General features: G+C 39.7%; 52 protein-coding genes and 1 tRNA gene. 46 read left to right on the forward strand and 7 right to left on the reverse strand.

Going from position 1 to position 52,056, the window contains the following annotated elements; genetic code table 11:
- Positions 1-128 precede the first annotated feature (128 nt).
- Positions 129-704 carry a hypothetical protein gene (locus DWX96_RS13185; RefSeq protein ID WP_117699226.1) on the reverse strand — a complete coding sequence of 192 codons (576 nt, stop codon included), beginning with the start codon at positions 702-704 and terminating at the stop codon, positions 129-131.
- Between the two features lie 189 nt (positions 705-893).
- On the opposite strand from DWX96_RS13185, the gene DWX96_RS13190 reads away from it, so the two are divergent.
- Positions 894-964, forward strand: a tRNA-Cys gene (locus tag DWX96_RS13190).
- Between the two features lie 2 nt (positions 965-966).
- Here the strand turns inward: DWX96_RS13190 and DWX96_RS14985 are convergent.
- Together DWX96_RS14985 and DWX96_RS13200 are read right to left on the reverse strand one after the other, a co-directional pair.
- A complete protein-coding gene (locus DWX96_RS14985) occupies positions 967-1,605 on the reverse strand; it encodes a YesL family protein (protein ID WP_118057731.1) in 639 nt (212 codons plus the stop codon).
- 26 nt (positions 1,606-1,631) lie between these two features.
- The gene (locus DWX96_RS13200; protein WP_118057732.1) at positions 1,632-2,681 is read right to left on the reverse strand and encodes a LacI family DNA-binding transcriptional regulator; all 1,050 of its coding nucleotides are present in this window, start codon (positions 2,679-2,681) and stop codon (positions 1,632-1,634) included.
- 260 nt (positions 2,682-2,941) lie between these two features.
- On the opposite strand from DWX96_RS13200, the gene DWX96_RS13205 reads away from it, so the two are divergent.
- The 13 genes from DWX96_RS13205 (at position 2,942) to DWX96_RS13265 (ending at position 16,186) form a co-directional block, all read left to right on the forward strand.
- Positions 2,942-4,402 (forward strand): glycoside hydrolase family 32 protein, encoded by a 1,461-nt coding sequence (locus DWX96_RS13205; RefSeq protein WP_118057733.1) that lies wholly within the window; start codon positions 2,942-2,944, stop codon positions 4,400-4,402.
- Position 4,403: 1 nt separating this feature from the next.
- Positions 4,404-5,696, forward strand: coding sequence for an ABC transporter substrate-binding protein (locus DWX96_RS13210; RefSeq protein ID WP_117699248.1), 1,293 nt, complete (start codon positions 4,404-4,406; stop codon positions 5,694-5,696).
- A gap of 87 nt (positions 5,697-5,783) precedes the next feature.
- Positions 5,784-6,716 carry a carbohydrate ABC transporter permease gene (locus tag DWX96_RS13215; protein WP_117842185.1) on the forward strand — a complete coding sequence of 311 codons (933 nt, stop codon included), beginning with the start codon at positions 5,784-5,786 and terminating at the stop codon, positions 6,714-6,716.
- Positions 6,713-7,540, forward strand: a complete 828-nt coding sequence (locus tag DWX96_RS13220) for a carbohydrate ABC transporter permease (RefSeq protein WP_022242530.1) — start codon at positions 6,713-6,715, stop codon at positions 7,538-7,540. Before DWX96_RS13215 ends, DWX96_RS13220 begins: the two co-directional genes overlap by 4 nt.
- Before the next feature lie 20 nt (positions 7,541-7,560).
- Positions 7,561-8,667, forward strand: coding sequence for a glycoside hydrolase family 172 protein (locus DWX96_RS13225; protein ID WP_118057761.1), 1,107 nt, complete (start codon positions 7,561-7,563; stop codon positions 8,665-8,667).
- A 39-nt stretch (positions 8,668-8,706) separates the two neighbouring features.
- Positions 8,707-10,173 (forward strand): glycoside hydrolase family 32 protein, encoded by a 1,467-nt coding sequence (locus DWX96_RS13230; protein WP_330415648.1) that lies wholly within the window; start codon positions 8,707-8,709, stop codon positions 10,171-10,173.
- A gap of 122 nt (positions 10,174-10,295) precedes the next feature.
- Positions 10,296-11,264: a PfkB family carbohydrate kinase gene (locus tag DWX96_RS13235; RefSeq protein WP_117699239.1), complete on the forward strand. Its 969-nt coding sequence runs from the start codon at positions 10,296-10,298 to the stop codon at positions 11,262-11,264.
- 146 nt (positions 11,265-11,410) lie between these two features.
- Positions 11,411-11,893, forward strand: coding sequence for an RNA polymerase sigma factor (locus tag DWX96_RS13240; protein WP_118057735.1), 483 nt, complete (start codon positions 11,411-11,413; stop codon positions 11,891-11,893).
- Entirely contained in the window at positions 11,883-13,106 is a 1,224-nt protein-coding gene (locus DWX96_RS13245) for a hypothetical protein (RefSeq protein WP_118057736.1), read from the forward strand. Before DWX96_RS13240 ends, DWX96_RS13245 begins: the two co-directional genes overlap by 11 nt.
- 210 nt (positions 13,107-13,316) lie before the next feature.
- Positions 13,317-13,577, forward strand: a complete 261-nt coding sequence (locus DWX96_RS13250) for a Gfo/Idh/MocA family protein (protein WP_330415621.1) — start codon at positions 13,317-13,319, stop codon at positions 13,575-13,577.
- Between the two features lie 125 nt (positions 13,578-13,702).
- Positions 13,703-14,173 carry a phosphohydrolase gene (locus DWX96_RS13255; RefSeq protein ID WP_118057737.1) on the forward strand — a complete coding sequence of 157 codons (471 nt, stop codon included), beginning with the start codon at positions 13,703-13,705 and terminating at the stop codon, positions 14,171-14,173.
- On the forward strand, positions 14,167-14,925 hold the full coding sequence (locus DWX96_RS13260; RefSeq protein WP_158561857.1) for a putative ABC transporter permease: 759 nt from the start codon (positions 14,167-14,169) through the stop codon (positions 14,923-14,925). Before DWX96_RS13255 ends, DWX96_RS13260 begins: the two co-directional genes overlap by 7 nt.
- Positions 14,926-15,262: 337 nt before the next feature.
- Complete coding sequence (locus DWX96_RS13265; protein ID WP_118057739.1) at positions 15,263-16,186, forward strand: Rpn family recombination-promoting nuclease/putative transposase; 924 nt, start codon at positions 15,263-15,265, stop codon at positions 16,184-16,186.
- Positions 16,187-16,290: 104 nt separating this feature from the next.
- Here the strand turns inward: DWX96_RS13265 and tyrS are convergent, their stop codons facing one another.
- Positions 16,291-17,517 (reverse strand): tyrosine--tRNA ligase, encoded by a 1,227-nt coding sequence (tyrS, locus tag DWX96_RS13270; RefSeq protein WP_118057740.1) that lies wholly within the window; start codon positions 17,515-17,517, stop codon positions 16,291-16,293.
- Positions 17,518-18,176: 659 nt separating this feature from the next.
- Here tyrS and DWX96_RS13275 point away from each other — a divergent pair.
- The 21 genes from DWX96_RS13275 to DWX96_RS13375 all read left to right on the forward strand — a co-directional run bounded on the left by DWX96_RS13275 (position 18,177) and on the right by DWX96_RS13375 (position 38,777).
- Entirely contained in the window at positions 18,177-19,202 is a 1,026-nt protein-coding gene (locus tag DWX96_RS13275; RefSeq protein ID WP_118057741.1) for a glycosyltransferase family 2 protein, read from the forward strand.
- Positions 19,203-19,235: 33 nt separating this feature from the next.
- Positions 19,236-19,787, forward strand: coding sequence for a hypothetical protein (locus DWX96_RS13280; protein ID WP_117947264.1), 552 nt, complete (start codon positions 19,236-19,238; stop codon positions 19,785-19,787).
- On the forward strand, positions 19,729-20,835 hold the full coding sequence (locus tag DWX96_RS13285) for a lysylphosphatidylglycerol synthase transmembrane domain-containing protein (RefSeq protein WP_118057742.1): 1,107 nt from the start codon (positions 19,729-19,731) through the stop codon (positions 20,833-20,835). Before DWX96_RS13280 ends, DWX96_RS13285 begins: the two co-directional genes overlap by 59 nt.
- A 57-nt stretch (positions 20,836-20,892) precedes the next feature.
- Positions 20,893-21,291 carry a hypothetical protein gene (locus DWX96_RS13290; RefSeq protein WP_118057743.1) on the forward strand — a complete coding sequence of 133 codons (399 nt, stop codon included), beginning with the start codon at positions 20,893-20,895 and terminating at the stop codon, positions 21,289-21,291.
- Positions 21,291-21,602, forward strand: coding sequence for a hypothetical protein (locus tag DWX96_RS13295; RefSeq protein ID WP_118057744.1), 312 nt, complete (start codon positions 21,291-21,293; stop codon positions 21,600-21,602). The genes DWX96_RS13290 and DWX96_RS13295 overlap by 1 nt, the downstream gene beginning before the upstream one ends.
- Positions 21,603-21,853: 251 nt before the next feature.
- A complete protein-coding gene (locus DWX96_RS13300; protein WP_118057745.1) occupies positions 21,854-22,588 on the forward strand; it encodes a hypothetical protein in 735 nt (244 codons plus the stop codon).
- A gap of 206 nt (positions 22,589-22,794) precedes the next feature.
- Positions 22,795-23,751, forward strand: coding sequence for a LacI family DNA-binding transcriptional regulator (locus DWX96_RS13305; protein WP_118057746.1), 957 nt, complete (start codon positions 22,795-22,797; stop codon positions 23,749-23,751).
- 327 nt (positions 23,752-24,078) lie between these two features.
- Positions 24,079-25,341, forward strand: a complete 1,263-nt coding sequence (locus DWX96_RS13310; protein WP_118057747.1) for an ABC transporter substrate-binding protein — start codon at positions 24,079-24,081, stop codon at positions 25,339-25,341.
- Between the two features lie 65 nt (positions 25,342-25,406).
- Complete coding sequence (locus DWX96_RS13315; RefSeq protein ID WP_022242549.1) at positions 25,407-26,276, forward strand: carbohydrate ABC transporter permease; 870 nt, start codon at positions 25,407-25,409, stop codon at positions 26,274-26,276.
- Positions 26,276-27,124, forward strand: coding sequence for a carbohydrate ABC transporter permease (locus tag DWX96_RS13320; RefSeq protein ID WP_022242550.1), 849 nt, complete (start codon positions 26,276-26,278; stop codon positions 27,122-27,124). Before DWX96_RS13315 ends, DWX96_RS13320 begins: the two co-directional genes overlap by 1 nt.
- A gap of 15 nt (positions 27,125-27,139) precedes the next feature.
- Positions 27,140-29,449 carry a glycoside hydrolase family 65 protein gene (locus DWX96_RS13325; protein WP_118057748.1) on the forward strand — a complete coding sequence of 770 codons (2,310 nt, stop codon included), beginning with the start codon at positions 27,140-27,142 and terminating at the stop codon, positions 29,447-29,449.
- 28 nt (positions 29,450-29,477) lie between these two features.
- Positions 29,478-30,293, forward strand: coding sequence for an alpha/beta hydrolase (locus DWX96_RS13330; RefSeq protein WP_118057749.1), 816 nt, complete (start codon positions 29,478-29,480; stop codon positions 30,291-30,293).
- Positions 30,294-30,307: 14 nt separating this feature from the next.
- Positions 30,308-30,949 (forward strand): beta-phosphoglucomutase, encoded by a 642-nt coding sequence (gene pgmB / locus DWX96_RS13335; protein WP_118057750.1) that lies wholly within the window; start codon positions 30,308-30,310, stop codon positions 30,947-30,949.
- Positions 30,946-31,173 (forward strand): hypothetical protein, encoded by a 228-nt coding sequence (locus DWX96_RS14670; RefSeq protein ID WP_242988808.1) that lies wholly within the window; start codon positions 30,946-30,948, stop codon positions 31,171-31,173. The genes pgmB and DWX96_RS14670 overlap by 4 nt, the downstream gene beginning before the upstream one ends.
- Before the next feature lie 17 nt (positions 31,174-31,190).
- Positions 31,191-31,733, forward strand: coding sequence for a hypothetical protein (locus DWX96_RS13340; protein WP_242988809.1), 543 nt, complete (start codon positions 31,191-31,193; stop codon positions 31,731-31,733).
- Between the two features lie 268 nt (positions 31,734-32,001).
- Positions 32,002-33,402 (forward strand): alanine/glycine:cation symporter family protein, encoded by a 1,401-nt coding sequence (locus DWX96_RS13350; protein ID WP_118057752.1) that lies wholly within the window; start codon positions 32,002-32,004, stop codon positions 33,400-33,402.
- A gap of 114 nt (positions 33,403-33,516) precedes the next feature.
- Positions 33,517-33,693, forward strand: a complete 177-nt coding sequence (locus DWX96_RS14310; RefSeq protein WP_158561553.1) for a hypothetical protein — start codon at positions 33,517-33,519, stop codon at positions 33,691-33,693.
- Between the two features lie 90 nt (positions 33,694-33,783).
- Positions 33,784-35,835: a DHH family phosphoesterase gene (locus DWX96_RS13360; protein WP_117947274.1), complete on the forward strand. Its 2,052-nt coding sequence runs from the start codon at positions 33,784-33,786 to the stop codon at positions 35,833-35,835.
- Complete coding sequence (gene rplI / locus DWX96_RS13365) at positions 35,832-36,278, forward strand: 50S ribosomal protein L9 (protein ID WP_117842217.1); 447 nt, start codon at positions 35,832-35,834, stop codon at positions 36,276-36,278. Before DWX96_RS13360 ends, rplI begins: the two co-directional genes overlap by 4 nt.
- A gap of 16 nt (positions 36,279-36,294) precedes the next feature.
- A complete protein-coding gene (gene dnaB / locus DWX96_RS13370; protein WP_117699176.1) occupies positions 36,295-37,626 on the forward strand; it encodes a replicative DNA helicase in 1,332 nt (443 codons plus the stop codon).
- 158 nt (positions 37,627-37,784) lie between these two features.
- A complete protein-coding gene (locus tag DWX96_RS13375; RefSeq protein ID WP_118057754.1) occupies positions 37,785-38,777 on the forward strand; it encodes a Fic family protein in 993 nt (330 codons plus the stop codon).
- A gap of 130 nt (positions 38,778-38,907) precedes the next feature.
- Here DWX96_RS13375 and DWX96_RS13380 read toward each other — a convergent pair whose 3' ends face one another.
- Positions 38,908-39,273 carry a zinc ribbon domain-containing protein gene (locus DWX96_RS13380; RefSeq protein WP_118057762.1) on the reverse strand — a complete coding sequence of 122 codons (366 nt, stop codon included), beginning with the start codon at positions 39,271-39,273 and terminating at the stop codon, positions 38,908-38,910.
- A gap of 415 nt (positions 39,274-39,688) precedes the next feature.
- On the opposite strand from DWX96_RS13380, the gene DWX96_RS13385 reads away from it, so the two are divergent.
- Positions 39,689-40,465 (forward strand): hypothetical protein, encoded by a 777-nt coding sequence (locus tag DWX96_RS13385; protein WP_147337989.1) that lies wholly within the window; start codon positions 39,689-39,691, stop codon positions 40,463-40,465.
- A 112-nt stretch (positions 40,466-40,577) separates the two neighbouring features.
- Positions 40,578-41,159, forward strand: a complete 582-nt coding sequence (locus DWX96_RS13390; RefSeq protein WP_022242563.1) for a MerR family transcriptional regulator — start codon at positions 40,578-40,580, stop codon at positions 41,157-41,159.
- Positions 41,160-41,252: 93 nt separating this feature from the next.
- Here DWX96_RS13390 and DWX96_RS13395 read toward each other — a convergent pair whose 3' ends face one another.
- Entirely contained in the window at positions 41,253-41,423 is a 171-nt protein-coding gene (locus DWX96_RS13395; protein WP_022242564.1) for a DUF362 domain-containing protein, read from the reverse strand.
- Positions 41,424-41,640: 217 nt separating this feature from the next.
- Here DWX96_RS13395 and DWX96_RS13400 point away from each other — a divergent pair, with 217 nt between their 5' ends.
- From DWX96_RS13400 to DWX96_RS13420, 5 genes are all read left to right on the forward strand, one after another.
- Positions 41,641-41,850 (forward strand): DUF1858 domain-containing protein, encoded by a 210-nt coding sequence (locus DWX96_RS13400; protein ID WP_118057756.1) that lies wholly within the window; start codon positions 41,641-41,643, stop codon positions 41,848-41,850.
- Between the two features lie 655 nt (positions 41,851-42,505).
- Positions 42,506-43,690 carry a hypothetical protein gene (locus tag DWX96_RS13405; protein ID WP_147337990.1) on the forward strand — a complete coding sequence of 395 codons (1,185 nt, stop codon included), beginning with the start codon at positions 42,506-42,508 and terminating at the stop codon, positions 43,688-43,690.
- A 4-nt stretch (positions 43,691-43,694) separates the two neighbouring features.
- Positions 43,695-44,492 carry a hypothetical protein gene (locus DWX96_RS13410; RefSeq protein WP_117947278.1) on the forward strand — a complete coding sequence of 266 codons (798 nt, stop codon included), beginning with the start codon at positions 43,695-43,697 and terminating at the stop codon, positions 44,490-44,492.
- The gene (locus DWX96_RS13415) at positions 44,489-45,331 is read left to right on the forward strand and encodes a hypothetical protein (protein ID WP_117842364.1); all 843 of its coding nucleotides are present in this window, start codon (positions 44,489-44,491) and stop codon (positions 45,329-45,331) included. The genes DWX96_RS13410 and DWX96_RS13415 overlap by 4 nt, the downstream gene beginning before the upstream one ends.
- Positions 45,332-45,333: 2 nt before the next feature.
- Entirely contained in the window at positions 45,334-45,978 is a 645-nt protein-coding gene (locus DWX96_RS13420) for an ATP-binding cassette domain-containing protein (RefSeq protein WP_117698866.1), read from the forward strand.
- A 54-nt stretch (positions 45,979-46,032) separates the two neighbouring features.
- Here DWX96_RS13420 and DWX96_RS13425 read toward each other — a convergent pair whose 3' ends face one another.
- Positions 46,033-46,815, reverse strand: a complete 783-nt coding sequence (locus DWX96_RS13425) for an adaptor protein MecA (RefSeq protein WP_118057758.1) — start codon at positions 46,813-46,815, stop codon at positions 46,033-46,035.
- A 227-nt stretch (positions 46,816-47,042) separates the two neighbouring features.
- Between DWX96_RS13425 and DWX96_RS13430 the strand changes: the two genes are divergently transcribed.
- From DWX96_RS13430 to DWX96_RS13445, 4 genes are all read left to right on the forward strand, one after another.
- Positions 47,043-48,326, forward strand: coding sequence for a serine/threonine protein kinase (locus DWX96_RS13430; protein WP_158561858.1), 1,284 nt, complete (start codon positions 47,043-47,045; stop codon positions 48,324-48,326).
- 6 nt (positions 48,327-48,332) lie between these two features.
- Positions 48,333-48,893: a hypothetical protein gene (locus DWX96_RS13435; RefSeq protein ID WP_118057760.1), complete on the forward strand. Its 561-nt coding sequence runs from the start codon at positions 48,333-48,335 to the stop codon at positions 48,891-48,893.
- Positions 48,894-49,252: 359 nt separating this feature from the next.
- Positions 49,253-51,070, forward strand: a complete 1,818-nt coding sequence (locus tag DWX96_RS13440) for a glycosyl hydrolase family 18 protein (RefSeq protein ID WP_199534947.1) — start codon at positions 49,253-49,255, stop codon at positions 51,068-51,070.
- A 143-nt stretch (positions 51,071-51,213) separates the two neighbouring features.
- Positions 51,214-51,972 (forward strand): N-acetylmuramoyl-L-alanine amidase, encoded by a 759-nt coding sequence (locus DWX96_RS13445; RefSeq protein ID WP_117841858.1) that lies wholly within the window; start codon positions 51,214-51,216, stop codon positions 51,970-51,972.
- Positions 51,973-52,056: the final 84 nt, after the last annotated feature.

Consider the following 52,056-nt stretch of genomic DNA (forward strand, 5'->3'; position numbering starts at 1 on the left):
TAAATCTTTTACAGAATGGGATTAGCCATCAACACGTTTTGTCCTATAACCCTCTTTTGAAGAACTGCATAAGAAAAGCGCAGGGCAATGAATGCTCTGCGCTTAAATTTTTTCGCTATGTAATAATTCTACTGTGGCTGATTTGGATTCTGCTGTTCTGGCTGCTGATACTGCTGCTGACCATTGAACTGCTGTGGCTGACCGTTGAACTGCTGCTGTCCGTTGAACTGCTGTGACTGACCGTTGAACTGCTGCTGTCCGTTGAACTGCTGCTGTCCATAATAAGCCTGCTGTGCCTGATTTACCTTTGGAGCTACAATGCCGTAAGCCCAGTTTGCAAGTCCGTTTAATCCAGGAACGTTTGCTTCGTTTCCTTTGGCTGTGTTTACAAGAGCCATGATACAGAAAATCAGAACTACAAGGCTTACAATACCATCGATGACAGAAATTGCTGTTCCCCATACAGAACCCATAAGAGGTATCTGGTATAAGAAATCGAAAATGTTTAAAATACCATTTACGATATCTGCAAAGATACATAAGAAAAATGCCTGAATTACCTGACGGGAAGCCCATTCATTTTTCTCCACGATGAGAACGAAACCAGTCAGTAATGCAAGAACAGTGCTGTATCCTAAGAATGCAAGGATAAATGCGGCTACTGCATAAAATGATAATCTGATTCCTAACTTACCTTTTTCCATTATATTTGTTCCTCCTAAAAATGGTTTAATATTTTATAACATTATAAGTATACTGTTCTTATGTAAAAAAAGCAAATAAATTTGCATGGAATTGTGTAAAAAGCAGGTAGAAATCTGTAAATTCTCTCTTGACGGATTTGTGCTGCTTTGGTAAACTATATGAGTGTGAATTGACACAATTAAATATGTGGCGTCTTAGCCAAGTGGTAAGGCACGGGTCTGCAACACCCTTATCGCCGGTTCAAATCCGGCAGACGCCTTTTTAAAGAGAACCGATGAGGTTCTCTTTTTTTAATAGTAGTTGCAATATGAAAGTATGCAGAAATGAAATTCCGGAAAAGCCTATTATAATAAAAGCTGCTAACACATATCCGGTTATTTTTGGTAACAATATGGGAATAGAAACTGGTAGTGCATTTATGCAAATACATAAAAAAGTAGCTGGAAGATATTTAAAAGTCAATATAACTGCATTTTTTACGGTATGTTTTAAAGTAGTTCTGTATTGATCCGGAAGAAAAAATGCATAAATAAGAAATCCCTGCAATAACAACAAAATAAGAAATTGTATACAGAGAGTGAGAGACCTGAAAAAGGTTTCTGGCATAAAAGGTAAAATGTATAAGTTAATCAGACAAAATATAAATAAAATCATTACAGGTAGCCAAAGAAGAATATTCTGCTTTAAATTTTTTCTCCAAAAGAAAAAATAAGTTCTTGCAATATAGGATTCTGTATTTTGTGAAAGTTTTAAATTTGTTTGATAAAGGGCGTAAAAGGATACCCCGATTGTAATGATAGGAAGGGATGTAATAATGAATAAAAAATTTAAAGCAATTAAACTGGTAAATTTGTTGATAAATCGAAAAAATTTACCATCAAGTGAAAAGAAGTTTTCCATAGTATAATATCCTTTCAAAATTAATTCTATATTGTGGAATCCCGGATAATAAGTTTTGTTTCATATTCCATATATGAATGAGGAGAGTTTGGGTATTGTATCCGCTCTAACATCTGGCGGGCTGCAGCAATACCAAGGTATTTTTTTGGAGTCTGTATTGTAGTGAGAGAAGGCGTAATCCTTTCAGAAGCAGGAATACCATCAAATCCTACTACACTTACATCTTTTGGAATCTGATAACCCAAAAATTGAAGAGCATATATTAATTGGATTGCTGTACGGTCATTCCCGCAAATAAATACATCCGGGACAGAAGCCATCTTTTGTAATTTTTTAACGACTATTTGAAAGTCCTGAAATTCATCAGAAGTTTCTGTTAATAAGCAATGTTTCCGGTCTAGTTCCAGGTGATTATCAGAAAGACATTCTTGTAATGCATCAAAACGTTCCTGAAAACCTCGTCCTACATTTGCGGAATAAATATCTCCAACAAAGGCAAAACGCTCGGCACCCTTGGAAATTAAATGATTTACAATCCGGTGAATATTTCTTTTGTTTTCCATAGTAACAATATCTATCATATCTAAAGCAGGATTATAATCCTTTGGTAAATCAACAGTAATAATTGGAAGATTATATTGTAACAATGCATTGCAGATAGCCCCATCACAAATTTCCACAAGAATAATACCTTTAATGGAAGGATCTTTTAATGCAGTAGGAAAATCCATTTTTTTCAAATCACTTTCAGACATGATTCCAATTACAAGATGATAATGTGCATTAGATAAGATGGATTCAATACCTGTTAAAACCGCAGTCCAGAATTCAGAGTCTGGTGCATAGGTTTTGGTAAGAAACAGGATAGAACCATTATTCACATTAGATGGAGAAGTAACATCTCCCGATTCGGAAAAAAGTTCTTTGTTTATGTTATTGTAATTCAGTTCTCTGGCTTTATTTAAAACCCGCTGCTTTGTTTTCGAAGAAACTTCATTACTGTTTTTTAAAGCTTTAGCAACAGTATTTCTGGATAAGTTTAATTCTTCGGCTAATTGTTTAATCGTGCATTTCATACTTCCACCTCCAGATTTATTGTAACACTTTATTAAGAATAAAGGAAGAAGAAAATGTGCGAAAAATAAAAATGCATGAAATGCACAAAATAACAATGAAAAGATGTATAACATGTATAAAACAACAGTTTTTATTATGTAAAAAAAATAGAAAATGATAAAATTGAGAAAGGTATGTTGAAAATAAATAGTGCATATGCTAAAATTTGAGCATAAAAAGAACGAGAAAAAACATGCAAATAGTGCAAAGAGAGGTGCATATGAAAAAATTATTGTACAGACCAAAAGATGCATGGGTTGGAGATTTAATACCGTATTATGAAAATGGAACTTTTTATGGTTATTATCTGCATGATCCAAGAATCAGAGACAAAGAGTATGCAGAAGAAACTACCTGGCATCTTGTAACAACAAAAGACTTTGTAAATGTGGAATACAAAGGGGAAGCAATCAAGAGAGGAGGAGATGACAAGCCAAATAAGAATGCTTACACTGGTTCCGTAATAAAAGACAAAGAAAATCTTTATCATGCATTTTTTACTGCGTATAATGAAGATATAAAAATTAATGGAAAAAGTGTACAGTCTGTAATGCAGGCAGTAGGAACAGATTTAGAACATCTTAATACAGTAGAAGAATTTTTGTTTGTTTCTGATGGAAAGCAATATGAAGAATTTGACTGGCGGGATCCATTTGTATACTGGAACGAAGAAGATGAATGTTATGACATGCTTCTGGCTTCAAGAATTAAAGGAGGAGGTGAATTAAGGGGAGGCTGTATTGCATTGTGTAAGTCAAAGGATTTGAAACAATGGACCTATGAAAAACCGTTTTATGCCCCTGGCATGTATATCACCATGGAATGTCCTGAAATTTTCAAGATGGGAAATTACTGGTATCTGGTTTTCTCCACTTTTTCGGATCAATTTACTACACATTATAGAATTTCAAAAAGTCCAAATGGACCATGGGAAATTCCTGAAGATGATGTCTTTGACACCAGATCAGATTATGCAATCAAAACCGCATCAGATGGACAGCGAAGATTTGCATTTGGATGGATTGCAAGCAAATATGGAAATAAAGATTTTGGACCATGGGAATGGGGTGGAACAATGGTGTTCCATGAATTGATTCAGAATCCGGAAGATGGAACATTAAAAGTCCGTGTTATTCCAGGTGTGAAAGAGTTCTATGATGAAGTACAGGATATGAAACCAGCAGCAGGCTATAATAGCCGGATAACAAAGACAGAAAAAGGAATTCATGTAATAAGTGATACCTTAGGCTCCGGTGTCTATGAAATTCCGGAAGATTGCTTTTCAATTGAAATGGATGTCTGTGTGAAGCGGGGACATGAATTCGGAATAGCGTTACATGTTGATTCTGAAATGGAAAAGGGTTATTTTTTAAGAATGAATCAACGGAAAAAGGAAGTAGCATGGGATATGTGGCCACGTTCAGAAAAGGGCATCTATCAGTGGCAGATAAAAGGTGATGTACCATACCAGATAGAAACATCCAGAAGGCTTCCGGATGCAGATGAATATCATTTACTGATAATAAGAGAAGATGATATCTGTATTGTGTATATTAATGATGAAATTGTATTATCTACCAGAATGTATGATCACAAAGGTGGCTATGCCGGTGTTTATGTGGTACAGGGAGAAGTAGAATTAAACAATTTTGTGATAAAAACAAGAAAAGAGAGGGATTAAAATGAAAAAGAGAATGATGAGTATTTTATTGTTAGCAACAATGGTAACAGGGTTGATTGCAGGCTGTGGTTCTACAAAAAAAGAAGCAAAAAATGATGATGATGATGTGGTAACTGTTACGTGGATGACATCAAGACCTGTGGATGGTGAAATAGATCAGGTAATGCATGAAATTGCAGATCAGTACAGTAAAGAAAAAGGCGGAAAGTGGAAAATTGAATTTGAAACAACAGCGGACAGACCTTCCTATTTACAGAAATTAAAGACATTAATTGCCGGAGGCAATATGCCGGATATAATTGATATTGATGCCGATCCATATTGTCAGGAGCTGGTAGATGCAGGAATGTTAGTAGATGTAAAACAATTTTTAAAAGATAATGACAGATATGATGATTTCTATCCGATTGCATTAAAATATCAGGAATTTACAGATGGTTCCATGTATACTTTACCATTAGAATATCATGTGGAAATGACATGGTATAACAAAGAAATTTTTGAACAGTATAATCTGACACCACCAACTACCATGGATGAGTGGCTGAATGTATGTAAAACCTTAAAAGATAATGGAATTACACCGATTTCGGTAGATGGTGTTGACAGATGGCCGGTACAGAGATACTTAGCAATGCTTCCATTTAGAGAAACCGGAAATGATTTTATCATTAATTTAAGAGATGGAAAAGAGAAAATGGACAGTGAAACCGGAAGAGAAGCAGCAGAATTTATGAAAGAAATGGGTCAGTATTTTAATGATGGATTTGCTGCAACAGACTATGCAACAGCACAATCAATGTTTTTAGATGGAAAATCTGCAATGTATTATATTGGTGACTGGGAAATCGGCGCTATGCAGGATGCATATGAGCAGGGTAAAATTGATTATTTTTATCTTCCTACTATTGAAGGTGCAAAAACACAGCCAAATGAATTTTGTATAAATTCTGGAATTGGTATGGCATTTAATGCAGAAACATTTGATGAAAAAACAAAAGATTTTATCTTATATGTAATTGATAATTATGGTAAATTATATGCTGGAAAACAGCAGATGTCTCCAATTAAAACCGATTTACCGGATGATGTTGAATACTCAGATCTTTATCTGAAAATTCAGGAAGATATGCAGTCTACAGGTGAAAACTTCCTGAAGCCTTGGGATACATACCTTGATTCCAATACCAATACCGTTATGCAGGATAATTTATTATTGCTGGCATCCGGTGATTTATCAGTAGACGATTTTTGTAAACTGGTAGATGATTCTATTGCAGAATATACAAAATAAGTAAATGACATATCGAGATATGTATTATCATGATTGGTAATACATATCTCGTAACAGATTTATATAAATGAAAAGGAAGGAGTTATAATGGGCGTTATAAGAAACAAAAAGGCCTTTCTGGCATTTTTACTTCCAGGATTATTGTTCTATATTTTGGCAGTATTTTATCCAATAGAAGAGTCTATTCGATTAAGTTTTATGAAATGGGGAGGAATAGGAAAAAAGCAGTTTGTCGGATTGGAAAATTATGTGACTATGTTTCACGACGAAGTTTTTTATAAGGCATTTTTTAACAATCTGATTTACCTTGTTATTGTAGTTTCCATGCAATTATTAATTGGACTGTTTTTTGCAATATTGCTGACATATATGACAAAGCATGTGACACTGGTTAAAACGTTGTATTATGTACCATGTATTATTACAACAGTTGCTATCACACAGCTTTTTAGAAGTATGTACTCAACAGAGCCTATGGGATTATTGAATCAGATATTACAAAAAGTAGGTTTAGGTGGAATGGTAACGTCCTGGCTTGCGAAAGTAAGTACTGTATTACCAGCTGTATCCATACCGGAAGGATGGAGATTTACTGGAATGTATATGGTTATATTTTATGCTGCACTGGTTTCATTAGATCCTTCTGTATATGAAGCTGCCAAAATAGATGGCGCTTCTGAAATGCAGATATTATTTAAAATTAAAATGCCATTGATAAAAGATATTATACTTCTGACTTTGACGATGTGTTTGACAGGAGCATTAAGAGGATTTGATATTCCATTTTTATTGACAAGTGGTGGACCGGGAAATGCCAGCGAATTAATGTCTACATATATGTATAAAAAGGCGTTTTCAAGTAACCAGTATGGTTATGGCAGTACTTTAGCGGTGTTTATTATTATTGAAAGTATTTTAGTTGTTTATATTTTAAGAAAAATTTTTACTTCAAAGGAACAAAAAGAAGAAAAAAGAATTGAAAAAGAACGCATCAGAAGGAATAGGAGGGGAAATCATTGAAGAAAAAAATAATAAAAATAATATTTGCAGTATTGATTATTCTCTTCTTAATCATTCAGATATATCCGGTCATATGGTTGTTTGTTGCAAGTGTGAAACCAACCGTAGAGTTGTCAGCAGCTCCATTTGCATTTCCAAAGAGTATTACGCTGGAAAATTTTTCTAAGGTTTTATCAGATGGTAAAATCGGTATGTATATGTGGAATAGTTTAAAGGTGACCGTTATTTCGCTGATTCTGATTGTAGTATTAAGTTCTACTGCAGGATATGCATTGTCAAAATTTAAAGTAAGAGGAACAAAAACAATTTATTCTTTCTTTACATTTGGAATTATGGTTCCAGTACAGATTACATTAATACCATTATTTATTTTTTATAGTAAACTAGGTATTTTAAATACAAGTTTTTCTTTAATATTACCACAGGTAGGATTTGCATTACCTTTATCAGTTATGATGTTTGTAAGTTTTTACGAATTTGTTCCGAATGAATTGATAGAGGCAGCGGTTGTTGATGGGTGTTCACCGCTTCGGACTTTTATTCAGATTGTGTTCCCATTAGCAAGAAATACCGTTATTACAATTGCTTCCATGTATAGTATTCTGATTTGGAATGACTTTATTTTTGCAAATACATTTATTAGTGATACTTCAGCCAAGACAGTGGCAATGGGATTAAAAGATTATGTCGGAGCATTTGGAAATGTGGACTGGGGTTCAACATTTGCTGCAATAGCAATTTCAATTCTTCCTCCACTGGTAATCTATTTTGCATTAAATAAATGGGTAACAGCTGGAATGACTATGGGTGCAACGAAAGGATAAGGTATAAAATGGATAAAAATATGATTATGCTGCCAGGAACAGCAGCAATGCTTCCCTATCTGACACATGGAAAAAGCAGGGCGATTAATGCTGAAAACAGGACAGGAGAAAAGGGAAAGGGAGGTATGGCAGCCAGCGTTCTCGGAAAATCAAGAAAAGGCAGTCCGTGTTTGAATGATATCCAGCCGGGAGAGACGGTTGTTTTAGGAGAAATAGATGGTCCGGGAATTATTCATCATATATGGATAACAACGGATAATAAAACGTCAGAAGGAGATTGCTTTGTTCTTAGGGACCTGGTTCTCAGAATGTATTGGGACGGCGAGGAAAATCCATCAGTAGAAGTACCGTTAGGGGATTTTTTCTGTTGTGGATTTGGAAAAGAGTGTTATATTAATTCCAGTCTTATAACAGTTGTCCCATCCAGAGGGTTAAATTCTTATATTCAGATGCCATTTAAAAAGAGAGCAGTTATTACATTAGAAAATCAGCATGCAAATGCAATTCCGGCTTTTTTTTATCAGATTGATTATAATTTATACAATTATCTGCCAGAAGAAACGGAATATTTTCACGCAAGCTGGAGAAGAGAAGCTCTTACCGAGCTGGGAAAAGATTATGTTATTGCAGATGGAATAAAAGGTAGTGGTCATTATATCGGTACATATATAGCATTGTCTACACTTCAAAGATATTGGTGGGGTGAAGGAGAAGTAAAGTTTTATATTGATGGAGATGAACAATATCCAACAATCTGTGGAACCGGAATGGAAGATTATTTTGGAGGTTCCTGGAGTTTTGCCAAACATGAAGACGGAAAAACGATAGAACAGACATATACAACTCCTTTTCTTGGATATCCATATTATTCAAGGCATGATGATCTGGTAAATAATTTATATCATAATGATGATTGTCCACCAATGCGCGGTTTTTATCGCTGGCATGTCATGGATCCGGTGTTTTTTGATGAGGAGCTTAAGGTTACTGTGCAACAGATTGGTGTTGGACATAAAGGTTTATTTGAACGTCAGGATGATTTGTCAAGTGTTGCATACTGGTATCAGAAGGAACCACATAATGTTTTTTCAAAGCTTCCTGAGAAAGAAAAAAGATGGCCAAGATAGAAAAGGGAGCAGAAAGGTCAATTGATGTCAAAGGAAAAAATGCTTCAGGAAATTGAACGGGCACAAATAGTAATTAATCAGAATAAAGAAAAAGTTTCACAGGGAAAAATGAGGCAGAAATACCACTTTATGGCAGAAACGGGATGGATTAATGATCCAAACGGATTGATATATTTCAAAGGAAAGTATCATTTTTTCTATCAGTATAATCCATATCAGAGTTTTTGGGAAAATATGCACTGGGGACATGCTGTCAGTGATGATTTGATTCATTGGGAGTATCTTCCGGTTGCATTAGCACCAAGTGAACCTTATGAAGATCATTTGAAGGGTGGATGTTTTTCCGGAAGTGCAATTGAATTTGACGGAAAGCTATATTTAATATACACAGCAGCAACGAATCATGGAAATGGATTTGTCCAGACACAGTGTGTTGCTTATAGTGAAGATGGTATTCATTTTGAAAAATATGAAAAAAATCCAGTTTTAACAGCACCGGAAGGGATTTCGCCAGATTCTTTCCGGGATCCCAAGGTATGGAAACACGAAGACAGCTATTATATGGTATGCGGAGCTTCAAAAAATCAAAAAGGACAGGCGTTATTGTATCGCTCAGAAGATTTGATACATTGGGCATTTATAAATGTATTAGCAGAAAGCAGGGGAGAATGGGGAACCATGTGGGAATGTCCTGATTTCTTTCGTATAGGAAACCGGTATGTTTTAACTTTTTCACCTATCGATGCAGGAGAGAGGACTTGTGTGTATTTAACCGGTTCGTTTGATTATGATACCGGCAGGTTTGATTATGATGTTTCAGGAGAAATTGATTGGGGTTTTGATTATTATGCACCACAATCATTTCAGGCACCTGATGGAAGAAGAATTATGGTTGCATGGGCAAATGAATGGGAATGGATGCCGTTTTTTAAAGACTGGGGACCGACTTACAGGGAAGACTGGTGCGGATTCTTTAATTTTCCGCGCGAAGTTAATATGACCAAAAGTGGAAGATTGAGTTTTGTTCCGATACGGGAGTTAAAAAAATGTAGAAAAAAAACTGGTAAATATGTTCAGGACAAGTTGGTGATTTGTGATTCGCAACAAGAGTTAAAATCAGATGATGGAATAGCATTTGAACTGAAATTTAATATAAATTTACGAGCGAGCAATGCACAGCAATTACTTGTAAAATTAAGATGCGATGAAATAAATCAAACAGTTTGTATATTTGATTTGAAGAATGGAGAATTAAAAGTAAATCGTAATAAGGCAGATGGATGGAGTAAAGGGATATCACACAGTATACTCTTTTTAAAAGAAAAAGATGTATTAGATGTTCATATTTTATCTGATCAAAGTTCCTTAGAATTATTTACTGATAATTATCAAAATAATCATTCTATGAATGTATTTGCGGGAAATGAACAAAATAAAATATATTTTCAGGCAGTAGAAGGAAGTGTTGTGCTGGAAAATGTAGAAGTGTATGGAATTGAACCGTGAAAAAATGAATTTCATTTCATGGTATGATGATATAGAAGAAAAGGAAGTGATAAACCAGTTCGGAAAAGAACTGGTTTCATTTCTATAAAAACAAAAGGAAGAAATATAGGAGGAATCGTAATATGAAAAAGAGCTTTGATGTTATTGCATTGGGAGAATTATTAATTGATTTTACGATGAATGGACAGAGTGAACAGGGGAATGATTTGTTTGAAGCATGTCCTGGTGGAGCGCCATGTAATGTTCTGGCAATGTTAAATGAAATGGGAAAGAAAACAGCATTTATTGGCAAAGTTGGAAAAGACCAGTTTGGAAAATTGCTTCGAAATACGTTAAATGATATTGGAATTGATACCTCCAATCTTTTTACAGACAGTACTGTAAATACAACACTTGCATTTGTACATACATTTCCGGATGGTGACCGTAAGTTCTCTTTTTATCGTAATCCGGGTGCTGATATGATGCTGACAGAAGATGAAATTAATACAACATTTATTTCCCAGGCAAAAATTTTCCATTTTGGAACGTTATCTATGACACAGGATAGTGTAAGAGCTGCAACAAAGAAAGCGGTTAAAGCGGCAAAGGAGAGTGGAGCACTCATTTCATTTGATCCAAATTTAAGGGAACCTTTGTGGAGTTCATTAGAATTAGCCAAAGAACAGATGAATTATGGATTTAGTCAATGTGATATATTGAAAATCTCTGATAATGAGATTCAGTTTGTTACTGGAAAAGAAGATTATGATGAGGGAATCAGATGCCTTCAGGAAAAATATCAGATACCACTCATTCTCTTAACAATGGGAAAAGAAGGAAGCCGCGCTTATTATAAGGGAATGCGTGTGGAATGTAGTGGATTTTCTGTAAAGACAATCGAGACAACAGGTGCAGGAGATACGTTTATGGGAAGTGTGCTGAATTATCTTCTGGAACATGATTTTAATAATTTGACAGAAAAGCAGTTGGAGGAACTTTTAAAGCTGGCAAATGCAGCGGCAGCTATAGTGACAACCAGAAAAGGTGTTATCCGTGCAATACCAAAAAAGAGTGAAATAGAAGAACTGCTTCAAAGGAATATGTTATAATTTATAAAAAGATTTGGACAATAAAAAGAGCTGTGGCACAGTTGAGGTTTGGGTCGGTCAGCTCTTTTTTTGTAACCTTTTTCCATCCCCATTTGTATATATAGTGAAAGGCCTTTTAAACAGAAAAGAAATATGAGGGATCACTCATGAGAATAGCAACTGAGGTATTAGCGGAAAAGTATAAAGACCATTTATTTGCAGCGGCTTTCAATATCTGTAAAAATGCAGCAGATGCCGATGATGTGGTGCAGGATACTTTTCTTCAATATCATACAACCAACAGACAATTTGAAAATGAGCAGCATATCAGAGCATGGCTCATTCGGGTGGCAATCAATAAAGCAAAGAATATCAATCTTTCTTTCTGGCGGCAGAAAGGTGTGCCGTTAGAAGAATATATGGAGACACTGACATTTGAGACACCAGAAGCCCAGACACTGTTTACAGAAGTCATGAAGCTTCCAGAGAAGTATCGAATCGTCATACATTTATTTTATTATGAGGATTACACCATCCGGGAAATCGCGAAGATTATGAATGTGACAGAAAGCAACGTGAAGGTCAGGTTGACGCGTGGTCGCAGACTGCTCAGAAATGTATTAAAGGAGGAATGGGAAAATGACAGATAAAGAAAGATATAAACAGGCTTTTTCTTCTTTGCATGCCTCCGGACATATTTCTTTGGAGGTCAATATGAATCATAATAGAAAATTTCATCCAACACGTAAATTAATCGCAGCAAGTGCCTGCGCCGTATTGTTGTTAGGCGGCAGCAGTGCCTATGCAGCGTATCATTTCCTAAGTCCGTCACAGATTGCGGATGAAGTAGCGGACAATGGAGCATTGAGCCGGGCATTTGCCGGAGAGGATGCGGTAAGCGTCAATGAGACGCAGCAGAGCAATGGCTATGATATTACCTTATTAGGACTGGTGTCCGGAGAAAAATTAGAGCTTTGTGTACCACAGGAAACTCGGGAAAATGTCAGCAAATCACATACTTATGCAGCTGTTGCAATTGCAAAAAGTGACGGAACGGATATGGAAGACCGCAATTTCTTTGTGGCACCGTTAATCAATGGCGTGTCTTTTTTGGATGCCAATGCAGCAACCATGGATGAGACACTTACCTGGTTCTGTAAAGACGGCGTTCTTTATGAGCTGATAGAATGTGATGATTTGGAAATATTTGCAGACCGTGGCGTACAGTTGGGAATCGTGGACAGCTTCGGGAGCGAAACGGCTGCATTTCGAATGGACAATGAAAGTGGCTCTTACCGTAAAGTGGAAGACTATGCTGGCACAATTGCACTTTTTACCCTGCCATTAGATACCACTAAGGCAGATCCGGCGGCAGCGGAGGAGTACCTTAAGAAGCTTGAAGAAGCTGCGGCAGGAGCTGAGACAGCAGATACGGAAGGAACTGCCGGCAGAGCAGAAGTCAGCGTAATTACCGGAGCAGAAAGTAAAGCTGCAGCAGGCTATATGAATCAGCAGGTCAGAGATTTCGTGGATGGAATTACAGCAGATAATTTATCGGATTATTTTGAAATCGTAAAGGATTATCCGGTATTTTCTGCTACACCGGACGAAAATGGCTGGGTAGATTTTGGAACACAGTATATTGAAAAAGAAGATTATGTTGCAAATGGCGGAAGCGGCGAAGTTTCCAACTGGCTTGCAGAGGATGAATATTTTAGCGTCAATGCAATTACCATGTCAGGAAACGATGGAAAAGAAGATGCTTCCACACTTCGGATTTCCGTTGTTTTCCGCAATGAAGACGGAAGTCTTACAGAAGCATTGTATCAGATAAAACCGGACTGCGTCGATTTGATAAAGTAAATTTAGTAAAGATATGACATAAAAGAGGTTGTTACACTGGATAGATTTTTTACCAAAATCCGGCTGTGGCAGCCTCTTATAAAATGCATTTTCTTATGATAAGATTATGGCAAAAGTGAGAAATCAGTTAAGAAAAAAGGAAGAGATAATATGAAAAAGCAGTAGCATTTGCGGAAAAATATGGCATTGCAAAGGTCTATGATTCCATAGATGAAGTTTTTTTTATATATGAATCTTGCAGGCGGGGCAATGCTTGACATTGGCGTATATGCACTTTCTATTGTAAGAAGCTTCATGGATAAAAAGCCGGAAGAGGTTGTGAGTCAGAGAAAGGTATCACCAACTGGTTCAGATGAGCAGGCAACCATCTTATTAAAAAATGATTCAGACCAGATGGCAGCAGTTGCGCTTTCCATGCATTCCAAGCAGCCGAAGCGGGCAATGATAAGCTGCGAAAAGGTGTTTTTATAGCTTTCAGGTATTTATAAAAAACATTCATGGTTACAGGTTAAGGAAATCGTAAGAATCCGGGCATTGACGTAATACATGATATTGATTAAGATGGAATAAGATGAGAAGTAAGGAAGTTAAAGAAAATGGAAGCTTATAGTAAAGATACTTATTTCATGAATATATTAAAGCAGGTTGAGGCAGAAACCAGAATTTTGCAGTCCAGGGAGCATATTCAGCATGGAACCACCACGGTATACGAGCATTGCGTTCAGGTGGCATATGAAAGTTACCTTTTTGCAAAAGAACATCAGCTTCAGGTAGAAATGGAGCAGCTGATCCGGGGAGCATTGCTTCACGATTATTTCTTATATGACTGGCATAACCAGCTGACGCCGCATCATCTGCATGGATTTTTCCATCCGGGTGTAGCACTGCAGAATGCCAGCATGGATGTGGAATTAACTCCGATAGAGCATGACATTATCAAGAAGCATATGTTTCCGCTGACGCTGGTGCCGCCGAAATACTTGGAAAGCTGGATTGTCTGCTGGATTGACAAGAGATGTTCTACCAGAGAGACCTTACAGCGCAGATGCAGGGAGGAAGTATGTTAGTACAGGTAAGAGAATTTATGGGCACATGCGGAAATGTGTTCCTGCATTTTCTGGTAGCTGGCAGAATTTATTTCCTGTGGTTTGTGATTTACAGTGCAGCAGGATGGCTTTATGAATCTGCCATTTGCTCCCGGATAAAATATCATAAATTTATCAACCGTGGCTACTTAAGAGGTCCGTGGATTCCGATTTATGGAGCGGGAGCAGTGCTTAATTACTGGCTCATTGGCTGGATTGGAAATGTGCCGGCAATCTTTGTGGCAGCCATGTTTACCTCCGGCGTAGTAGAGTATATTACTTCTTATGCGATGGAGTGTATGTTCCACAAACGTTGGTGGGATTATACCAGATACAGATATAATCTGAACGGGAGAATCTGTCTTTATGGCTGCATCATATTCGGAATCGGAAACGTGATACTGCTCCGCTTCGTTCATCCGGTAATCATGCAGCTTACCGCAGCAATTCCGGAGCTGGTGCTCACCAGAGTGGTACTTTTCCTATATATTCTCTTTGTAGTTGATGTGGTTTATACGACCGTACATATGGAAACCGTCCGTGCAAGAATGGAAAAGCTGGCACGGCAGATGCGGGACCGGAAAGAATGTTACCTTTATATGGCAGGGGAGCAGAAGGAGTACTGTAAAATTTACTTCGAAGAGAAGAAGGAGCGCTGTAGCAGTTTTGTGGAAGAACGGAAAGAACTGTGTGTTCAATATGTGGAGAAAGTGAAAGACTGGTTCCGGGGGTAGAAGCCTTCGGTACCGGTTTTACGGTACCGGTTTTATAAATATTTTACTTGTTTTCTTCAAGGGCATTTGTTACAATCAACACAAAGCATATATTCTGATTTTCGAGTGGCGGAAGCCAATCTAAATTTCTGGTATCAATTCAATGAATTCTATGCTTTTAAATTCTAATTACAATTTACGAACGCATAGTGCATTGGATAGGTGGAATTTCAGAATCGGAAATGAGATTATGATAACAGTACCTGACAAATAAGTTTGAACGATATGAAAATTCGTTCTTACGAAAAGCCAAGTATATCATCCTGCTTTTCCTTGCACTATGGGAAAAGGAGGAAACATGAAAACTTTAGAAGAACTGAATCTGGTGGATGACTTTCTGGTAAACAGCCTGACCAGCCACAAAATTTACGGGGAACAGTCGGCGAGGTACATTTTGGAATGCATTCTGCGTCGGCAGATAGGAAAGCTTACAGTAGTGCCGCAGCGCTTCTTCTGTGGAGAGAATACAGAGACTCACGGCATTCGGCTGGATGTGTATCTGGATGAAGAGAACGGAGAAATCTTTGATATAGAACCAGACCAGAATGATGGAAAAGAAGAAATCGTATCACTGCCCCGAAGAGTTCGGTTTTACCATGCGAAGATTGACGCAGGAAATCTGACAGCAGGGGATACCTATGGGAGTCTTCGGAATGTCATCGTAATCTTTATTACAACTTATGATCCCTTTGGATTGAATCGTATGGTGTATACAATCAAAAATGGATGTATCGAAGTACCGGAATTAGAATATGAGGATGGCGCACAGACGATATTCTTGTATACAAGGGGAAGGGAAGGAAACCCGCCGGAGGAATTAAAACAGCTACTGCATTACATGGAGCATTCATCCATAGAGAATGCTCCATCTGAAAACTTGAAAAAGTTACATCGGATGGTAACGGCAGTTAAGCGGGATGGAGAGGTAGGTCTTGCATATATGAAGAGTTTTGAGAGAGAAGAGCGGATTCGAAAACAAGGCGAAGCAGAAGGAAGAAAAGCCGGACTGGAAGAAGGTAAGAAAGCTGGGTTGGAAGAAGGTAAGAAAGCTGGTTTAGAAGAAGGCTTGCAGGAGGGAAAAGAAGTAGAAATCATAAAGCTCGGTAGTAAATTTGGAAAATCAGATGCCGAAATCCTGGCATTGCTGCAGGAAGAATTACAGATAACGGAAGAGCAGGCAAAACAGGTATTAGAAAAGTATGGAAAGACTTTGGATTTATAAAGCGATAAGATTCAGAAAGAAATAGAGTTATAGGACAAAAAAGAGTTGTACCGGAATGTCCATCAGGACAAATCGGTACAACTCTTTTGGCTTATTTTTATAGATTATTTCATTACAATTTTACAGAATTTCTTCTTTCCACGTTTCAGAACAAATTCTTCTGCATTTTTGATATCATCTGGAGTATATGTGGTCTTGATGTCGGTTACTTTTTCGCCGTTGATGGTAACACCACCCTGCTCTACGGCACGACGTGCCTCGGAACGGGAAGCACAAAGTCCGGCAGAAACAAGAAGTCCCATGATATCGATAACGCCATCGCGAAGGTCTGCCTCTGTAATTTCAGCAGCAGGCATATCTGCATGATTGCCGCCGGAGAATAATGCTCTTGCACTCTCCTGTGCTTTTTTGGCTTCCTCTTCGCCGTGAACTAGATTGGTCAGTTCGTAAGCTAAGATTTCTTTTGCCTGGTTCAACTGGCTGCCTTCCCATTTATCCATTTCGTCAATCTGCTCTAACGGCAGGAAGGTTAACATACGCAGACATTTTAATACATCTGCATCGGAAACATTTCTCCAGTACTGATAGAAGTCAAATGGAGAAGTCTTATTCGGGTCAAGCCATACAGCACCGGACTGTGTTTTACCCATTTTCTTACCTTCGGAATTCAGAAGAAGGTTGATGGTCATCGCGTAAGCATCTTTTCCAAGTTTACGACGAATCAGCTCGGTTCCGCCTAACATGTTGCTCCACTGGTCATCGCCACCAAACTGCATATTACAGCCATATTTCTGGTATAAGGTATAGAAGTCGTAGCTCTGCATAATCATGTAGTTAAACTCTAAGAAGCTTAAGCCCTTTTCCATACGCTGTTTGTAGCATTCTGCAGTAAGCATACGGTTTACAGAAAAATGAGCACCAACTTCACGCAGTACTTCAATGTAATTTAAGTCCATGAGCCAGTCAGCGTTATTTACCATAAGAGCTTTGTTATCGGAGAAATCAATAAAGCGGCTCATCTGTTTCTTAAAGCAGTCACAGTTGTGCTGAATGGTTTCTGGTGTCATCATCTGGCGCATGTCGGTACGTCCGGATGGGTCTCCGACCATGGCAGTTCCGCCACCAATCAGGGCGATTGGTTTGTTGCCAGCCATCTGGAGACGTTTCATTAAGCAAAGTGCCATGAAATGTCCGACATGAAGGCTGTCTGCAGTTGGGTCAAATCCAATATAAAAAGTAGCTTTTCCATTGTTGATGAGCTCTCTAATCTCGGCTTCATCAGTTACCTGGGCAATCAATCCACGGGCAACTAATTCGTCATATAAAGTCATAATAAAAATCCTTTCTGAAAATGTATTTTTTAAAATTCCGGGAAATATTTTTATCCTGTTTCCCGCATAAAAAAGCCCCCGTCCTATGAAAGGACGAGGGCGAAGTCTCGTGTTACCACCTTTTTTCACAGATTATTCGCATAACCTGCCTCAGTAAGTGTCCGTCACCGACAGGACTGCCATCTGCAGTGCCTTAAGGATATCTGGCAACTTACGCATCGATAACGTGTGCTAATCCGTCGCAGCCTACTCATTCAAATTTCCACAAACCATTTATTTGTAAAGTTTAATTTTGATTTGACAAATATTGAATATTTGGTGCGAAGCTCCGGGATGTATTCATAACAAGCTGCCCCTGTACCTCTCAGCAACCGGTGACTCTCTGTAGGTTTCCTTTGCTATTACTTGTTCCCATCAAAGCCTGTAACTGCCTTAATTATCCCCATTATAGGGGGTAACTTAAAATTTGTCAAACATAAGATTTTAAAAGCCGGATTTAAAAATTTGTTATTTATTGTTTAACAAATCTTAAGGAAATGTAAATTGACAAATTGCTTTAATTGTGTAATTGTATTAATGGAGTAATACACAAAAAGAAAATTGAAGATAAAAGGAAAGTTCATTCGTTTTAGTAAACAGAGATACAGGAGGTTAGGAAAATGAAGAAAATTACATTTACAGTACCTTGTTATAATTCACAGGATTATATGAAACGTTGCATAGATTCTCTTCTGGTATGCAAAGAGGAAGGGGAAATTATCATTGTAGATGACGGCTCTACCGACAGAACCGGAGAGATTGCCGACGAGTATGCAAAGGAATATCCGGATATTGTGAAAGTCATACATAAAGAAAACGGTGGACATGGTTCCGGCGTAAATGCAGGACTTGAGGCAGCTTCAGGGACTTATTTTAAAGTAGTGGATTCTGATGACTGGCTGGATGAGGAAAGCTTAAAGGAGCTTCTTTCAGAACTTCGGGAATGGGAGTGGCAGGAAAAAGAAGTGGATCTGGTAGTCTGCAATTATGTCTATGACCACCTTTATGAGAATAAGACAAAGCCAATGCGCTATACCAATGTATTTCCGGAGAAGAAGCTTTGTACCTGGAATGACATGGGCAATTTTAAGCCGTCCCAGTACCTTGTGATGCATGCGTTGCTTTACCGCACCCAGATATTGCGGGACTGCAGGCTGCAATTGCCGAAGCATACTTTTTATGTGGATAACATATTTGCATATAAACCATTGCCTTATGTGAAAAATATCTGTTATCTGAATCTGGATTTGTATCATTATTTCCTGGGAAGAGATGACCAGTCCGTGAATGAAAAGGTCTTAATGAAGCGGATTGACCAGCAGATTAAGGTGACCAAACTGGTGTCAGACTGCGTGAACCTTGGTGAGATATCAAAAACTTATCCGAAGCTGGCAGCCTATATGACAAGAAATATCTCTATCATGATGGCAATTTCTTCCATCCATCTGCTGCTGATTGGAGATAAGGAAGCTTATGCGAAACGGGAGAATCTTTGGGAGCATATAAAGGCACTGCATCCAAAGCTTTATAGCATTTTAAAATACCGGAGATTAAGCGGATTTACTTATCTGCCGGGGGGTGTGGCAGGCGGTTTTGTAACCCTGACCGGCTATCGCCTGGCACGGAAAATGTACCAGTTCCAGTAAGAAACAGCAGAAATCGTATAAGAGGATAAGAAAATGGAAAAATTATACATCGGATTAGTAGATACTCCGGGGCTGTTTGCGTGGATGATCCGCAAAGCCATCCGGCAGGATTACATACATGTGGTGCTTGGCATGGACGAGATGCTGGATGAGTGCTACAGTGTGGGAAGAAGATTTCCTTCAATACCGCTTCTGGCGGGCTTCGAGCGGGAAGAAAAGGAGAAAATCATGCGGGCATTTCCAACGGCGCGTTATATGATATTTGCCATAGACTGCACGGAGGAGCAGAAGGAAAATATCAGAAAGCAGCTGAAAAAATGCTATGAAAACCGCTACAAATATCATTACTGCATCGCAGGGCTGCCTTTTATTTTATTGCAGAAGGAATTCTTCCGGGAGAAACGCTATACCTGTTCCTCCTTTATTGCCCGTGTGCTAGAGGAGAATGGATTAAAGCTTTTTTCGAAGCATTTTTCATTGGTAACTCCAAAAGATTTTTATGAATTAGAGCAGAAAGAGGTCATCTATGAAGGAGAACTTAAGCAGCTCATCCGTATGGAGCAGTATCGGACAGAAATTGCATAAGAATAAAAAGAATCTCATCAGTGTCCTGCTGTTTCTCTTACTGGCGGCACTGACTTTCTCTGCTATCTGTAAGGGAAATGATATGACAGAGGTTGCAAAGGCAGTAAGAAAAATGGATGCGTGGTATCTCTTTGGGGCCATGGGTCTGGGGATTTTCTTCGTATCGGCAGAAGGGCTGATGATCTGCTATCTTCTGCGGGCACTGGGAAATCCCGTTGCAGCAGGCAGGTGTATCAAATATTCCTTTATCGGATTTTTCTATTCGGGAATCACACCGTCCGCTACAGGCGGACAGCCGATGCAGCTCTATCATATGAAAAAGGATGGGTTAAAAATATCGGAAAGTACTGTGGTCTTAATGACGGTAGCAGTGCTTTACAAATTTGTGCTGGTGGTGATTGGACTTTTCATGCTGCTGTTTGGCTATCATCCGCTAAAGAATTATCTGGGAAGCTATATGTGGCTTTTTTATCTGGGACTTCTGTTAAATACAGTGCTGGTGATTTTTCTTTTAATCGTGATGTTCGGGCCAAAGCTGTTTCACAATATTGTGACAGGAGTAGAGCGGTTCTGCGTGCGGATTCATCTGCTGAAGTATTCGGAGGAGCGAATCGGGAAACTCTCCGGCTTTGTGGAAAAATACCGTGAGACCGTGCAGTTTTTTGCCGGACATAAGGGAAAAATCGTGGCGGCCACATTATTCACTGTGCTGCAAAGATGCAGTGTATTTTTCCTGACTTATCTTGTATATCTTGGCTTTCATTTAAAAGGCACAGATGTGCTTACAGTCATGATGCTCCAGGCATCCGTCTATATCGCCGTGGACATGCTGCCACTGCCGGGAGCACAGGGAATTACGGAGCTGATGTATAAGAGCATTTTCGCGGGAGTATTTCCGGGCACTTATCTTACAGCATCCATGTGTGTATCCCGTGGAATAAATTTCTACTTTTTGTTGATAACTTCCGCAATTCTTACGGTGATAGTATATATCTTCGAGCAAAAATGCAGTAGAAAGAAACCCGCAGAAACAGCCGAATACAATTGACTTTGAGAAAATTCCCTCATATAATAAAAGTATCAGTTTTATAAGGAGGATATAAATATGGCATGTTTTTTAGTTCCGGCAACGGAAGCTGCGGTTACCACAATTGCAGAGCATGTAGTAAAGGGGAAAGAGGAACGCATAAATAAAGAGGAAGTTACCTTAAGTGAGAGCAGTAAGACACCATTTTCTCATAAATTAAAATGGTTAAACCATATGCTTTGGGGCGGTTCTGCGCTGCTGGCATTTGAACATATCTGGCATGGCGAAGTGACACCATGGTTCCCATTTTTAACAGCAGCAGGAAATCCGGAGGATGCGATGGCAATGCTCCATGAGATGGCAACAACTGGTGTTGCCATGGCAGTACTTGTTACGGCTGTGTGGGCTGGTATGGTAGCAGTATCCAATGTCATCGAGAAACGTCCGGTTATCGGAACAGGTAAGGAGATACAGTAATGACTTTACTTACAGCAGCCATTGCGGCAGTGATTGTAACTTTGGTATGGTATTTTAAGGACGGCACCAACGAGATGCGAATAGGAACCTTAAGTCTTATGTACTGGGGCGCCACACTGATGTGGCTGGTAGATGCGGTAGTTGAGTACATAGAATTAAAGGCGGCGTATTTTACACCGGAACCGGTGGACATGCTGAATGATTTCTTTCTTGGAATATCCGTAGTGGTCTTGGGATTAATCATCTGGCTGATAATGTTTTTAATCAAAGATCCAAAGGGCGTGCTGCAGAAGCGGTTACAGAGAAAATAGAAATATTAATAGTCCCTTTTTTAAAGGTATATTCGAACAGCAAGAGTTTGCAATAGCTGACTCTTGCTGTTTTACTGTGCAGTGCAATTCTTGCACTTTAACTTATCTTCCGGTCAAGTGTTTTAAATTCCCTGTTTTAAAAAATTCCCGGGTAAATGAAAAACCTACACTTTCGGGTAGTTTACAGGCAGGTTATTCGTAATTATTATAAAAACAGATAAAAAGTGTTGAATCGTGTCGGAGGGGAATGCATGAAAAACCGGGATATGACCATGTATGGAAATTATGTGCATGACCGGAAGGAACAGCTAAAGGACTGGGTAAAATGCTTCTATGGAGACAGTTCCCTTGGAATTGCAGAAATAACTTATGCAGAAGTATGCTATCAGAGAGATGAATGTTTTGAAGCAATTACTACATTAGTTGGAATTATTCCATTTATAGAAAAAGAAGGCGAAATTGCTGTTCTGTTTATTGCTTTGAGCCTTCAGATGCGGATTATGATAGCAACCGGACAGATAGCGGTGGTATATCCGATTCTGGAAGAGATATATCAGAGGCTTCATAAGGAACAGAGTAGATGGCTTTTAGAGAATTTCGGAGCAATGAAAGCCTGGGGACTGTTGTATGATGGTGATGTGGATACAGTAACGGAATGGATGGAAAATGAGGCGCCCAGCGAATTTGGAGAACTGAATATGCTGGATACCTATAAATATATGATAAAGATGCGGGCATATATTCTGGAAGAAAAATATCTGGCAATGCTTTCGCTGGCAGAGTATTTGAGGGAGCCGCTGCGAAAGGGTGACCGCGTCATGGATTTATGTGAAATGAATCTTTTGTGTGCAGTCAGCTATTTCTTAAGTGACCGGAAAGAGTATGCATTTCAGCTTTTGGATGAGCTGCTTCCGATTGTAAAAGAAAGACGATTTGACCGGCTGATAGCAGATGAGCGTTCTAATCAGGAAATTGCTTTCCTGTAAAGTAAAAAACGCTCCGCGAGGATGCGCACTGCGGCGTATAAGGTAGATGTCGCAGGCGACCGCCGCAGGCGCGGGAATGTGCCAAGGCACATTTTTTGTTATAACATTCAGTTGAATTTATATAAAAAATGTGATACGTTTACTGAAGAGGTGTTAAACAAAGGTAATTATTTACTTTGGGAGCAGAAAATAAAGTGAGGAAGCGTATGACAGTAAAAGAAATTGCAAAGCTGGCGAATGTATCACCGGCAACCGTATCCAATGTACTGAATCACCGGAATAATGTGGGGGAAGAGACAAGACAGCGGATCTTAGAGATTTGCAAGGAAAATGGCTATGATATTAACAAGGGGAAAAATAAGAAGCCGGCAGAAGATACCAATACCATTCTTTTTAATTTCAGTGATTATGAGCGTAACTTTTATCTGAAAATCATTCATGGAATCAGCGATTATGTGTATTCCAGAGGATATGATTTAATGATATGTACCAATAAATCCTGTGAAAAATTTATGGACCCGGCATTGACTTGCGGAACCATCATGCTGGATATGAAATGTAAGAATTCCACTTTAATCCAGAAGGCAAATGAAGGTTATCCCATTGTGGCACTGGACCGGATTATGGATGTGCCGAATATTAAGAGCGTGGTAGTCAATAACTATGCGCCAATGGCAGAGCTGGTGCAGGGGCTGGTGGATAAAGGCTATCGCCGCTTTGGATATATTGCAGGAATAGATACGCTGGATAACCAGGAACGTTATCGGGCATTAAAAGATGTATTGCAGAAAAATGGAATTACATTCAGCCGGGAAAATTATTTCTTGGGAGATTATTATGAAAAGAGCGGTTATCAGTCAGCAAGACTGATGCTTTTATCAGATAATATTCCGGAAGTGTTAGTCTGTGCGAATGACAATATGGCAATCGGAGCAATGAAGGCACTGCGGCAGGAAGGTCTTAAGATTCCGGATGATATAGCAGTAACCGGATTCGATGGAACCGAGATGTCAGAACTGATGGGACTTACCACGGTAGATATCCCGGATTATGAGAGAGGCTATCTGGCGGCCCAGTTTCTGCTTCAGAATATTGCGGGAAGCTGCAGTTTTGACACCTTTAAGATTGCCGCGAAGGTTCACTGGAGAAAGACCACACGATAGAAAATAAGATAAAAAATAGGACATGGAAGAATCTTCTGGTACAGAGGGTTCTTCTTTTTTTCGCGAGTAGCGAGAAATTCGCAAAGCGTGTTTCGTGTAGTTTGTGAGAGTAGCGAAAATTTACTATAATAATATTGCTTGTTTTACTAAAAAAAGGTAAATATTTACTAAATTTACTAAAAACAAGTCTTGAAACGGTCGTTTTGCACAACAAAACCATGTAAAAACAGTGAAAAAGGTAGAAAGATAACGAAGAGGATTGACGAATTAGTAAAATTTATGTAAAGTATAGTTATCAAAAACAAAGCAACACAAGGAGGGTACAAAATGAAGAAGAGAAAAATCGTATCATTAGTATTGGCAACAGTTTTAGGTGCTTCCATGGTATTAGGAGGATGCGGTTCTAAGGGAGGATCTGATGCTTCCAATACAGAGGGCGCAAGCGGAGAGAGTAAAGGAAAGATTACCATCTTCCAGCAGAAAACAGAGATTTATGATCAGTTGAAAGAACTTGCTAAAGACTATGAAAAAGAGACCGGTGTAGAAGTAGAAGTCTGGCAGATTTCCGGAGATGATTATTACCAGAACTTAAAGACTTATATGTCAAGTGAATCCGGTCCTACCGTATTTTCACTTTCTTCCAGCACAGAGATTGCGGAAATGTCCGCTTACTTAGAGGATTTAAGTGATTTGAGTTTCTTAGACAAGATTAATGATGACCTTATTGCAAAGAGCGATGATAAGACAGTCGGTGTTCCGATGACAGCAGAAGGCTTCGGACTGGTTTATAACAAAAACTTAATCAGTGAAGACCAGATTAATACAACCGATGCATTGGTTCAGACTATCAAAGATGCAGCAGCCGATGGGGAGACAGGACTTGGACTTTCACAGGAAGCGTACTTCTTAATCGGACAGATTTTAAATACTCCATTCGCATTACAGGATGATCCGGCACAGTTCTGTCAGGATGTATACGATGGAAAGGTAAACATCGCTGACGTAAAAGAGTTCCAGGAACTTGGACAGATTTTCGAAGCAATCAAAGAGAACCAGAAGAATCCACTGGAAGTATCTTATGATGACAACTGTGGTGACTTTGCAACCGGTAAAACAGAAATGATTCATCAGGGTAACTGGTGCTACTCCCTATTTTCATCCTATGATGTAGACTTTGATATGGGAATTGCTCCATTACCAATCGCAGGCAACAAATCCATCGCAGTCGGTATTCCATCTGTATGGTGTGTAAATACAGACGCAAGTGACAGTGACAAACAGTTAGCAAAAGATTTCTTAAACTGGTTATATACAAGTGAAACAGGAGCTGATTACCTTACCAACAAATTTGGATTCATTCCGGTAGTAGATGGTATGGAAGCTGATAACTTAGACCCATTATCACAGGCAGTATCTGATGCAATCGCAGAAGGCAACATCATTCCTTGGACATTCAATGAGGAGTGGCCTGCAGGTATCATCACAACTTACCTGGTACAGAACGCAGAGGAATACTTCTCCTCGGATATGACAACCGATGAATTCTTAAGAGCATTAAATGATTCATTCGTAACAGCAGCAAATGAGTAAACATTAATTGCAGGTGTTGCCTTTGGCAGCACCTGTTCACTTTAGAAAAGGAATGAGGGACAAAGATGAAGATAAAAAAAGGCTGGTATGCATTATTTACCGCTCCATTGATGATTATGTTTTGCATTATAGTAATCATTCCGTTTTTCACGGGAATGGGTTATTCCCTTGTATCCTGGGATGGACTGGCAAAAAGTGAAAAGGTATTTGTAGGATTGTCCAACTATGCAAAGATTTTTTCGGATAAACAATTTCTGACATCATTAGTAAGAACAACATTATTTACATTAATTACTGTAGTAATTGTCAATGTACTGGCACTGGCATTTGCAGTATTGGTAACAACCAAACTGAAGGTGCGTAATGTGGCAAGAACCATGTTATTCTTACCATACCTGATTGGTGGATTGATTTTAGGTTATATCTGGCAGTACGTTCTTGGAGACGCAATGAGTACAATCGGAGATATGACCGGATTAACAAACATATTTTTTAACTGGCTTGTAAATAAGAAAATGGCTTTCTGTGCCATGATTGTAGTATCTACATGGCAGATGGCAGGATATATGATGATTGTATATATCGCAGGATTAGAAGCAATTTCCGATGATGTAATCGAAGCTGCAGAGGTTGACGGGGCAGGCTTCTGGAGAACTTTAATCAACATTAAGCTTCCGCTGATTATGTCATCCATTACAATATGTCTGTTCTTAACATTATCCAACTGTTTCAAGATTTATGATGTAAACGTTTCACTGACAGGCGGTGGACCAAACAACTCAACAGAAATGGTGTCCATGAATATTTTTAATGAAATCTTTACCAAGAGCCATTTCGGATATGGACAGGCAAAAGCAATCGTATTCTTTGTCATCATTGCATTGATTACATTAATTCAGGTTAAGATTACTGGCGATAAGGAGGTGTCAGCATAATGAAGAGAAAACCAGTTGGAAAAATAATCGTAAATATTCTGGTAATATTGTTGTGCTGCGTATGGTTGGTTCCGGTATATATGGTAATCGTAAATGCCTTCAAGAGCCGTGCAGAATTATATGAAAATATCTTCGCCTTTCCAAAACATTTTACACTGGAATATTTCCAGGGCGCTTTAAAGAAAATGGATTTTTTAATGGCATTTAAGAATTCCATCATCGTAACAGTAATTGCAGTAGGAATTATCGTATTACTGAGTGCTATGACAGCGTGGATGTTTGTCCGCTCTAATAATAAATTAAGTAAATTCTTATACGGACTTCTGATTCTTACCATGCTGATTCCGTTCCAGACCATTATGATGCCATTGATGCAGGAAATGAATCAGTTTGGGAAATTCTTCGGTATTCCGTTTAAAGATTCCTTAGGTGGATTAATCTTTATGTATGTAGGCTTTGGCGCCGGCATGGGTGTGTTCTTATTCCATGGATTTATCAAATCCTCCGTTCCGGTATCCTTAGAGGAAGCCGCAATTATTGATGGATGTAATACCTGGCAGCTATTCTGGAGAATTGTATTCCCAATTTTAAAATCCATTACCGTAACTGTAATTATTCTGGATGTTATCTGGATCTGGAACGACTACTTATTACCATCACTGACACTGACCAGTATCAAAAATAAGACCATTCCGCTGGCAATGTCACTGTTCTTTGGACAGTATACCATCGAGTGGAATATGGCAATGGCGGCACTGACATTTACCATTATTCCGGTTATCATTTTCTATCTGCTTTGCCAGAAACATATTATCAAAGGTGTAGCAGCCGGTGCAGTAAAGGGTTAAAGAGAGGGAGCGTATATGAGTAAAATTTATCAGGTAACAGGAATTGGATTAAATGAGAAGAGCCTGCAGCTGCAGGAAACAATTTTTCATAATGCCAATGGCTATATCGGAGTACGCGGCACCCTGGAAGAAGGCGTTCCAGCAGATTTCGACACCATGCGGGGCATGTATATTAATGGCTTTTATGATATTGCACCTATGAAGCAGGCAGAAAAACTTTGCAATCTCGTGGAAGACAAAGAGAGTATGTTAAATGTGGCAGATACCCAGACCATAGAGGTGTCCTTTGACGGGCAGAAATTTTCCATGGCGGATGACGCAGACTGCCGTTATGTAAGAACGCTGGATATGGAAAAAGGAATTACCAGACGTGAAGTAGACTGGAGCAACAAGGAAGGAAAGCAGCTTCATTTTAATATTACAAGAATGGCTTCCTTTGAAGAACGTTCCCTTTTTACCATTGATTATTGCTTCCAGTCCATTGATTTTTCCGGAACAGTAGAAATACATTCCAGACATTTAGGACTGGTCAGAAATTATTTTAATCCAAATGACCCAAGACTGGCAGGGGAAAGCCACAATCATTTGAAAAAAGAAGATGTTCACATATGCGAATCCGGTGCATGTCTCGTAAGTTCTACCATAGAGAGCCATCTTAAGGTGGCAAGTGCAGTGGCAAACATAGTCACTGTTAACCAGAAGCGCCAGCCATCAGAAGTAGTAACCTATGATGAGACCGCACATGCAATGGACGTAAGCTACCGCTTTGATATACGGCCGGGAGATGAAGTAAGAATCATAAAATACAGTATTTTTACAGATTCTATCCGGGAAGAGGATTGCAGAAAAGCCGCAGACGAGAAGCTTTCCAAAGTAGTGGAGCAGGGAATTGCTTCTTATTATAAAAAACAGCAGGAATATTTAAAAGAGTTCTGGAACAACTCTTCCATGGAAATCGTGGGAGACAGAGACTTAAATGAATCCCTCTGCTTTAATATGTATCAGCTTCTGCAGTCAGCCGGTTACGACGGATATTCCAGCATTGCGGCGAAAGGCTTAAGTGGTGAAGGCTACGAAGGACATTATTTCTGGGATACGGAAATGTTTATGGTACCGTATTTTGCCATGACCAATCCGGCAATCGCTAGAAAGCTTTTGGAATACCGCTATAAGACATTGGGAAAAGCCAAAGAAAATGCGGCTTTATTAGGACATAAAAAAGGTGCACTCTATCCATGGCGTACCATTACCGGCAAAGAATGTTCCGGTTATTTCCCATCCGGAACAGCCCAGTATCATATTGATGGAGATATTGCATACGCAGTTATTTTATATTATAAGACCAGCGGTGACTGGGAATTCATCAAGGAAATGGGTTTAAAGATTCTCTTAGAGACCAACCGGCTGTGGCTTGATGTAGGAAACTACTATAAAGACCGCTTTGTAATCAATGATGTAACCGGACCGGATGAATATACCTGTATTGTAAACAACAATTATTATACCAATGCCAGCGCAAAATACAGCATGCAGTGGTTTTTGAAATTTGCAAAACGGCTGGCAGAAGAAAAAGAAGCTTATCAGGAATTTTGTAAAGAAAATGACCTGACAGAGCAGGAAATCGAGGCAATGGAAGAAGCGCAGGAGAAAATGTATCTTCCATATGATGAGACATTTGGAATCAATCCGCAGGACGATTCTTTCTTGGAGAAACCGGTGTGGGATTTAGAGCATACACCACAGGAAGAGTTCCCGCTGTTACTGCATTACCATCCATTGCATTTATACCGCTATCAGGTATGCAAACAGGCAGATACTGTACTGGCACACTATCTCTTCCCGGATTATCAGGACAGAGAAACGGAAGAAAAATCATTCCTGTATTATGAGAAAATTACAACCCATGATTCCTCTCTTTCTACCTGTGTATTCAGTATTATGGCATCCAGACTTGGTCTTAAGGACAAGGCATATTACTATTTTGGCGATTCAGCCAAGATGGATTTATTAAATACACACAAGAATAGCCAAGATGGAATCCATGCAGCCAATATGGGCGGCAGCTATATGGCAATTGTCAATGGATTTGCCGGATTACGGGCAGAAGAAGAGACACTTTTCTTAGCACCATCCATACCGGAAAAGTGGCAGGGATATCATTTCCGTGTCCGTTATCATGGAAGCCTGTTAGAGATATGCGTAAATAAAGAAACCTGCAGTGTAGAACTGTTAGAAGGCGAAGCGGTTTCACTTTGCATCTATGGACAGGAGTATACGGTGGATGCAGGCAGCCGGAAGGCAGAAGTATCTTATCAGGAGAATTAGTAAAGAATAGAAAAAAGAAGGTGAAGTTATGAAATATAACGTAATACCGGTTCAGACGCCAAAGGCGACCGATGCAAAATTGTATACTTATATTTTAGATAATTTTGAAGAGATTGACAGCAATCGTACCCGACCGCTGGTACTTATCTGCCCGGGCGGCGGCTATGAATTTACCTCCGACCGGGAGGCAGAAGCAGTTGCGGTGCAGTATATTGCCAGAGGATTTCATGCCTGTGTTCTGCGTTACAGCGTGGCACCGGCAGAATTTCCACAGTCCTTATGCGAACTGGCATGGAGCGTTGCATATTTAAGAGAACATGCCGGGGAATATGGCATCAAAGAAGATAAGATTATCGTAGCCGGTTTCTCAGCAGGCGGTCATCTGGCAGCAAGCCTTGGTGTGTTCTGGGACAAAGACTGGCTGGCAAGAGAAACAGGACTTACCGCAGAGCAGATGCAGCCAAATGGATTACTGCTTTCTTATCCGGTAATTACATCCGGAACATATGCACATCACGGCAGCATTGAAAACCTGATGGGAACGAAAAAGAGCAAAGAATTAGAAGAGCTTTTAAGTTTGGAGTATCAGGTAGGAAAGCAGGTACCGCCGGTATTTATCTGGCATACTTTAACCGACCAGTCGGTGCCAATCCAGAATACCCTGATGTTTACAGAAGAACTGGTGAAAAACCAGGTTTCTGTAGAAGTTCATATTTTCCCGGAAGGACTTCATGGACTCTCTCTTGCCAATGAAGAAACACAGATTACAGAAAATGGATTCGGCATTCAGAAACGTTGTCAGGACTGGATTACATTAGCTGGAAAATGGGTAGCGGATTTATAAGATTGGAGGACAAGATGAAATTTAAAGGAATTTTATTTGATCTGGATGGAGTACTAGTTCATACGGATAAACTCCATTATCGTGCCTGGAAAAAAATAGCGGATGCCCGTGGAATTTTATTTAATGAAGAGATTAACAACCTGCTGCGGGGTGTAAGCAGAATGGAAAGCCTTGAAATTATTTTAAGAAACTACCATGGACCGGCACTTTCCCAGGAAGAAAAGGAAGCACTGGCAGAAGAAAAAAATAATTACTATAAAGAAGAATTAAAAAGCATGACACCGGATGATGTAACAGGTGAAGTCCGGGAGACCTTAGCTGCATTAAAGGCAGCAGGCATAAAAGTTGCGATTGGTTCTTCCAGCAAGAATACCAAATTTATTTTAAAACAGGTAGGACTGGATGATGTATTTGATGCAGTTTCTGACGGCACCAATATTACAAAATCCAAACCTGATCCGGAAGTATTTTTAAAAGCGGCAGAATACATTGCTCTTGCACCGGAGGATTGTCTGGTGGTTGAGGATGCAGTTGCCGGAATTGAAGCAGCAAAGAACGGTGGAATGAAGGCTGCCGGAATCGGAGATGCCGCTTTCTATGAGAAAACGGATTATCCGATGACAACATTTGCTGATCTTAAGGAAATTGCATTGTGATTTATTATACATATCCGGGTTTCCGGAATAAGGCACTGACCATAAGCTATGATGATGGCTTATGGTCAGATGTGCATTTACTGGAAATATGCAACCGTTATGGAATCCGGGGAACCTTCAACCTGAATTCCGGCTGTATGCAGGAAGAGAGAAGAATTGGAAAAGACAGGATAGCGGAGCTTTATAAGGGGCATGAAGTTGCAACCCATGGCGTGAACATCTGACCATAGCCCGCTGCCCTATGACGGATGTAGTAAAAGAAATATTAAACGACCGCGAGGCATTGGAAGAACTGACCGGAAAAATCGTCTGCGGTCATGCTTATCCGAATGGTTCCTACAGCCATGAAATAAAAACACTTCTTCCCTCCCTTGGCATCCATTATGCCAGAACAGCAACGGACAGCGGAAAATACACGCATCCGCAGGATTTCTATGAATGGAATCCTACCTGTCACCATAACAACAGACTGATCGAACATGCGAAAGAATTTCTTGCCTTTGATCTGCCACAGTTCCAGTATCTTTTCTATGTCTGGGGACACAGCTATGAATTTGACCGGGATAAGAACTGGGATGTGATAGAAGAATTCTGCAAAATGACAGGCGGCAGGGAAGATATCTGGTATGCTACCAATGCAGAGGTCTGCCATTATCTTATGGCAGTAAAAAGCGTATATACCAGCGTGGATGAAAAAATATTATTTAACGGAAGCGGACAGGATATTTATCTTCTCCGCAACGGAGAGAAAATCTGCATTCACCCGGGCTTATATTCTGTTTAAAGTCATGGTAAATTGAGAAAAATTATGCTATAATTCATGCGTTACACTGACTTTACAGGTGGGATGAAGGGGTGGAAAGGAGACATCCGGTGGACAGCAATCGTTATCCATGTCAAAGCAAACGGAAAGACAGTCTGCTACAAGAAAAAAACATTGCTAAGAATCATGGCGTATTTTGTGAAACAAAACCTGATTTTCATAATCTTCTCTCCGGATATGTTTTTCCCCCTCCATCCCACCGGAAAATAAGATAAAAGGGGAACACATAATGTTAGCAATGATTGAATCCATCAACAGTGCAGTGAATAATTTCATCTGGGGCGTTCCAGCCATGATCTGCATTATCGGGGTCGGACTTTATTTGAGTATCCGGACCAACTTTCTACAGATTCGTAAATTCCCATATGCGATGAAAATTACATTAGGGCGGATGCTCAAGAAAAGAGAAGCCTCTGACGGAGCACTGACTCCATTCCAGGCAGTCTGTACGGCACTGGCGGCAACAGTAGGAACCGGAAATGTAGCCGGCGTGGCAGGTGCGATAGCCATTGGTGGACCGGGAGCTGTATTCTGGATGTGGATATCCGCATTGCTGGGAATGTGTACCAAATTCTCGGAAGTAACCCTTGCGGTGCATTTCCGGGAAAGAAATAAAGAGGGCGATTACGTTGGCGGACCAATGTATTACATCCAAAATGGATTAAAGAAACACTGGCACTGGCTGGCATATCTGTTTTCTGCATTTGGTGTGCTGACGGTATTCGGAACCGGTAATGCCACACAGGTCAATACCATTACAACAGCAATTGATTCTGCATTATATAATTATAATCTACTCTCAGAAGATGGAGCAGCAACCTTAAATCTTGTTATCGGAATCGTACTGGCGGTTCTGATTGCACTGATTCTCCTGGGCGGAATCAAGAGAATCGGACAGGTGACAGAGAAACTGGTGCCATTTATGGCAATTATGTATATTCTGCTGGCAGTAGGTGTCGTAGTAGTACATATAGGAAGCATTCCGACCGTATTTTCTTCTATTATACGGGGCGCATTTGACCCGGCAGCCGTAACAGGCGGTGCAGTGGGAAGTTTCTTTATGAGTATGAAAAAAGGAGTATCCCGTGGAATCTTTTCCAATGAAGCAGGACTTGGTACCGGCTCTATTGCACATGCCTGTGCAGACACCAGAAAACCGGTAAAACAGGGCTTCTTTGGAATTTTTGAAGTATTTGTAGATACCATTGTAATCTGTACTTTAACTGCACTTGTCATTCTTTGCAGTGGAGTTCCGGTTGGATATGGTGCGGCAGCAGGCGCAGAACTTACCATCAGTGGATTTACTTCTGTATATGGCGGCTGGGTGTCTATTTTTACTGCAGTTGCCATGTGCTGTTTTGCATTTTCAACGATTATCGGCTGGGGACTTTACGGAACCCGCTGTATAGAATTCCTGTTTGGAAGCAGAGCCAATAAGCCATTTATGCTCCTTTATTCACTGGTTGCCATCGTGGGTGCAACTATGAATCTGGGACTGATGTGGAGTATAGCAGAGACTTTTAACGGACTTATGGTAATCCCGAACCTGATTGCGGTATTCTTATTGTCCGGCGTCGTGGTGAAGATGGTAAAAGATTATTTTGATGGCAAAGAAGAAGTAAGCCAATAAGAAATAAAGAAGCAGTCCGGCGAGGCAGCAGGTTATCTTTCATTAAAAGATGACCGGTTTTATTATATTCTGGTGCCGCTGCTGGAGCAGAAGCGGGCGCAGGTGAAAATCCGGGTGGCAGCAAAACAGGACAGGGCGAATACCAGAGGACAGAAACGCTATCAGAATCTTGATTTCTGGATAAAAATACCACTGAAGTATGCCGGAACTTTCCCGGAAAGCATTGCATTACAGATAGAAAATCTGCTTTGGTCCTACGAAAAATACATTCGTACCGGAACTGAATTGTAAAACAGGAGAAACAATGCTATAATACACTCTGTATATGTATGTGGTCGTAACAATTGTGTAAAAATATCCGCATTTATATAGGAGAAATTTATGAAGAAAAAAATCAAGCTGAAGGGTCATCTGAAAAATTATATGTACTGGCCGCTGATGCTTACTATTTTGCTGGCATGCATGAACGTGCCGATGTATTTTGTAAATGAAGGGGCAGCGTTACTGGTATCCATTTTCCTTGGGATTTATCTCATTGTTGTGGTGATATCTTATAATGTTAATAAACCGGTGCTGGTGAATGAGCTGATTAATTTTGCCACTCAGTACGGAACGGTGCAGAAGAAGCTGCTCAATGAATTCGAAATACCGTATGCACTTTTGGACTATAACGGAAAGGTTCTCTGGGTCAATGAGAAATTTACGGAGATTACAGGAAAGACCAAAAATTTCCATAAATCCATCACCAGCATTTTCCCGGGCATTACCAGAGAGCTGATTCAGCAGGAGCAGTTCGTGGAAGATGTAAATATGGTCTGGCAGGAGCATAATTTCCGTATTGAAATGAGCAAGATTTATTTTGAGGAAATGGCGGAAAACAGCAGCATTGTATCTATTGAAGAGGATGAACAGTATCTGACAGCGCTGTACCTTTTTGATGAGACAGAGCTTTATAATTACATCCGTGAAAATGAAGAACAGAAGCTGGTGGCAGGTCTTGTATACATAGACAACTACGACGAGGCGTTAGACAGTATTGAAGACGTAAAACGTTCACTTTTAGTGGCATTGATTGACCGGAAGGTAAACCAGTATTTTACGAAAATGGATGCACTGGTTCGTAAGATTGAGAAGGACAAATACTTTGTGGTATTCCAGCATAAATATCTTGCGGAGCTGCAGAGCGACCGGTTCAGTCTGATTGAAGATGTTAAGACTGTCAAAGTCGGAAATGAAATGGCGGTGACTTTAAGTATCGGAATCGGTGTCGGCGGTGATACTTATAATCAGAATTATGAATATTCCCGTATGGCAATCGACCTGGCACTGGGCCGGGGCGGCGACCAGGTGGTAGTCAAAGAGGGTGAAAACGTTGTCTACTATGGCGGTAACAGCAAGCAGGTAGAGAAGAACACCCGTGTAAAAGCAAGAGTCAAAGCCCATGCACTGAGGGAGATTATCGAGAGCCGTGAGCATGTTATGATTATGGGACATTCCATTTCCGATACAGATGCTTTTGGTGCGGCAATCGGAATCTACTGCGCCGCAAGAGTATTAGGAAAGAAAGCGCAGATTGTTTTAGACCAGGTAACTTCATCCCTTCGTCCATTGAAGGAAGGTTTTACCACAGAGAAGGGTTATCCACCGGATATGTTTGTTTCCAGTGAACGTGCGCTGGAGCTGACGGATTATAACACACTGGTTATGGTGGTGGATGTAAACCGTCCGAGCCATACGGAGTGTCCGGGCCTTTTGAAGCGGACCGACAGTATCGTAGTATTTGACCATCACCGCCAGAGCAGTGAGGTCATTTCCAATCCGGTACTTTCCTATATTGAGCCGTATGCATCTTCTACCTGTGAAATGGTAGCAGAGGTGCTGCAGTATTTTACAGAAAATATCAAGCTGGCACCCCACGAAGCAGACTGTATTTATGCGGGAATCTTAATCGATACCAGCAACTTTATGACTAAGACCGGTGTCCGTACCTTTGAAGCAGCTGCTTATCTGAAACGTTGCGGAGCGGAAGTAACCCGTGTAAGAAAAATGCTTCGAAATGATATGGATGCCTACAAAGCCAGAGCAGAAGTGGTCCGCCATGCGGAAGTATACCGCGGTGCATTTGCCATTTCCATCTGTCCGGCAGATAAGATTGAAAGCCCTACCATCGTAGGAGCCCAGGCGGCAGATGAGCTGTTAAATATTGTCGGAATCAAAGCGTCCTTTGTATTAACCGAATATCAGGGCAAAATATATGTAAGTTCCCGTTCCATTGATGAAATCAATGTGCAGAAAATCATGGAACGTCTTGGGGGCGGCGGACATCTGAACATGGCGGGCTGCCAGCTTCGTGACTGTACCGTGTCCCAGGCAAAACGCATCATAGAAGACACCATAGACGAAATGCTTGAGGAAGGAGATATAGAAGAATGAAAGTAATTTTATTAGCAGATGTAAAATCCCTTGGAAAAAAAGGTGAGGTAGTAAATGTAAGTGATGCTTACGCAAGAAATCAGTTAATTCCGAAGAAATTGGGAGTTGAGGCAAACAACAAGACCTTAAATGACTTAAAGCTGCAGAACAAACATGCAGATAAGGTTGCAGAAGAGAATTATCAGGCAGCATTAAAGCTGGCAGATGAGATAAAGGATAAGACCGTAGAAGTGAAAATGAAAGCCGGAGAAGGCGGAAGAACCTTTGGTTCTGTATCCACCAAAGAGATTTCCCAGGCAACGCATGATCAGCTGGGTCTTGAGTTAGACAAGAAGAAAATGCAGTTAAAAGAAGCCATCAAATCATTTGGTGTATATGAAGTGCCGGTTAAGGTTCATCCAAAGGTAACTGCAACATTACGTGTAAAAGTAACGGAAGAGTAGATTAGGAGGAACCTCCATGGAAGAGGCACTGGTAAAGCGGATTATGCCAAACAGTCTGGAAGCCGAGCAGTCAGTTATCGGTTCCATGATTATGGATAAAGAAGCAATTATGACAGCCGGAGAGATTCTCATTGAAGAGGATTTCTATCACAAGCAGTATGGAATTCTGTTTGAATCCATGCTGGATTTGTTTAATGCAGGAGAACCGGTTGACCTGATTACATTGCAGAATAAGTTAAAAGAAAAGGATGTGCCGGCGGAAATCAGCAGCCTGGAATTTGTAAGAGACTTAGTAACATCCGTACCGACATCCGCCAATGTAAAATATTATGCCAATATCGTCAAAGAGAAGGCAGTTCTGCGTAAGCTCATTAAGACCACCCAGTCCATTGAAGATGAATGTTATCTTGGAAAAGAAAGTGTTGAAGATATTCTGGCAGATACCGAGAAGAGCATTTTTAATCTGGTGCAGAATCGTGGCGGTGGAGATTATGTCCCGATTAAGCAGGTCGTAATCAATGCGCTGGATAAGATTGAAAAAGCATCCAAGCAAAAAGGCTCCGTAACCGGAATTGCTACCGGCTTCGTGGATCTGGATTATCAGATGGCAGGTCTGCAGCCTTCCGATTTGATTCTGATTGCAGCCCGTCCTTCCATGGGTAAAACGGCGTTTGTATTAAATATCGCACAGTATGTAGCCATTCATTCCCAGCAGACAACAGCAATATTCTCTCTGGAAATGAGTAAGGAACAGTTGGTAAACCGTATGTTTTCTCTGGAATCAAGAGTAGATGCCCAGAAGCTGCGTTCCGGTAATTTGACAGATGCAGACTGGGAAATGCTGATTGAAGGAGCAGGCAACGTAGGCCGTTCCAAATTAATCATTGATGATACACCGGGTATTTCCATATCCGAGCTTAGAAGTAAATGCCGTAAATATAAATTAGAGCACGATTTGAAATTAATCATCATCGACTACTTACAGTTGATGTCCGGCTCCGGCAGACATTCCGAATCCCGTCAGCAGGAAATCTCAGATATTTCCCGTTCCTTAAAAGCGCTGGCCCGTGAGCTGAATGTGCCGGTAGTGGCACTGTCCCAGTTGAGTCGAGCTGTAGAACAGCGTCCTGACCATCGACCAATGTTATCCGACCTTCGAGAGTCCGGAGCTATCGAGCAGGATGCCGACGTTGTAATGTTCATCTATCGTGATGATTATTACAACAAAGACAGCGAAATGAAAGGAATCTCCGAAATCATCGTAGCCAAGCAAAGAAACGGTCCTATCGGAACCGTCAACCTGGTATGGCTGCCTCAGTACACGAGATTTGCCAATATGGAGAAATAAACATTCCCGGGTGTTGCCTGAAAAAGCAGCATCCGGGGTTTTTATATATATGGGTAGAAGGAAAATTTTCGATGAAATAAGTTGAATATTTTTGTAAAAATCGTATAATATGAGGAAGAAAATACGCAAGATAATACGTAAGTTAATGGAGGTATCATGTGGGGAAATATAAACCGCCTTTTACTATAACAAATAAAATATTATCTCATGTAGCATCTATTTCCGAAAAGATAGGACGTATAACAGCAATCAGTAATCTTGAAGCAAAACCGCACCTGAGAAAGAATAACAGAATAAAATCGATACATTCCTCTTTGAAAATTGAAGCCAATTCATTGACGTTTGGACAGGTTCGGGATGTAATTAACGGTAAGACTGTATTTGGTGAACAAAGAGAAATTCAGGAAGTAAAGAATGCCTATGCTGCTTATGAGCGTCTTTCAGAAATTAATCCTTATAACATTCGACAGTTAAAACAATTTCATGGAATTATGACAAAGTATCTTGTGGAGGAATCCGGTGAATTTCGTTCCGGTGAAGAAGGTGTCTTTAATGGAAATCAATGTATTTTCATGGCTCCACCGGCACAACTTGTACCACAGCTTATGGATGAGTTATTTACCTGGATGAAAGAAGCGAAGGATCATGTACATCCACTGATTTTAAGTAGTGTATTTCATTATGAATTTGGATTTATCCACCCTTTTTCGGATGGCAATGGCAGAATGGCAAGACTGTGGCACACGGCTATTCTCTCTGACTGGAAACCGGTGTTTGAATATATTCCGATTGAAAGCCAGATTGAGAAGTTTCAGGATGAATATTACGATGCCATTTCCCGGTGCCACGTTGCGGGAGAGTCTACAATTTTTATTGAATTTATGCTGTCTCAAATTGATAAAATTCTGGATGATATTTCTGTTCAAATTAGTGAGAAAAATGAATATCTTCCGGAAGCAGTACAAAAATTGCTTGAAGCTATGGAATATGATGTTCCTTATACAAGCAAAGCGTTGATGGAAAAACTTGGATTAAGTTCGAAAGAGGGATTCCGAAGAAATTATCTTCAGCCATCACTTAAAATGAATTTGATTCAGATGACGATACCGGATAAACCGAACAGCAGAAATCAAAGATATGTGAAAAGCTGATAATATGAGAAAACAAGCAAAGCAAGTTTCTTATAATTGTCAGGTATTCGGATCAAAGAATGTGCCTCGGCACATTCTCGCGCCTGCGGCGGCCGCTTACGAAATCTACCTTATACGCCGCAGTTCCCCGCTACAATTCCCGTCCGCATTTCGGACAATACTGAAAGTCTTCTTCTGTCGTAAATCCACAGTAACTGCAATGTTTCATATGATTTTCATATCTACCAAAATGCAGGGTATCGAGAGGAATCTTCTTAACCTCTCCTCTGGCAATTGCCTTGCCTAAGTCGTCACTGATTTCGGTGGTGGCATTACAGCAATTCATGCGCACATAGTAGTGGCGGTTCCATTTAAACAGCGGAATAAAAAAGAAAGAAAAGAACATGTAAGTCATATACACTTCCAGGTGTCCATATTTTCCGCAGCAATTACATATTTCTAACTGGTCAAAAGCCAGCTTTTTCTCACCATTTGAAATTCCCATAATAAAAAACATAAAGCAAAACCATCCTTCCTGCATCTTTTGTATACCATAACGCATTTTCCGGATTCCTGCAAACCCATTTTCCTTTATCAAAATCCCATTACCAGACGGAATATGAAGCTTTTCCCCACAGAATGGACAAAAATCATCCGGCGTAATATCTTTTAAATGTAACTGCCGGTGGCAGATAGGACAGCGGATGGTAAGAACACCGAAAATAATTGCACCGAAAGAAATAAAAATTTACCTAAAAAATCTCCACATAGGGCTTGACAAATACATAAAAAAATTATATCTAAAATATAGAGCAGTTTTCTATATAGAGAGAAGGGGTGAGTGCATGAAAAATTATAATATTTTAATAGTATTTATTCTAATTTCAATTCTATCCAGTTGTGGTGGAAAAAACTATTTAGGAGAAAAGATAGTGGTTTCTACAACAAATCTAAGGTTAATAGAAGACAATAATTCTTTTCTGGAACAGATTGGACAAATAATAGAATCCCAGCAAGAACAAGGTGAAGAATCAGAAGAAATAGAGAAAGAAGAGAATGCTGGTAAAGATGAAGATAGTTCTGTGGATAATATAACGGGATTATCAGATTCTATTCCTTTAAATCAAATGGGAATTGGTGAAGTCTTAAAAGAATGTGATAAAGTATTAAAGGATAGCTATTCGGTTTCTGATGATTGTCAGGTAATGGAAGGTGCATTTTATCTGGAGAAAGATGGAAACCTTCTGGGACGTTATGCTGCAAAGTCGGAATTCATTATTTTTGATAAAGTAAATGATAAAAAATATCAGATTTCATTGGATGGCATGGAAAAATCCGTTGAGATAAAGGAAATCAAAGAGTCTGAATCAGCAGATACCATGCAGGCTATGCCGTGGGATGCTGTACTGGAAATGATAAATGCATTGGATTTTGATACGATAGCAGAGCCGGAAGATGATTACATTTTACTGAACCTTGCAGGAGAGGTAGAGGTCGGTTCCAATGGAATCAATCCGGCATCCGGCAAAAATAAGAAATTTTATGCCATCGAAAATGGAACCATGGTGAGTACAGACCAGCAGATGATACGTGGAAAACAATATGCGCTGGAGCTGACAGGAGCCACGAACGAAGATGGAAATGCATTGACAGCAGGCAGCCAGATTGTGGTAAAACATGTTGCAGGAGTCTTTCTGAAATGTCAATAATTGTGCGAACCATGCACAATATGTCGGAATAATACGATGGAAAATAATTGCACTGACAAAAGCCGCAGCGTTATAATTTTAAAGAAGAAGCAGTGGCAAAGGAGGAGCAATTATGGACAAGCAACGGTATATGATTTCAGATGCTGCAGCACTTGTAAATGTAGAATCCCATGTACTTAGATACTGGGAAGAAGAGTTAGAACTTACGGTACCCCGCAACGAAATGGGACACCGTTATTATACAAAAGAAAACATTGAGCAATTCATGAAGATAAAAGAATGGAAAGAGCAGGGTTATCAGTTAAAGGCAATCAAGCTTTTAATACATAATGGCGGCAGGGAAGATGCACCGGAGCTATTAGCGGCAACAGCAGCATCGGAGCCGGCAAAGCAGACTCTTTCCACGGAGGTAGAGGACAACACAAGGCGGATGGAGCAGTTCCAGCATATGATGGCACAGATTGTAAAAGGCGCGATTGCCGAAAACAATCATGCACTGGGAAAAGAAGTCAGCGAACTGGTGCGGGATTATGTATTAAAAGAAATGAATTATCTGATGAGGGAACAGGATGAAGCGGAGGAAGAACGCTATAAGAAACTGGACGAGCTGATTCGTCAGAGCCTGAAGGCAAAGGGAAAGAAAGAGAAGAAGCTGTTTCATAAGAAACAGGAATGGAAACCGAATGAAGCATAGCCTTCACAAATGAGGGCATAACTACGAGATTCTCGCGTAAAAAAAGAAGCTGTGTGGCAAAACCAACAGCTTCTTTTGAATTAAGTACGAAAATTATTCCTGGCTGATAGCTCCTGTAGGGCAAGCACCTGCACAAGTTCCACACTCGATGCAAGTATCAGCAGCGATTTCGTATTTTCCATCTCCTGCAGAGATAGCTCCAACTGGGCATTCACCTTCGCAAGTACCGCAGCTTACACATGAATCAGAAATTACATATGCCATTTTATCGTCCTCCTTTAAAAATAATAAACAATGTATAGGCTAGAATCTAGCTTGCAATTATTTTAATACAAAAAATTGCGATTTACAATACTTCTCCATCATGTACTAAAGAAAAAGCAATCGTGTATATAATCGTGGACAAAAGGGAAAACTAATTGCATATTTTGCCGGGAGGGATTATAATAACACCATTGAAAACAAGAAGGAGGAAAAAAATATGGCACAGATTAATAAGGATACCATGATTGGTGAATTACTTCAGATCGATGAGAATATTGCACCGATTCTTTTAAACATAGGAATGCATTGTTTGGGATGCCCATCTTCACAGATGGAGACAATTGAACAGGCAGCAATGGTTCATGGAATCGAGCCACAGTCTTTAGTTGATGAAATCAATGATTTCCTTGCAAAAGACGCTAAATAAGAAGTAAATATAATGAGAAAGACCAGAACAGTCCGATAATCGAATGCCGTAAGGCTTGAAAATATCGTGCGTTCTGGTCTTTTTTTTATAGTCGTGCATCCGTAAGAAGCTGTCAGTGACAGGTTCTGCAGATTATAATGATACAGAAATAGTGTGATAGAAAAAGTGAGTTTTGAAGTTAAAATATACAGGTAAGATTGTATAAAATATACAAATATTTATAATTCGTTTTGATAATAATTCATATTGACAGAAAAAATGAAAAATACTAAGCTTTTTATAGTTATTGAAAACAAGAGGAGAGGGAGTTATGATGACAAGAAAATTCTTAGTTGCGGTTATCGCTATATTTGATATTCAAAGTCTTGGATATCAAATTTCCCAGAATAAAATGATATAGAGAAATGTAAGCAGAGGATTCCGGTTCTTTAAGTAAAGAAAAGAGAATTCTATTTTGTGATATTTAAATTTATTTCCAAAATATTGGAAATTGACAAATGATGCAAGTCCGTTTGCTGTTTCTGTAAAAAATGAATCACAGGCGCGCAGCACATTCTCATACCATAACAATATCTGGAAGGTACACATCTTAAAGAATGGAAAGAACTTATATATATTGCAGGTGGGGTTAGCCCCACCTGCAAAAGGAGTAGATATGAAAATAAATAACTGCAAAAAAGTTATTAAAACAATTGCCTTTTATACAGTAGTAATAATATGCATAGCAATTTTATGGAAACAGGCTCATCTGCCATATGAACGGACAAAATATCAGAGTGTAGCGGAAAATACAACAGAAAGGGAACAGAGTTCAGTATCTTTTCCGGAAGAATATAAAAAAACAGTGAACGATAGTTTTGTGTTTGATGCAAAGATAATTACAGGGGAAAATATTGATTATGAAAATTTATATGCATCAACAGCAAGCATTGTTTATCCGGATGCGGATAAGTGGAAAACAATGTTCTTAAAGGATAATTTAAACTATGAAGAAAGCTGTTTTGAAACAGAAAGCCGAAATGGGGACAGGTTGAATGCCGAAGTTTACGATAATGAATCAGAAGGATTTTTACGTTTAGATGCCGAACAGGGACTTTACTGGAAAGAACCATTAATGAGATATTTAGTACAGGTACTGCATATGAATGGTGAATATGGAGCAGAGGATCCCATGGATAATGAGCGTGTGTTTCAGGACGCAGATGATTTGACTGGTTTTAGCAGAGAAGAAGCATGGGAAAATGCATGTGAACAAATGAGCCTGCTTGGAATAGAAAAAAGCAGTCTGCAATATGATGAAAGCTATTGTATGCACGCAGAAGATTTAAAAGAGCAGACGCAAATATTACAAAAGGATGGCAGCTTATCCGAAGAAGATGCAAAAGAAGAATGGTCAGAAGAGGAAGAGGGTTATCTATTCTATTTTTCTCAGACTTTACAGGGAATCGAAATTTTCCGGTATGAAAATATCAGGGATTATCCGGGAATGTATGGCGATATGCAGGTGTATGCAATGAAAGATGGATTAGGGGAACTTCAGATTCCTGTTTTATATTCCTGCAAATTAGAAAAAAAGAAGTTATCACTGGTTTCTTTTGATAAAATTGCAGAGGCTTTAGAAAAGAACTATGGAAGTGTTATTACGGAAGAACCAATAACTGTTCGGAAATGTCAGCTTGTAATGTATCCATTACAAAAGAAGAACGGGGTATATGATATGGTGCCGGTATGGATATGTCAGATTGGGAAATATCAGGGAGAAGGACGGAATGAATCATATAATTATATACCAATTAATGCTGTCACAGGAGAAGAGATGGTTGAACTGGAGGTAGAGTAGTAATATGCTGAAAAAATATTTAAAAATGGATTTATACAGGGTATTTACTTCAGCACCATTTTGGCTTGGAGTGATAGGGGTATATATTACGATGAATCTAATGGCGAAGGTTGGACAACCGGCAATAGATGTTATTAGCAGATATAAAGTTATGAAATTTCAGAGTGTTACAATTGCAATATTTGCATTTAGCAGCTTTGCATATGGAAATGCATTAAGAGAAGATCAGGAACATCATTTTTGGCAGAATGAAATTTTGCGTGGAGATTTAAAGAGTTATATATGGTCAAAAGTATTAAGCGGATTTCTGGCAGCAGATATTACTGTTTTCGCAGGACAGTTACTCTTTTTTCAGCAGGATAGTTTTTGGCATCCCCTGCTGATGTTAGAGGATGAATTTTTTACAGCAAATGGTGTCGATTTGCGTGGGAATTGTTTTGGATGGTTTGCAATGCATGGAATGCCAATATTATATTTGGTTTTTTCTGCAATTATATTTGGATTGTTAGGAGGCATTCTGTGTCTGGTATCCATGCTGCTGTCTCTATTGGCTAAGAATCAGATGTTTGCAATCTGCATTCCTATGGCTGGTTATTATTTTATAGTTACATATCTTGGCGTATTATTTCCACAAGGTGGTATTTGGGATTGGAATTCTCTATTTATGTTTTCTACAGATGTATTTGGAAATGCATGGATAAGTCTTGGATACATATTCTTAATGACAATACTTTGTGTTATCGTATTGGGTAATTTGATTGCAGCCAGAGTAACAAAAGAGATAAGGGGGGAAAGTATGTGAATTTGCAGTCAAAAATACAGAATCTTTATTGCAGAATGAAGTCCATGCGTTTTTTGACATTACTTATCATTTGGGGATTTATGGTAGATGATATGTTAAGACTCTACCGGAATCTTGCAATGGAATTGAACGTAAAAGACAGTTTTGCAATATTACCTTTTATTCAAAATGATGATTTCTTTATGAAGGTTGTACTTTTAAGTGTGTTATGTTTTTATTCGAATGCTCCATTTATGGAGAGAAATGAATTATATTTTGTACAGCGTATAGGAAAAAAGCGGTGGGGAAGTCGAAATATTTTTTATATTTTCGGAAGCAGTATTTTATTAGCTGTAATACTGGTATTATTAAGCATTTTATTGAACTTTCCGGCAGTTGATTTTAGCAATTCATGGGGAAGTCTGTACAGGACGGTTTCTGTTTATGGTATGGAAAAATATCAGATTCCGCTGATTGTGGATACAAAAGTAATGTCAGCATTTACACCCTACCAGATGATGGGGCATGTAATTTTAATGGATATATTAGCATTTGCAGTAATTGGAATGCTATTATATACATTAAGTCTTTATGTTAGAAGAGTAGGTGCATATATAGTCACTATTCTGCTTATTTTCTTTTCTACAATGGTAAACTATCTGGATGCCGGTGCAAAATTAGGACTTATATATTTTTCACCATTTTCATGGGAAAATGTGGGAAATTGGAGATATGGATATGATTTGAGTAAACCAAATTTTGTATATATCTATGTAGGTTATTTTCTGATTCTGTTTCTGCTGGTGGTTGCAGGTCAGAGACAGATTCAGAGAATAGACTGGATAAGCAGGGAGGAATAGCTATGGCAGAGGTTATTAAAGTAGAACATATTGAGAAATCTTTTAAAAAGCATAAAGTATTAAAGGATGTATCATTGACTTGTGAAAGTGGAAAAATATATGGAATTGTAGGGTATAATGGTTCAGGAAAATCAGTACTTTTTAAGTGCATTAGTGGATTTTATCTTGTAGAAAAAGGAACAATAACAGTTCGTGGGAAAATGGTTGGAAAAGATATGGATGTGGTTCAAAATTTGGGAACAATTATTGAAGAACCGGCATTTATAAAGCAGTACAGCGGACTTAAAAATCTTGAACTGTTATATATGATTAATCATAAGAAAAATCGGGAATATGTAAAAGAAAGTATGAGAAAAGTCGGACTTGATCCGGAGCTAAAGAAACCGGTAGGAAAATATTCTCTGGGTATGAAGCAGCGTCTTGCAATTGCACAGGCAACGATGGAAAATCAGGATATTCTCATTTTAGATGAACCGATGAATGGATTAGATAAAGATGGGGTTGAACAAATGAGGAAATTGTTTCTTTCTTTTAAAGAAGAGGGAAAAACTTTACTACTGGCCAGTCACAATCGAGAGGATATAGAATTATTATGTGATGAAGTATATGAGATGGAGCATGGTCGGTTACATAAATTAGAAAGATAAACAAAAAAAGAATTGCCATTGAGTGAAACTCAAAGCAATTCCTTTTTATCGTTTTTAAATTTCCGCCAGTACCTGCAGTGCCTGCTCTTTAATCAGAGGCAGGAAATGCTCATCGAAGTAAGCCTGCGAAGCACGGCTGTATTTCTCAGTGGAAGCGTATTCCGATAAGATGTTGCAGACCTTATTGAAATCTTCCGGAGAATGGTGTCCCTTGTGCAGTACCAGATAAAAGGCACTCTTATTCGGATTCTTGTAAAGGAAATTCCGGTCGTTATAAAAGCCATTTAAAATACGGGCAAGATTGCTGATTTTCTCTAAGCTGTCGAAGACGAACAGCCGGGTAATATCTACCACCGGTTCTACGACAGGCTTCGGAGCAGGAGTGGCAGCCTTCTTGACAGGAGCTTCTGCCGGGGCAGCAGCCTTCACTGACTTGGCAAGTTCGCTCTTCTGCTTCTCCTGAAGCTGTTTGAAGAAGCCTAAAATATCATCGGCTCCGGCTGCAGGAGTGTTCTTTGCATCTGCAAAATCCGGATATTCATTTTCGTCCGGCTCTGAAAATTTGGAAAACCGGGTGTCTAACTCTTCCGGGTATTCTACCTTGGTAATAATAAGCAATACTGTATCTTGTGTCAGGGGAACGGCTTCTATCATAAGAGGCATATCCTCGGCTTCAAATCCAAATTCATAATTCGCCTGCTGCATCATGTCACGAAACAGGGACTTTGCTTTCTCCGTGCCATATGCTAACTCACTCAGCTTCAGATGGCGGTCATCTAAGTCTGCTCTGGTAAGTGTGCAGCGAATCTGGTTGTCATTCACTTTTTCAATTTTCATAAAAATCACTTCCTTATCTATAGAAAATTGTATGAAGTTTACGCCTATATTATAATGGAATCAAAAATACTTGTAAACCGGTAAAAAATATTAAAGTTTTCTAAAAAGTCTAAAAAAACAGATTTTCTATTGCAAAGCATAATTGCTTTGTGCTATAAACTATTCCAAGAGATGCGTTCCGGTTCCTTTGAAAGAAGGAAGGGGCGGAACATATAGAAACACAAATTTTGTTTGACAGATACGAGCTGTTGTCGGAGTTAGGAAGCGGCGCAGCAGGAAAGGTGTATCTTGCCAGACATCTGAAGTTGGAGACATATCGTGCAATAAAGTGTATTTCAAAGACACGTTCTATGCCGTCTTCAATTCTTTCTGAAGCGAACATTCTCGCTAAGTTACGACATCCCGGAATTCCAATTGTATATGATATAGAGGAAGATGAAGCCTTTTATTATATCATTGAGGAATATGTTGAAGGGGAATCGTTAGAGAAGTTGCTTTGGAATACGTCAGTTTCCCAGGAGTATATGATACAGATTGGTATACAACTTTGCGGAATCGTTTCATTCCTGCACAGCCAGAAACCATTTCCGGTATTACATCAGGATTTAAAACCGTCACACATTATAGTATGTGGGAATCAGGTAAAATTAATCGATTTTGGAATTGCATCATATATTACCAGTCGTGGAAAAAATTATCAGAACTATGGAACAAAAGGTTTTGCGGCACCGGAGCAGTACGGGGAATATGAACTGCATACGGCAAGCGATATTTATGCAATCGGGGCTGTTTTTTCACTTTATATTAAGAAGCATTCCCACAAAAGCAGCCCGGCATTCCGGCATATCGCACAAAAAGCCACAAGAAAAAATCCAAACAAGCGTTACAAAAGCGCCGGGGAATTACAACAGGCACTGACCCGTGCGTTAAAGCAGAAGGGGAATCGGAAAGAGCATCTCTTAAAAAGCATATCTGTTGTGGGGGCAGAATCCGGAGTCGGAACCACCCATATAGCCATTGCACTGACTTCATTTTTTAATGCGGGGGGCGCAAATGCCCTGTATCGGGAAATTCAGTCCGAAAAGAGGGAAAAGATAAGTAATGTGGTGGAACAAATTGGGCGGAGCCGTGAGGCAGAGTGCGAAGAAGATATCGTCATCTGCCGGAATTTCCGGGGAAGTGAGTCTATCGGCAGCGGGGAAGATACACTCATTTTCGATTATGGAGCTGCAGTGGAAGAAGCCTGCATGGAAGAGGCTGAGATTACAGTACTCGTAGTGAATCTGTCTTTGTGGAAGCGGGAGGCTTCCATGAAAGCCTGGCAAACGTTACGTTGTGTACCAAATCTTAAAATTATCTGTAATCACAGCAGCCCCATGGAGGCGAGAGAATTTGCAGCTTTCATCGGAAGAGAAGTGTACTGTTATCCGAGGGACACAATGCCATTTGATGGTGGCAGAGAAAAGGAAGCATTCTTCACACAAATGCTTTCGAAGGAAGGGAGAAGATAACAAACCATGGAAGAAAGAAAAAGTATCGGAATATTTGGTGTGCAGCAGGGCGTGGGTGTGACGCATCTGTGCACTGCGCTGACCCATTACTGTGCGGACTGCCTGAAAAGTCACACGGCATTGGTGGAATTAAGTGGAAATCACGAATTGGAAGAACTGCAGAAACAGCAGCAGGGTAAATGGGGGCGGTCGGACAGAAAACACTATTTTGCAAATGCGGGAAGTGATAATATGCCGGAATATATCCGACAGGGCTATGAATATTACATCATAGACGGCGGAAGTGAGTTTTACAGGATTCGTCGGGAATTCTTGCGCTGTGACCGGAAGCTGATTCTGGTTTCCTTAAGTCCATGGAAACGAAAGGAATTAGAGTATTTTATGTCCGTCATATGGGAAGAGGAAAAGTATTTGGATAACGTGACGTTTCTGGCACAGTTTGGGATGAAAAAAGATAAAAAAGATTTTCAGAAACAATACCGCATACCAATCCATACCCTTCCTTTTATGGAGGACCCGCTTCATTTAAAAGAAGCAGAGCGCCTGTTTTTAAAAACTTTAGTTTAACATATCACGAACGCTTATCCTTTTGGAAAAGGAAAGTAGAAAGCAGGCATGTAAATTTAACAGAAACCAAAAACAAAAAAAGATGAATAAATAGAAATATATGCTTTTGATGTGAGAAGGTTACCCTGAATGCTTACTCACACCGCTGCAGAATGCAGCACAATGTAAAGAAAAAGAAAGGTAAGAGGCACAGACAAAAATTATAGTCTGTGCCTCTTTTTACGCGGGAAATTCGCAAAGCGTGTTTCCAGGTGGTTTTTACTTGAAATTTTCCCACCAATGACGTATGCTTATGGCAAAGAAAACAAAAATGGAAAACCATAAGAAAATAGAACAGTAAAGTACAGGAGGACGCAGGCTTGGAGAGAACGCAGCGAACGAACAGACCGACAAATGGAAATAGAAATAGAAACAGGAACCGCAGACGGAACAGAAAAAATACGAAATTAGCACCGGTTATTGTGGTAATCGTATTGATATTACTGGTGCTGCTGATTGCCGTAGGAACGAAAATTATTCAGAAATATATTCCGAGTAAAGAGCATCAGGATATGACAGAATATTATCATTTACAGGCGGATGATGATATTTCGCTGGTGGTGGATCATGAAGTGTTAGAAACACCGGGCAAATATATAGACGGCGAAGTATATGTGGATTATGAAACGGTACATGACCGCTTCAATGACCGTTTTTACTGGGATGCCAATGAAAATGTATTGCTTTATACACTGCCGGATAATCTCGTTACCGTGGCAGCAGGCAGCAATACCTATCAGGTAGGAAAGGAAAACCAGAGTGCAGATTATACAATTGTCCGGAATGACAGCAATACCATGTATCTTGCACTTGATTTCGTAGAGCAGTATACCAATATTACCCACGAAGTATATGAAGGCCCGAATCGTACCGTAATCAATACCGTGTGGGGGGATGTGGATACAGCACCGGCGAAGAAGGCAACACAGCTTCGTTTAAAGGGCGGTATCAAGAGTCCAATCGTGAAAGACTTAGAAAAAGGTGAGACCCTGACAATTTTGGATGCAGGTGACAGCTGGACCAAAGCCATGACAGAAGATGGTGTTATCGGATACCTTAAGAATAAGTTCGTAGGAAAAGTAACCACTGAAACCTTGAACAATGATTTTACAGAGCCGGAATTTACCCATATTTCCAAGGACTTTACCATAGAAATGGCATGGCATCAGGTGACAACAAAGGATGCCAACAGCACCATTGCAACGGTATTACAGAATACCAAGGGAATCAATGTAATCGCACCGACCTGGTTCTACTTAAATGATAATAACGGCAACATTGCAAACCTTGCATCGTTGGATTATGTAAACTACTGCCATCAGAATAATATTGAGGTCTGGGGACTGGTAAGCAATCTTGAAAATAAAGACGTGGACACAGCTGCTGTTCTGACCCATACCTCTACCAGACAGTATCTGGTCAATCAGATTATTTCAGCAGCAATCCAGTACGATTTAGATGGAATTAACCTGGATTTTGAATCCTTAAACAGTGAAGCAGTGGGAGACAGCTATATCCAGTTTATCCGTGAACTTTCTTTAAAATGTGCAAACAACGGTGTGGTATTATCCGTGGACAACTATGTGCCGAGTGCTTATACTGCATTTTATGACCGGGAAGAGCAGGCAAATTTTGCGGATTATGTAGTGATTATGGGATATGATGAGCATTATGCCGGCTCAGATGAAGGATCTGTTGCATCCATTGGATTTGTAACCAACGGAGTAGCCGATACCTTAAAGGAAGTACCTGCAGACCAGATCATTCTGGGATGTCCATTCTATACAAGAATATGGGCAGAGACACCAAAAGCAGATGATGAAGAAGATACAACAGCTGCAGCAGCAGAGGACTATGTACCATATGATTTGACCAGCGAAGCTGTTGGAATGGATACGGTACAGAAACGTCTGGAATTAAATGGAGCAACGCCGACCTGGTCGGAAGAAGATGGGCAGAATTACGCAGAATATGTAAATGATGGGGTTACCTATAAAGTCTGGATAGAAGACGCAGCTTCCCTTGAGAAGAAGTTAGAAGTCATGAAGTCAAATAAACTGGCGGGAATATCTTTCTGGAAGCTTGGCTTTGAGACAGACAGCATCTGGGATACCATTATAAAATATACAAATAACTAAAGTGTAAAACCGCAAAGGAGAAAGGAAGCGTTACGGATATTGCCGAAGAAATTGCGAAGTTTAAAGTAGATTAACAGATAAAACAGGATAATTGAGCCGGCACTTTCATATTTATTATAAAGAAAAAAATTAGGAAGTGTGGTTTGAAAAAAAGAATGGAATTATATATGGCAGTTCTTCTACTGGTGGCAGTATGCCTGTTATCAAAAGAAGGAGCAGTGCTGGTAAGCAGCATGCGGGCAGCAGAAGAAAAGCCATGTATCGTTGTGGACGCAGGCCATGGCGGTGATGACCCGGGCAAAATCGGGATTCACGGCGAACTGGAAAAGGACATTAACCTTGCCATTGCAAAGAAGGTAAAAGCCCGTCTGGAAAAAGAAAATATAACAGTGATTCTGACCCGGGAGACAGACGAAAGTCTTGATAAAGGGGAGAGCGGCAGCAAAAAGGTGGCAGATATGCGTAACCGCTGCCGGCTGATTGATGAGGCGAAGCCGTTATTTACCATAAGTGTCCATCAGAACAGTTATACGGAAGAGTCCATAAGCGGAGCTCAGTGCTTCTATTTTGGACAGTCCGAGGAGGGCAGAAAAATTGCCGGGATTATGCAGGAAAGCCTGCGGTCGCATCTGGATACGGAAAATAAGCGGGAAGCAAAAGCCAATGAGAGTTATTATCTCCTGAAAAAAACGGCATATCCTACGGTAATCGTAGAATGTGGCTTCTTAAGTAATTCCGAGGAAGCCGCGAAATTATCTACCGGGGAATATCAGGAGGCAGTGGCAGAAGCTATTGCAGATGGAATTCTAGACTGTCTGGGCAATGAAACAGCAGATACAGAAGAAGCCGGCATGAGTAATGAGACTGCAGATACAGAAAAACAGAAAGTGAAACAGCATTGAAATGCATCAGAAATAAAGAAAGATTACAAAAAGAGTTATAGGACAAAATGTGTTGATGAAAACCGCTTTCAAGCCTTGAAAATA

This window comes from Roseburia sp. AF22-2LB, assembly GCF_003461125.1.
GTDB lineage: Bacteria > Bacillota > Clostridia > Lachnospirales > Lachnospiraceae > Roseburia_C > Roseburia_C amylophila.

What these genes read in the sequence shown, in the direction of transcription:
- DWX96_RS13185 (WP_117699226.1), bottom strand. Translation starts at nt 704, where the DNA reads ATGGAAAAAGGTAAGTTAGGAATCAGATTATCATTTTATGCAGTAGCC.
- DWX96_RS14985 (WP_118057731.1), bottom strand. Translation starts at nt 1,605, where the DNA reads ATGGAAAACTTCTTTTCACTTGATGGTAAATTTTTTCGATTTATCAAC.
- DWX96_RS13200 (WP_118057732.1), bottom strand. Translation starts at nt 2,681, where the DNA reads ATGAAATGCACGATTAAACAATTAGCCGAAGAATTAAACTTATCCAGA.
- DWX96_RS13205 (WP_118057733.1), top strand. Translation starts at nt 2,942, where the DNA reads ATGAAAAAATTATTGTACAGACCAAAAGATGCATGGGTTGGAGATTTA.
- DWX96_RS13210 (WP_117699248.1), top strand. Translation starts at nt 4,404, where the DNA reads ATGAAAAAGAGAATGATGAGTATTTTATTGTTAGCAACAATGGTAACA.
- DWX96_RS13215 (WP_117842185.1), top strand. Translation starts at nt 5,784, where the DNA reads ATGGGCGTTATAAGAAACAAAAAGGCCTTTCTGGCATTTTTACTTCCA.
- DWX96_RS13225 (WP_118057761.1), top strand. Translation starts at nt 7,561, where the DNA reads ATGATTATGCTGCCAGGAACAGCAGCAATGCTTCCCTATCTGACACAT.
- DWX96_RS13230 (WP_330415648.1), top strand. Translation starts at nt 8,707, where the DNA reads ATGCTTCAGGAAATTGAACGGGCACAAATAGTAATTAATCAGAATAAA.
- DWX96_RS13235 (WP_117699239.1), top strand. Translation starts at nt 10,296, where the DNA reads ATGAAAAAGAGCTTTGATGTTATTGCATTGGGAGAATTATTAATTGAT.
- DWX96_RS13240 (WP_118057735.1), top strand. Translation starts at nt 11,411, where the DNA reads ATGAGAATAGCAACTGAGGTATTAGCGGAAAAGTATAAAGACCATTTA.
- DWX96_RS13245 (WP_118057736.1), top strand. Translation starts at nt 11,883, where the DNA reads ATGACAGATAAAGAAAGATATAAACAGGCTTTTTCTTCTTTGCATGCC.
- DWX96_RS13250 (WP_330415621.1), top strand. Translation starts at nt 13,317, where the DNA reads ATGAAGTTTTTTTTATATATGAATCTTGCAGGCGGGGCAATGCTTGAC.
- DWX96_RS13255 (WP_118057737.1), top strand. Translation starts at nt 13,703, where the DNA reads ATGGAAGCTTATAGTAAAGATACTTATTTCATGAATATATTAAAGCAG.
- DWX96_RS13260 (WP_158561857.1), top strand. Translation starts at nt 14,167, where the DNA reads ATGTTAGTACAGGTAAGAGAATTTATGGGCACATGCGGAAATGTGTTC.
- DWX96_RS13265 (WP_118057739.1), top strand. Translation starts at nt 15,263, where the DNA reads ATGAAAACTTTAGAAGAACTGAATCTGGTGGATGACTTTCTGGTAAAC.
- tyrS (WP_118057740.1), bottom strand. Translation starts at nt 17,517, where the DNA reads ATGACTTTATATGACGAATTAGTTGCCCGTGGATTGATTGCCCAGGTA.
- DWX96_RS13275 (WP_118057741.1), top strand. Translation starts at nt 18,177, where the DNA reads ATGAAGAAAATTACATTTACAGTACCTTGTTATAATTCACAGGATTAT.
- DWX96_RS13280 (WP_117947264.1), top strand. Translation starts at nt 19,236, where the DNA reads ATGGAAAAATTATACATCGGATTAGTAGATACTCCGGGGCTGTTTGCG.
- DWX96_RS13285 (WP_118057742.1), top strand. Translation starts at nt 19,729, where the DNA reads ATGAAGGAGAACTTAAGCAGCTCATCCGTATGGAGCAGTATCGGACAG.
- DWX96_RS13290 (WP_118057743.1), top strand. Translation starts at nt 20,893, where the DNA reads ATGGCATGTTTTTTAGTTCCGGCAACGGAAGCTGCGGTTACCACAATT.
- DWX96_RS13295 (WP_118057744.1), top strand. Translation starts at nt 21,291, where the DNA reads ATGACTTTACTTACAGCAGCCATTGCGGCAGTGATTGTAACTTTGGTA.
- DWX96_RS13300 (WP_118057745.1), top strand. Translation starts at nt 21,854, where the DNA reads ATGAAAAACCGGGATATGACCATGTATGGAAATTATGTGCATGACCGG.
- DWX96_RS13305 (WP_118057746.1), top strand. Translation starts at nt 22,795, where the DNA reads ATGACAGTAAAAGAAATTGCAAAGCTGGCGAATGTATCACCGGCAACC.
- DWX96_RS13310 (WP_118057747.1), top strand. Translation starts at nt 24,079, where the DNA reads ATGAAGAAGAGAAAAATCGTATCATTAGTATTGGCAACAGTTTTAGGT.
- DWX96_RS13315 (WP_022242549.1), top strand. Translation starts at nt 25,407, where the DNA reads ATGAAGATAAAAAAAGGCTGGTATGCATTATTTACCGCTCCATTGATG.
- DWX96_RS13320 (WP_022242550.1), top strand. Translation starts at nt 26,276, where the DNA reads ATGAAGAGAAAACCAGTTGGAAAAATAATCGTAAATATTCTGGTAATA.
- DWX96_RS13325 (WP_118057748.1), top strand. Translation starts at nt 27,140, where the DNA reads ATGAGTAAAATTTATCAGGTAACAGGAATTGGATTAAATGAGAAGAGC.
- DWX96_RS13330 (WP_118057749.1), top strand. Translation starts at nt 29,478, where the DNA reads ATGAAATATAACGTAATACCGGTTCAGACGCCAAAGGCGACCGATGCA.
- pgmB (WP_118057750.1), top strand. Translation starts at nt 30,308, where the DNA reads ATGAAATTTAAAGGAATTTTATTTGATCTGGATGGAGTACTAGTTCAT.
- DWX96_RS13340 (WP_242988809.1), top strand. Translation starts at nt 31,191, where the DNA reads ATGACGGATGTAGTAAAAGAAATATTAAACGACCGCGAGGCATTGGAA.
- DWX96_RS13350 (WP_118057752.1), top strand. Translation starts at nt 32,002, where the DNA reads ATGTTAGCAATGATTGAATCCATCAACAGTGCAGTGAATAATTTCATC.
- DWX96_RS13360 (WP_117947274.1), top strand. Translation starts at nt 33,784, where the DNA reads ATGAAGAAAAAAATCAAGCTGAAGGGTCATCTGAAAAATTATATGTAC.
- rplI (WP_117842217.1), top strand. Translation starts at nt 35,832, where the DNA reads ATGAAAGTAATTTTATTAGCAGATGTAAAATCCCTTGGAAAAAAAGGT.
- dnaB (WP_117699176.1), top strand. Translation starts at nt 36,295, where the DNA reads ATGGAAGAGGCACTGGTAAAGCGGATTATGCCAAACAGTCTGGAAGCC.
- DWX96_RS13380 (WP_118057762.1), bottom strand. Translation starts at nt 39,273, where the DNA reads ATGTTTTTTATTATGGGAATTTCAAATGGTGAGAAAAAGCTGGCTTTT.
- DWX96_RS13390 (WP_022242563.1), top strand. Translation starts at nt 40,578, where the DNA reads ATGGACAAGCAACGGTATATGATTTCAGATGCTGCAGCACTTGTAAAT.
- DWX96_RS13395 (WP_022242564.1), bottom strand. Translation starts at nt 41,423, where the DNA reads ATGGCATATGTAATTTCTGATTCATGTGTAAGCTGCGGTACTTGCGAA.
- DWX96_RS13400 (WP_118057756.1), top strand. Translation starts at nt 41,641, where the DNA reads ATGGCACAGATTAATAAGGATACCATGATTGGTGAATTACTTCAGATC.
- DWX96_RS13405 (WP_147337990.1), top strand. Translation starts at nt 42,506, where the DNA reads ATGAAAATAAATAACTGCAAAAAAGTTATTAAAACAATTGCCTTTTAT.
- DWX96_RS13410 (WP_117947278.1), top strand. Translation starts at nt 43,695, where the DNA reads ATGCTGAAAAAATATTTAAAAATGGATTTATACAGGGTATTTACTTCA.
- DWX96_RS13420 (WP_117698866.1), top strand. Translation starts at nt 45,334, where the DNA reads ATGGCAGAGGTTATTAAAGTAGAACATATTGAGAAATCTTTTAAAAAG.
- DWX96_RS13425 (WP_118057758.1), bottom strand. Translation starts at nt 46,815, where the DNA reads ATGAAAATTGAAAAAGTGAATGACAACCAGATTCGCTGCACACTTACC.
- DWX96_RS13435 (WP_118057760.1), top strand. Translation starts at nt 48,333, where the DNA reads ATGGAAGAAAGAAAAAGTATCGGAATATTTGGTGTGCAGCAGGGCGTG.